This window comes from Streptomyces caelestis, from assembly GCF_001279005.1.
Lineage (GTDB): Bacteria > Actinomycetota > Actinomycetes > Streptomycetales > Streptomycetaceae > Streptomyces > Streptomyces heliomycini.
In genome coordinates this window covers 1-56,967 of sequence record NZ_LGCN01000201.1, presented here as the reverse complement: position 1 = coordinate 56,967, position 56,967 = coordinate 1, and the positions used below count along the sequence as shown (strand labels likewise).

Annotated in this window: 51 protein-coding genes; 26 read left to right on the top strand and 25 right to left on the bottom strand. The window is 71.6% G+C overall.

Going from position 1 to position 56,967, the window contains the following annotated elements; translation table 11 throughout:
* Window positions 1-71 precede the first annotated feature (71 nt).
* Window positions 72-692, bottom strand: a complete 621-nt coding sequence (locus ADK41_RS21385; RefSeq protein WP_030821866.1) for a MerR family transcriptional regulator — start codon at window positions 690-692, stop codon at window positions 72-74.
* Window positions 693-869: 177 nt separating this feature from the next.
* Here ADK41_RS21385 and ADK41_RS21380 point away from each other — a divergent pair, with 177 nt between their 5' ends.
* The 4 genes from ADK41_RS21380 to ADK41_RS21365 all read left to right on the top strand — a co-directional run bounded on the left by ADK41_RS21380 (window position 870) and on the right by ADK41_RS21365 (window position 4,468).
* Complete coding sequence (locus ADK41_RS21380; RefSeq protein ID WP_030821863.1) at window positions 870-2,405, top strand: flavin-containing monooxygenase; 1,536 nt, start codon at window positions 870-872, stop codon at window positions 2,403-2,405.
* Window positions 2,402-3,331 (top strand): alpha/beta fold hydrolase, encoded by a 930-nt coding sequence (locus ADK41_RS21375; protein WP_030821860.1) that lies wholly within the window; start codon window positions 2,402-2,404, stop codon window positions 3,329-3,331. Before ADK41_RS21380 ends, ADK41_RS21375 begins: the two co-directional genes overlap by 4 nt.
* A complete protein-coding gene (locus ADK41_RS21370) occupies window positions 3,328-4,212 on the top strand; it encodes an SDR family oxidoreductase (protein ID WP_030821857.1) in 885 nt (294 codons plus the stop codon). The genes ADK41_RS21375 and ADK41_RS21370 overlap by 4 nt, the downstream gene beginning before the upstream one ends.
* Before the next feature lie 76 nt (window positions 4,213-4,288).
* On the top strand, window positions 4,289-4,468 hold the full coding sequence (locus tag ADK41_RS21365) for a hypothetical protein (protein ID WP_030821854.1): 180 nt from the start codon (window positions 4,289-4,291) through the stop codon (window positions 4,466-4,468).
* Window positions 4,469-4,545: 77 nt separating this feature from the next.
* On the opposite strand, the gene ADK41_RS21360 is transcribed toward ADK41_RS21365, so the two are convergent.
* Window positions 4,546-7,800: a S41 family peptidase gene (locus tag ADK41_RS21360; protein WP_030821851.1), complete on the bottom strand. Its 3,255-nt coding sequence runs from the start codon at window positions 7,798-7,800 to the stop codon at window positions 4,546-4,548.
* A 92-nt stretch (window positions 7,801-7,892) separates the two neighbouring features.
* Window positions 7,893-9,080, bottom strand: coding sequence for an RNA-guided endonuclease InsQ/TnpB family protein (locus ADK41_RS21355; protein WP_030821848.1), 1,188 nt, complete (start codon window positions 9,078-9,080; stop codon window positions 7,893-7,895).
* A gap of 401 nt (window positions 9,081-9,481) precedes the next feature.
* Here ADK41_RS21355 and ADK41_RS21350 point away from each other — a divergent pair, with 401 nt between their 5' ends.
* Window positions 9,482-10,081 (top strand): TetR/AcrR family transcriptional regulator, encoded by a 600-nt coding sequence (locus ADK41_RS21350; RefSeq protein WP_030821845.1) that lies wholly within the window; start codon window positions 9,482-9,484, stop codon window positions 10,079-10,081.
* Window positions 10,082-10,181: 100 nt separating this feature from the next.
* Window positions 10,182-12,389, top strand: a complete 2,208-nt coding sequence (locus ADK41_RS21345) for an MMPL family transporter (protein ID WP_030821842.1) — start codon at window positions 10,182-10,184, stop codon at window positions 12,387-12,389.
* Between the two features lie 93 nt (window positions 12,390-12,482).
* Here ADK41_RS21345 and ADK41_RS21340 read toward each other — a convergent pair whose 3' ends face one another.
* Window positions 12,483-12,749, bottom strand: coding sequence for a type II toxin-antitoxin system RelE family toxin (locus tag ADK41_RS21340; protein WP_030821839.1), 267 nt, complete (start codon window positions 12,747-12,749; stop codon window positions 12,483-12,485).
* Entirely contained in the window at window positions 12,742-13,008 is a 267-nt protein-coding gene (locus ADK41_RS21335) for a type II toxin-antitoxin system Phd/YefM family antitoxin (protein WP_030821836.1), read from the bottom strand. The genes ADK41_RS21340 and ADK41_RS21335 overlap by 8 nt, the downstream gene beginning before the upstream one ends.
* A gap of 93 nt (window positions 13,009-13,101) precedes the next feature.
* Between ADK41_RS21335 and ADK41_RS21330 the strand changes: the two genes are divergently transcribed.
* Both ADK41_RS21330 and ADK41_RS21325 read left to right on the top strand, forming a co-directional pair.
* Window positions 13,102-13,947, top strand: a complete 846-nt coding sequence (locus tag ADK41_RS21330; RefSeq protein WP_030821833.1) for an EamA family transporter — start codon at window positions 13,102-13,104, stop codon at window positions 13,945-13,947.
* An 82-nt stretch (window positions 13,948-14,029) separates the two neighbouring features.
* Window positions 14,030-14,305, top strand: a complete 276-nt coding sequence (locus ADK41_RS21325) for a DUF1876 domain-containing protein (protein ID WP_030821830.1) — start codon at window positions 14,030-14,032, stop codon at window positions 14,303-14,305.
* Window positions 14,306-14,311: 6 nt separating this feature from the next.
* Here the strand turns inward: ADK41_RS21325 and ADK41_RS21320 are convergent, their stop codons facing one another.
* From ADK41_RS21320 to ADK41_RS21305, 4 genes are all read right to left on the bottom strand, one after another.
* Entirely contained in the window at window positions 14,312-15,478 is a 1,167-nt protein-coding gene (locus ADK41_RS21320; RefSeq protein ID WP_030821827.1) for a serine hydrolase domain-containing protein, read from the bottom strand.
* Between the two features lie 92 nt (window positions 15,479-15,570).
* Window positions 15,571-16,329 (bottom strand): energy-coupling factor ABC transporter ATP-binding protein, encoded by a 759-nt coding sequence (locus ADK41_RS21315; protein ID WP_030821824.1) that lies wholly within the window; start codon window positions 16,327-16,329, stop codon window positions 15,571-15,573.
* A 205-nt stretch (window positions 16,330-16,534) separates the two neighbouring features.
* On the bottom strand, window positions 16,535-17,296 hold the full coding sequence (cbiQ, locus tag ADK41_RS21310) for a cobalt ECF transporter T component CbiQ (protein WP_030821821.1): 762 nt from the start codon (window positions 17,294-17,296) through the stop codon (window positions 16,535-16,537).
* A gap of 1 nt (window position 17,297) precedes the next feature.
* Window positions 17,298-18,395 (bottom strand): energy-coupling factor ABC transporter permease, encoded by a 1,098-nt coding sequence (locus ADK41_RS21305; protein ID WP_030821818.1) that lies wholly within the window; start codon window positions 18,393-18,395, stop codon window positions 17,298-17,300.
* 189 nt (window positions 18,396-18,584) lie between these two features.
* Here ADK41_RS21305 and ADK41_RS21300 point away from each other — a divergent pair, with 189 nt between their 5' ends.
* Window positions 18,585-18,941: an SsgA family sporulation/cell division regulator gene (locus ADK41_RS21300; protein ID WP_030821815.1), complete on the top strand. Its 357-nt coding sequence runs from the start codon at window positions 18,585-18,587 to the stop codon at window positions 18,939-18,941.
* Window positions 18,942-18,953: 12 nt separating this feature from the next.
* Here the strand turns inward: ADK41_RS21300 and ADK41_RS21295 are convergent, their stop codons facing one another.
* The 3 genes from ADK41_RS21295 to ADK41_RS21285 form a co-directional block, all read right to left on the bottom strand.
* Complete coding sequence (locus tag ADK41_RS21295; protein ID WP_030821812.1) at window positions 18,954-20,618, bottom strand: penicillin-binding transpeptidase domain-containing protein; 1,665 nt, start codon at window positions 20,616-20,618, stop codon at window positions 18,954-18,956.
* A gap of 106 nt (window positions 20,619-20,724) precedes the next feature.
* Window positions 20,725-22,371, bottom strand: a complete 1,647-nt coding sequence (locus ADK41_RS21290; protein ID WP_030821810.1) for a penicillin-binding transpeptidase domain-containing protein — start codon at window positions 22,369-22,371, stop codon at window positions 20,725-20,727.
* 149 nt (window positions 22,372-22,520) lie between these two features.
* The gene (locus ADK41_RS21285) at window positions 22,521-24,296 is read right to left on the bottom strand and encodes a dolichyl-phosphate-mannose--protein mannosyltransferase (protein ID WP_030821807.1); all 1,776 of its coding nucleotides are present in this window, start codon (window positions 24,294-24,296) and stop codon (window positions 22,521-22,523) included.
* Between the two features lie 85 nt (window positions 24,297-24,381).
* Between ADK41_RS21285 and rsmI the strand changes: the two genes are divergently transcribed.
* The 5 genes from rsmI to ADK41_RS21260 all read left to right on the top strand — a co-directional run bounded on the left by rsmI (window position 24,382) and on the right by ADK41_RS21260 (window position 28,483).
* Complete coding sequence (gene rsmI, locus ADK41_RS21280) at window positions 24,382-25,230, top strand: 16S rRNA (cytidine(1402)-2'-O)-methyltransferase (protein ID WP_030821804.1); 849 nt, start codon at window positions 24,382-24,384, stop codon at window positions 25,228-25,230.
* 219 nt (window positions 25,231-25,449) lie between these two features.
* The gene (locus tag ADK41_RS21275; RefSeq protein ID WP_051843024.1) at window positions 25,450-25,749 is read left to right on the top strand and encodes a hypothetical protein; all 300 of its coding nucleotides are present in this window, start codon (window positions 25,450-25,452) and stop codon (window positions 25,747-25,749) included.
* Window positions 25,750-25,759: 10 nt separating this feature from the next.
* On the top strand, window positions 25,760-26,659 hold the full coding sequence (locus ADK41_RS21270) for a TatD family hydrolase (protein ID WP_030821800.1): 900 nt from the start codon (window positions 25,760-25,762) through the stop codon (window positions 26,657-26,659).
* A gap of 34 nt (window positions 26,660-26,693) precedes the next feature.
* Complete coding sequence (rsmA, locus tag ADK41_RS21265; protein WP_030821798.1) at window positions 26,694-27,593, top strand: 16S rRNA (adenine(1518)-N(6)/adenine(1519)-N(6))-dimethyltransferase RsmA; 900 nt, start codon at window positions 26,694-26,696, stop codon at window positions 27,591-27,593.
* Window positions 27,590-28,483, top strand: coding sequence for a 4-(cytidine 5'-diphospho)-2-C-methyl-D-erythritol kinase (locus ADK41_RS21260; protein ID WP_030821796.1), 894 nt, complete (start codon window positions 27,590-27,592; stop codon window positions 28,481-28,483). Before rsmA ends, ADK41_RS21260 begins: the two co-directional genes overlap by 4 nt.
* A gap of 5 nt (window positions 28,484-28,488) precedes the next feature.
* Here ADK41_RS21260 and ADK41_RS21255 read toward each other — a convergent pair whose 3' ends face one another.
* Window positions 28,489-29,085: a Uma2 family endonuclease gene (locus tag ADK41_RS21255; protein ID WP_030821794.1), complete on the bottom strand. Its 597-nt coding sequence runs from the start codon at window positions 29,083-29,085 to the stop codon at window positions 28,489-28,491.
* 156 nt (window positions 29,086-29,241) lie between these two features.
* Here ADK41_RS21255 and ADK41_RS21250 point away from each other — a divergent pair, with 156 nt between their 5' ends.
* The 4 genes from ADK41_RS21250 to ADK41_RS21235 all read left to right on the top strand — a co-directional run bounded on the left by ADK41_RS21250 (window position 29,242) and on the right by ADK41_RS21235 (window position 35,942).
* Window positions 29,242-31,059 (top strand): ABC-F family ATP-binding cassette domain-containing protein, encoded by a 1,818-nt coding sequence (locus ADK41_RS21250; RefSeq protein WP_030821792.1) that lies wholly within the window; start codon window positions 29,242-29,244, stop codon window positions 31,057-31,059.
* A gap of 235 nt (window positions 31,060-31,294) precedes the next feature.
* A complete protein-coding gene (locus ADK41_RS21245; protein ID WP_030821790.1) occupies window positions 31,295-33,061 on the top strand; it encodes a PQQ-binding-like beta-propeller repeat protein in 1,767 nt (588 codons plus the stop codon).
* Between the two features lie 58 nt (window positions 33,062-33,119).
* On the top strand, window positions 33,120-35,057 hold the full coding sequence (locus ADK41_RS21240; protein ID WP_078661843.1) for a PQQ-binding-like beta-propeller repeat protein: 1,938 nt from the start codon (window positions 33,120-33,122) through the stop codon (window positions 35,055-35,057).
* A 204-nt stretch (window positions 35,058-35,261) separates the two neighbouring features.
* Window positions 35,262-35,942 carry a helix-turn-helix transcriptional regulator gene (locus tag ADK41_RS21235; protein WP_030821787.1) on the top strand — a complete coding sequence of 227 codons (681 nt, stop codon included), beginning with the start codon at window positions 35,262-35,264 and terminating at the stop codon, window positions 35,940-35,942.
* A gap of 442 nt (window positions 35,943-36,384) precedes the next feature.
* Here ADK41_RS21235 and ADK41_RS21230 read toward each other — a convergent pair whose 3' ends face one another.
* Window positions 36,385-36,696 (bottom strand): hypothetical protein, encoded by a 312-nt coding sequence (locus tag ADK41_RS21230; RefSeq protein WP_030821785.1) that lies wholly within the window; start codon window positions 36,694-36,696, stop codon window positions 36,385-36,387.
* Between the two features lie 21 nt (window positions 36,697-36,717).
* Entirely contained in the window at window positions 36,718-38,397 is a 1,680-nt protein-coding gene (locus tag ADK41_RS21225) for a sodium:solute symporter family protein (RefSeq protein WP_030821784.1), read from the bottom strand.
* Window positions 38,398-38,573: 176 nt separating this feature from the next.
* Between ADK41_RS21225 and galT the strand changes: the two genes are divergently transcribed.
* Genes galT through galK form a run of 3 tightly spaced genes read left to right on the top strand, consistent with a single transcriptional unit; the run spans window position 38,574 to window position 41,813 of the window.
* Window positions 38,574-39,635, top strand: a complete 1,062-nt coding sequence (gene galT, locus ADK41_RS21220; RefSeq protein ID WP_030821782.1) for a galactose-1-phosphate uridylyltransferase — start codon at window positions 38,574-38,576, stop codon at window positions 39,633-39,635.
* On the top strand, window positions 39,632-40,612 hold the full coding sequence (galE, locus tag ADK41_RS21215) for a UDP-glucose 4-epimerase GalE (protein WP_030821780.1): 981 nt from the start codon (window positions 39,632-39,634) through the stop codon (window positions 40,610-40,612). The genes galT and galE overlap by 4 nt, the downstream gene beginning before the upstream one ends.
* A gap of 28 nt (window positions 40,613-40,640) precedes the next feature.
* Window positions 40,641-41,813: a galactokinase gene (galK, locus tag ADK41_RS21210; protein ID WP_030821778.1), complete on the top strand. Its 1,173-nt coding sequence runs from the start codon at window positions 40,641-40,643 to the stop codon at window positions 41,811-41,813.
* Window positions 41,814-42,007: 194 nt separating this feature from the next.
* Here galK and ADK41_RS21205 read toward each other — a convergent pair whose 3' ends face one another.
* On the bottom strand, window positions 42,008-42,463 hold the full coding sequence (locus ADK41_RS21205) for a GNAT family N-acetyltransferase (protein ID WP_030821776.1): 456 nt from the start codon (window positions 42,461-42,463) through the stop codon (window positions 42,008-42,010).
* Window positions 42,464-42,754: 291 nt separating this feature from the next.
* Here ADK41_RS21205 and ADK41_RS21200 point away from each other — a divergent pair, with 291 nt between their 5' ends.
* Window positions 42,755-43,522: a LuxR C-terminal-related transcriptional regulator gene (locus tag ADK41_RS21200; protein WP_030821774.1), complete on the top strand. Its 768-nt coding sequence runs from the start codon at window positions 42,755-42,757 to the stop codon at window positions 43,520-43,522.
* On the opposite strand, the gene ADK41_RS21195 is transcribed toward ADK41_RS21200, so the two are convergent.
* Window positions 43,481-43,978, bottom strand: coding sequence for a MarR family winged helix-turn-helix transcriptional regulator (locus ADK41_RS21195; RefSeq protein WP_030821772.1), 498 nt, complete (start codon window positions 43,976-43,978; stop codon window positions 43,481-43,483). The genes ADK41_RS21200 and ADK41_RS21195 overlap by 42 nt on opposite strands.
* A gap of 117 nt (window positions 43,979-44,095) precedes the next feature.
* Here ADK41_RS21195 and ADK41_RS21190 point away from each other — a divergent pair, with 117 nt between their 5' ends.
* The gene (locus ADK41_RS21190) at window positions 44,096-44,914 is read left to right on the top strand and encodes a trans-aconitate 2-methyltransferase (RefSeq protein ID WP_030821770.1); all 819 of its coding nucleotides are present in this window, start codon (window positions 44,096-44,098) and stop codon (window positions 44,912-44,914) included.
* A gap of 4 nt (window positions 44,915-44,918) precedes the next feature.
* Window positions 44,919-45,302, top strand: a complete 384-nt coding sequence (locus tag ADK41_RS21185; protein WP_030821768.1) for a VOC family protein — start codon at window positions 44,919-44,921, stop codon at window positions 45,300-45,302.
* Between the two features lie 222 nt (window positions 45,303-45,524).
* Here the strand turns inward: ADK41_RS21185 and ADK41_RS21180 are convergent, their stop codons facing one another.
* Window positions 45,525-46,202, bottom strand: coding sequence for a TetR/AcrR family transcriptional regulator (locus ADK41_RS21180; RefSeq protein WP_030821767.1), 678 nt, complete (start codon window positions 46,200-46,202; stop codon window positions 45,525-45,527).
* The gene (locus ADK41_RS21175; protein ID WP_030821765.1) at window positions 46,199-47,212 is read right to left on the bottom strand and encodes an acyl-CoA desaturase; all 1,014 of its coding nucleotides are present in this window, start codon (window positions 47,210-47,212) and stop codon (window positions 46,199-46,201) included. The genes ADK41_RS21180 and ADK41_RS21175 overlap by 4 nt, the downstream gene beginning before the upstream one ends.
* A gap of 291 nt (window positions 47,213-47,503) precedes the next feature.
* Between ADK41_RS21175 and ppc the strand changes: the two genes are divergently transcribed.
* Window positions 47,504-50,236 (top strand): phosphoenolpyruvate carboxylase, encoded by a 2,733-nt coding sequence (gene ppc / locus ADK41_RS21170; protein WP_030821763.1) that lies wholly within the window; start codon window positions 47,504-47,506, stop codon window positions 50,234-50,236.
* A 56-nt stretch (window positions 50,237-50,292) separates the two neighbouring features.
* Here ppc and ADK41_RS21165 read toward each other — a convergent pair whose 3' ends face one another.
* The 6 genes from ADK41_RS21165 to ADK41_RS41735 all read right to left on the bottom strand — a co-directional run bounded on the left by ADK41_RS21165 (window position 50,293) and on the right by ADK41_RS41735 (window position 55,982).
* Entirely contained in the window at window positions 50,293-50,778 is a 486-nt protein-coding gene (locus ADK41_RS21165) for a hypothetical protein (RefSeq protein WP_030821761.1), read from the bottom strand.
* Between the two features lie 98 nt (window positions 50,779-50,876).
* Window positions 50,877-51,491, bottom strand: a complete 615-nt coding sequence (gene pth, locus ADK41_RS21160) for an aminoacyl-tRNA hydrolase (RefSeq protein ID WP_030821759.1) — start codon at window positions 51,489-51,491, stop codon at window positions 50,877-50,879.
* A gap of 97 nt (window positions 51,492-51,588) precedes the next feature.
* Window positions 51,589-52,179: a 50S ribosomal protein L25/general stress protein Ctc gene (locus ADK41_RS21155; protein ID WP_030821757.1), complete on the bottom strand. Its 591-nt coding sequence runs from the start codon at window positions 52,177-52,179 to the stop codon at window positions 51,589-51,591.
* A 216-nt stretch (window positions 52,180-52,395) separates the two neighbouring features.
* Window positions 52,396-53,376, bottom strand: coding sequence for a ribose-phosphate diphosphokinase (locus ADK41_RS21150; RefSeq protein WP_030821755.1), 981 nt, complete (start codon window positions 53,374-53,376; stop codon window positions 52,396-52,398).
* 88 nt (window positions 53,377-53,464) lie between these two features.
* Window positions 53,465-54,910, bottom strand: coding sequence for a bifunctional UDP-N-acetylglucosamine diphosphorylase/glucosamine-1-phosphate N-acetyltransferase GlmU (gene glmU / locus ADK41_RS21145; protein ID WP_030821753.1), 1,446 nt, complete (start codon window positions 54,908-54,910; stop codon window positions 53,465-53,467).
* Window positions 54,911-55,124: 214 nt separating this feature from the next.
* Window positions 55,125-55,982: a helix-turn-helix domain-containing protein gene (locus ADK41_RS41735; RefSeq protein ID WP_037803687.1), complete on the bottom strand. Its 858-nt coding sequence runs from the start codon at window positions 55,980-55,982 to the stop codon at window positions 55,125-55,127.
* A gap of 167 nt (window positions 55,983-56,149) precedes the next feature.
* On the opposite strand from ADK41_RS41735, the gene ADK41_RS21135 reads away from it, so the two are divergent.
* Window positions 56,150-56,967 (top strand): sensor histidine kinase (locus ADK41_RS21135; protein ID WP_167353481.1); only part of this gene is annotated, 818 nt, incomplete at its 3' end.

Genomic DNA, 56,967 nt, shown 5'->3' with positions numbered 1-56,967 from the left:
GAGCCGCCGCGGCTGCCGGCGGACGTGCGGCGGGACGGGCCGCCGGCCGGCCTCGGGTGGGTGAGGAACCCCTAGTCCCGTTTGTTCAGGCGCCGGTCCAGCGCCAGGGACAGCTCCGCGTCCACCACGCTGCGGGCCAGCGGGCGCAGGCGGTGGAGGGAATCCTCCGGGGCGTGGCGGAGGATCAGGGTGGCGAAGAGGTCGGCCAGGGTGTCGGCGTGGGTGCGGACCTCCGCGCCGGCGCGGAGCACCTCCGCGAGCGGGATGCCCTCGCGGACCAGGGCCGACGACACGTCGAGCAGGCGGCGGCTGATGTGGACGATCTCCTCGCCGTCGACGCCGAGATAGCCGAGGTCCAGTGCGGCGGCCAGGTTCTCCGGGGTGACCTCCCCGGAGAAGTGGTCGGCGAGTTCCTCGGGGGTGAGGCGGACCGGGGTCTCCTCGGTGGGGGTGTCCATGCCGAGGAGGTCGCCGACGTCCCGGCCGTGGTCGAAGGCCTCGGCGAGCTCCGCTATGCCGTTCAGGGTGTGGCCGCGTTCCAGCAGCGCCGTGATCGTGCGCAGGCGGGCCAGGTGCTGGTCGTCGTACCAGGCGATGCGGCCCTCGCGGCGCGGTGGCGGGATCAGCTTGCGTTCGCGGTAGAAGCGCAGGGTGCGCACCGTGATGCCGGCCAGCCGGGCCAGCTCGTCCATGCGGTACTCGCGCCGCTCACCGGGGTCTGCGTTGTCCTCTGCCACGTGAGCAGCCTAGGGCGTACCGGCGGTAACTTTCCTTGTCCGCCCCCTACCCATCAGTACGGGGCTGTTCTACTCTCCCCATTGCGCCAGTGTTCACTGGCGGAGTTCTGGGCGATGCGTGGAGGCTTCGGGATGGCCGGGCACGAGCACGAACAAGGGCACGAACACGTACGAGTGGCGGTGATCGGGTCGGGATTCGGCGGACTCGGGGCCGCCGTGCGGCTGCGGCGCGAGGGCGTCACCGACTTCGTCGTCCTGGAGCGGGCGAGCAGCGTCGGCGGCACCTGGCGCGACAACAACTATCCCGGGTGCGCGTGCGACGTGCCGTCCCACCTGTACTCGTTCTCCTTCGCGCCCAATCCGGACTGGCCCCGCTCCTTCTCCGGGCAGCGGCACATCCGCGCCTACCTGGAGCACGTCACCGACGCCTTCGGGCTGCGGCCCCACATCCGCTTCGACTCGGAGGTGAAGCGGATGGTGTGGGACGGCGAGCGGCTGCGCTGGGAGATCGAGACCAGCAGCGGGAGTCTCAGCGCGGACGTGGTCGTGTCGGCCACCGGGCCGCTGTCCGAGCCCAGGCTGCCGGACGTCCCCGGCCTCGACACCTTCCCCGGCAAGGTGTTCCACTCCGCCCGCTGGGACCACGACTACGACCTGCGCGGCAAGCGGGTCGCCATGGTCGGCACCGGGGCGTCCGCGATCCAGATCGTGCCGTCGATCCAGCCCCTGGTGTCACGGCTGACCCTCTTCCAGCGCACCCCCGCCTGGGTCCTGCCCCGCGTCGACCGGCCCATCAGCGGCGCCGAGCGCGCCCTGCACCGGGCGCTGCCCGTCACCACCAAGCTGCGCCGCGGACTGCTCTGGGGCATCAGGGAGTTGCAGGTCCAGGCGTTCACCAAGCACCCCGGCGAGCTCGGCTTCGTCGAGCAGCTGGCCAAGCGCAACATGGGCCGCGCGATCAAGGACCCGGCCCTGCGCGCCAGGCTCACCCCCGACTACCGCGTCGGCTGCAAGCGGATCCTGCTGTCGAGCACGTACTACCCGGCGCTCGCGCAGCCCAATGTCGATGTCGTCGCGAGCGGTTTGAGCGAGATCCGCGGGTCCACCGTCGTCGGGGCCGACGGGACCGAGGCCGAGGTCGACGCGATCGTGTTCGGGACCGGGTTCCACGTCACCGACATGCCCATCGCCGAGCGGGTCGTCGGCGCCGAGGGGAAGACCCTCGCCGAGAGCTGGGCCGGCGGGATGCAGGCACTGCGCGGCGCCACGGCCGCCGGGTTCCCCAACTGGATGACGATCATCGGGCCCAACACCGGCCTCGGGAACTCCTCCATGATCCTGATGATCGAGTCCCAGCTGAACTATCTCGCCGACTACGTGCGGCAGTTGGACGTCCTCGGCGGCCGGGTCGCCCTCGACGCCCGCCCCGGCGCCGTACGCGCCTGGAACCACCGGGTGCAGGAGCGGATGAAGCGCACCGTGTGGAACACCGGCGGCTGCACCAGCTGGTACCTCGACGAGAGCGGGCGCAACACCACCATCTGGCCCGGTACGACGAGCGAGTTCCGGCGCGAGACCCGGCGGGTCGACCTCGCCGAGTACGCCGTGCTCCGCGGCGCCCCGGCCGCGGCGGAGGACGACCGGGAGAACGCCGAGGTGGCCGCGTGAGCCGCCTCGCCCACGTCACCTCCGGTCCGTACGCCCCGCCCGCCGCCGTCCGTGAGCTGTCCGCCCGCTCCGCCGACGGCGCCCGGCTGCACGTCGAGGTGCACGGCCCCGAGCGGGCGCCCGCGGTCGTCCTCGCCCACGGCTGGACCTGCTCGACCGCCTTCTGGGCCGCGCAGATCCGCGAACTGGCCGCCGAACACCGGGTCATCGCCTACGACCAGCGCGGCCACGGACGTACCCCCGCGAGCCCGGCGTGCAGCACCGACGCGCTCGCCGACGACCTCGAGGCCGTCCTCACCGCCACCCTCGCGCCGGGCGAACAGGCCGTGGTCGCCGGGCACTCCATGGGCGGGATGACGGTGATGGCCGCCGCCGGCAGACCCGCGTTCCGCGCGCACGTGGCCGCCGTCCTGCTGTGCAGCACGGGCAGTTCGCGGCTGGTCGCCGAGTCGACGGTGCTGCCGCTGCGGCCGGGACGGCTGCGGAGCCGGCTGACCGGCCGCGTCCTCGGCTCCCGGGCCCCGCTCGGACCGATCACGCCGCTCGCCCGCCGGATCCTCAGGTACGCGACGATGGGCCCCGCCTCCGCCCCGGACATGGTCGAGGCGTGCGCCCGTATCGTGCACTCCTGCCCGCGCGCGGTGCGCCACGCCTGGTCGCGCGTGCTCGACGGGCTCGATCTCGACCACGGACTCGCCGAGTTGCGGGTACCGGTCGAGATCGTCGTCGGCGGCGCGGACCGGCTCACCCCGCCCGTGCACGCCCGGTCGATCGCCGCCGCGCTGCCGAACTGCCTCGGCGTCACCGAACTGCCCGGCGTCGGCCACATGACGCCCGTCGAGGCGCCCGACCTGGTCACCGGGAGGATCCGGTCCCTGGCCGCCGCCCGCATACCCGCCGTACCCGCCGTCGAGGAGAGCGCATGAGCAGGGTGAGTCTCGAAGGAAAGGTCGCCGTCGTCACCGGAGCGGCGCGCGGAGTCGGGGAGTTGCTGGCGCGCAAGCTCTCCGCGCGCGGGGTGAAGGTGGCGCTGGTCGGGCTGGAGCCGGACGCGCTCAAGGCCGTCTCCGCGCGGCTGCACAGCGACAGCGACCACTGGTACGCGGACGTCACCGACCACGAGGCGATGGCCAAGGTCGCCGAGGAGGTCCGGGAGCGGTTCGGCCGGGTCGACATCGTGGTCGCCAACGCCGGTGTGGCGACGGGTGGTCCGTTCGCCGGCTCCGACCCGGAGTCCTGGCGGCGGGTGATCGAGGTGAACCTGATCGGATCGGCGGTCACCGCGCGGGCGTTCCTGCCGCTGCTCGCCGAGAGCCGCGGCTACCTGCTGCAGATAGCCTCGCTCGCCGCGATCACCCCCGCGCCGATGATGACGGCGTACTGCGCCTCCAAGTCCGGTGTGGAGGCGTACGCGCACGCGCTGCGGGCCGAAGTCGGCCACCGGGGCGTGAAGGTGGGCGTCGGGTACCTGTCGTGGACCGACACCGACATGGTGCGCGGGGCCGACCAGGACGACGTGATGCGGGAGTTGCGGCAGCGGCTGCCGTGGCCGTCGAACAAGACCTACCCGCTGGGGCCCGCGGTGGACCGGCTGGTGGCCGGCGTCGAGCGGCGGGCGAGCCATGTGTACGGGCAGTGGTGGCTGCGCGGGATGCAGGGCGTGCGCGGCTGCCTGCCCGCGGTCATCGGGACCGTGGGGCAGCGGGAGATGCGGCGCTTCGGCGACCGGCTCACGGGCGTGCGCACGGGGTTGGTCGGGGCGGGTGGCAACGCCGATGAGCAGCACCGGAACACGGTCCGTGACTGATCGACATGCGGAGGGTGAGGGGCCGTGTGAATCTGGTCGGGCAAGTTCCCCCACCCCACAACGGGAGTGAACCCACATGGGTATGAAGGACCAGTTCCAGGAGAAGTCCGAGCAGTTCCAGCAGCAGGCCAAGCAGCGTGCCCAGCAGGGCAAGGAGCAGATGCAAAGCCGCGGCCGCCGGCGGGACGAGGACATGGACGAGCAGCGGCGCCGGCGGGAGTCCGAGGAGCGTGTCGACCAGGACTACGAGGTCTGACGCCGAGCGCTGAGCACGTCTGAGCACGTCGTGCGCTGATGTGGAAGGGGCGTCCCGTGGCGAAGGGGCGCCCCTTCTCACGTCCGGGGCGGCAGCTTCGGCCGGGAGCGGTCGGGCACGTCGCGGTAAGTGGGGGGTGTCGCCGGGGGGTTGGCCTCCAGCAGGTCGAGGGCGAGCCGTACCGCGTCGTCGAGCACCGCGTACCGGCCCTCGGCCCAGTCCAGCGGGGTGCGCAGCGCCTCCAGGTCGGGTTCGACGCCCTTGTTCTCCACGGACCAGCCGTACGCGTCGAACCAGGCCGCGTTCATCGGCACCGTGATCACCGTGCCGTCGCCGAGCCGGTGCCGGCCGGTCATGCCGACCACCCCGCCCCAGGTGCGCTGGCCCACCACCGGGCCCAGCTCCAGCAGTTTGAACGCGGCGGTGATCATGTCGCCGTCGGAGCTGGTCGCCTCGTCCGCGAGGGCCACGACCGGTCCGCGCGGGGCGTTGGAGGCGTACGACACCGGCTGGGCGTCGCGGGTGAGGTCCCAGCCGATGATGGTGCGGGTCAGCTTCTCGACGACGAGTTCGCTGATGTGTCCGCCCGCGTTGCCGCGCACGTCCACGATCAGCGCGGGGCGGGACATCTCCATGCGCACGTCGCGGTTGAACTGGGCCCAGCCGGAGCCGCCCATGTCCGGGATGTGCAGATAGCCGCACCGGCCCCCGCTCAGCTCCCGCACCACCGCGCGGCGTTTGGCGACCCAGTCCTGGTAGCGCAGCGGCGTCTCGTCGACGAGCGGGACGACGGCGACCCGGCGGGGCGGGCCCTCGCCCCCGGCGGGGACGAACGTCAGCTCCACGGTGGTGCCGCCCGCCGCCGCGAGCAGCGGATAAGGACCCGTGAGCGGGTCCACCGGGCGGCCGTCGACGTGGGTGAGGACCGCGCCCTCGCGGATGCCGGTGCCGGCCAGCGGGGAGCGGGCGCGGGAGTCGGAGGAGTCGCCGGGCAGGATGCGCCGGACCGCCCAGCCTCCCTCGCGCGGGGCGAAGTTGGCGCCGAGCAGGCCCTGGCGGCGCTGGTAGTGCGCAGGGCCCTCGTTGCGGCGGGCGGCGGTGACGTAGGCGTGGGAGGTGCCGAGTTCGCCGAGCACCTCGCGCAGCAGGTCGGCGAACTCGTCGGGGGAGGCGACCCGTTCGACCAGCGGGCGGTACTGCTCCAGGACCGCGTCCCAGTCGATGCCGCACATGTCCGGTTCCCAGAAGTAGGCGCGGATCAGTCGTCCGGCCTCCGCGTACGCCTGGCGCCACTCGGCGGCCGGGTCGGCCTCGTGCAGGATGCGGCGGGAGTCGATCCACACCGTGGAGTCGCCGTCGCCGGGCTCGGTGGCGGGCATCGCGCGCAGCTCGCCCTCGTCGACCACGACCAGTCGGGTGCCGTCGCCGCTGACCGCGAAGAAGTCCAGGTCGGCGACGAGTTCGGACCTCTTGGCCTTGACGATGTCGAAGTGCTCCAGGGCGGGCCGGCCGCTGGTGTCGTCGGGGTTGACGAACGTCTCGCCGAGCGCGCCGGAGATCGGCCAGCGCAGCCACACCAGGCCGCAGCCCGCGACCGGGTGCAGCCCCGAGTACTTGGAGGCGGTCACCGGGAAGGGCGTGACCCTGCTCTCCAGGCCCTCCGCCTCCACGGTCACCGTGCCGACCTCGCCGCCCTCCTCGGCGTCCTCGCGCTCCACCGGGTCCAGGCCCCCGGCGGCCGGGCGGCCCTCGGGGTTGAGGGCGAACGGGGAGGGGGTCGCCGACGACAGCGGCACCAGGTACGGGCGGCAGCCCAGCGGGAAGGACAGGTCGCCGGTGTGCACGTCGTAGACCGGGTCGAAGCCGCGCCAGGAGAGGAAGGCGAGGTAGCGGCCGTCGCGGGTGAAGACCGGGTTCTCGTCCTCGAAGCGGCCGCCCGTGACGTCGAGGACCAGCCGGTCCTTGATCCGGGCGAGTTTGATCTGCCGCAGCGACCGCCCGATCACCGGGTGGGACCAGGCCAGCCACGCCCCGTCGGGGGAGAAGGCGAGGTCGCGCACCGGCCCGTTGCCGGAGTGGATCAGCTCGGTGACCTCCCCCTGCCCCTCTTCACCGGTGTCGACCAGCAGCAGCCGTCCGTCGTGCGCGGCGACGGCCAGCCGCTGCCCGTCCGGGTCGGCCACCATCTCCAGCACCCGGCCCAGCTCCCCGGCGGCGAGCCGCCGGGGGGCGCGCTGGCCGGTGGCGCGGGGCAGGGAGGCGATCTCGACGGCGTCCTCGCCCTCGGCGTCCGTCACGTACGCCACCCGGCCGCCCGCGCCGAGCATCTCCGGCAGCCGGACCCGTACGCCCGGGGTGTCGGTGAGGGTGCGGGCGGGGCCGTCGCGGTGGGTGAGCCAGTGCAGGCCGCCGCGGACGACGACGGCGCTGGCGCGGCCGGTCTCGTCGACCGAGAGGCCGTCGAGGTGGCGGGCGGCGGGCACCTGGTAGGGGCGCCGCCCGGCCCGCGGGCCGTGCAGCGTCACGTCGAGCCGGCGCGGGACGGCACCGGGGGACAGGTCGTCCACCAGCCACAGATCGCCCGCGCACTGGTAGACGACCCGGGTGCCGTCGCCGGCGGCGTGCCGGGCGTAGAAGGCGTCGTGGTCGGTGTGGCGGCGCAGGTCGGAGCCGTCGTACGCGCACGAGTACAGGTTGCCGACGCCCTCGTGGTCGGAGAGGAAGGCGATCCGGCCGCCGACGAACATCGGGGAGTGCAGGTGGCCGTCGAGCCCGTCGAGCAGCCGCTGCCCGTGCAGCCACAGCCTGCCCGTGGCGCCGCCCCGGTAGCGCTTCCAGGAGGCCGGTTCGTGCGGCGGGGTGCCGGTGAGCAGCAGTGACCTGCGCTCGCCGGCGATGTCGGCGACCTGGATGTCGGAGACCGGGCCCCAGGGGAGTTTGCGGCCCGGGCTGCCGTCGCAGGCGAGGGTGTAGGCCCAGGTGAAGTACGAGAAGGGCTCGCCGTGCGAGGCGACGGCGAGGATCTCGGCGTGGCCGCCCTCGTCGGGGGGCGCCCAGCCGCAGATCCGGGTGTCGGAGCTGCCCCAATAGGTGAGGCGCCGGCCCGGTCCGCCGTCCACCGGGACGAGGTGCACCTCGGGGTCGAGGCTGCGCCAGCTCGTGTACGCGATGTGGCGGCCGTCGGGGGAGAAGCGGGGGTGGCCGAGCTTGGTGCGGTCGACGGTGAGCCGCCAGGCGCGGCCCGGTCCGTCGAGCGGGGCGAGCCAGAGGTCGTCCTCGGCCACGAAGCACAGCAGGTCGTCCTTGAGGTGCGGCAGACGCAGATAGCTCACCCTTCCCATGCTTTGCCGGGGCCTCGGGCCCGGCAACTTATGAGAAACCGACAGCCTTGACTGCTCCCCTCCCTCAGGAGGGGATTCCTGGCTCAGGCCGCCTCCCGGAGCGGCGCTCCGGGAGGTCTTGCGCCCTCGACACCAGCCGGGTCCAGACCTGCCCGGAGAAGCATCACGCGGGCGGAGTTCTTGTCCCTCGGGGAAACGGCTCCGCACGCGGTGCAGGTATAGGTACGTTCCGACAGCGGCAGGGCGTGCTTGGCTCTCGCTCCGCACCTGGCGCAGTCCATGGTGGTGTGCGCGGGATGCACCAGACGCACATCCCGCCCGTGCTTGCGGCCCATCTCGATCAGAGCCTGCTTGGTGGCGCCGATCGCGGCATCGGCCGCCTTGTGGGCCATCGTGGTGCGGGCGAGGAACTTCGGTCGGAAGTCCTCCACCGCGATCGCGTCGTGGTCGCGCACGACTTTCTTCGCCCACTTGCGGGCGGTGTCCTGCCGCTGTCGGGCGATCCTCGCGTACGTCTTCGCCCGCCACCGCTTCGCCTCCCGGTACCCCTTCGACGCCGCCTGCCCTTTCGCCGGTTTGCGGCGGGCCATCATCCGGTCGTAGCGGGACAGCTTCTCCTGCGCCTTCCGACCGTGGCGGGGGTGGGGGAGGTCGTGGGTGTCGGAGGTGGTGGTGGCCGTCTCCCGCACGCCCCAGTCGATACCGATGACCGCACCGGTCGACGGCAGCGGATCGATCGGGGCGGGGAGGACGAACGAGGCGTACCAGTGCCCGACAGCGTCGCGGTAGACCCGCACCGAGGAAGGCTCGGCCGGGAGAGGACGCGACCAGACCACGGTCAGGACGATCCCGCCCGCCAGGTGCAGTCGCCCGTCCCTGAGGCGGAAGCCGCGCCGCGTGTAGTTCAGCGAGGGATCGGTCCTGCGCAGCTTCTTGTGCCGGGGCATCCCGGCCCGCCGTTTCAACGGGAGCCGGTTCTTGATGTCCTTGAGGGCTTTCGTTCGGGAGGCGGCGAAGTCACGGATGATCTGCTGCTGAGGCACCGAGGCACCCTTGGCCAGCCACGGCGCCACCGCACGCGCCCGGGTCAGCATCCGGTCCAGCCGGGCCGGACCACACACCTCTCCCTCGGCGTAGGCCCTCTTCGCACGGGCCACGCACTCGTTCCACACCCACCGGCACCGCCCCCACTCATCCTCCAGCCCCACCCGGGCAGTGGCCGATACCCGCAGTCGGTAGGTGTACCGGGCATGCCCAACAGCCTCCCCCATGGTCCACACCCACTGCCCCCTGTTCCGCTCAGCCGACTCCTGGCCAACTGACCGTACGTACGAGCCCCGCACACCCGCACACCTTCTCCCGCATGATCGTCCCAACCGGTGAACAGAGGTACGCGCGTTCGTGTTCGCCCGGTTCCGCCGGGTGGTCGTCAGAGGGCTCCGTGTCCTGCCTGGCGCGACAACGCTCCACATTGCCGAGCGTGGGATGTGCCCCCGTGAGTGAGGGTGTCCCAGCCCCGGCGTGAACGCCGGGGCCTTCTCGCAAGGGGTCGGGTGACGCAGGACACGAACGAAACCGTTTCGTTTCTTTGATGGGGTGGAGTACCTTCGTCCTGTACGAAACCGTGTCGTTTCTTTGACTCGGTGGGCACCGGAGCGGAAAGGTGGGCGGCATGAACGAAGGAGCGACGACGCGTCGCAGCCGGATCACCCCCGAGCGCGAGGCCGAGCTGTACGGGGCCGTGCTCGACCTGCTCCGTGAGGTCGGCTACGACGCCCTCACCATGGACGCCGTGGCCGCCCGCACCCGCTCCAGCAAGGCCACCCTCTACCGCCAGTGGGGCGGCAAGGCCGAGCTGGTGGTGAGGGCGATGCGCAGCCAGAAGCCCGGCGGCCTCGCCGGCATCGACACCGGGAGCCTGCGCGGCGACCTGCACGCCATCGCCGGGCGTGAGGACGACTGCGCCATGGAGCGGAACGCCGCCCTGATGCGCGCGCTCGCCATGGCCGTGCACATGAACGACGATCTGTGCCAGGCGTTCAAGGAACTCCTGGTCGAACCGGAGATGGAGGAGTTCCGGCGGATGATCCGGCGCGCGGTCGACCGGGGCGAGATCCGCCCGGACAACCCGGCGCTGGACTACCTGGTGCACATGCTCGTCGGCGCGTTCGCCACGCGGACGCTGATCGACGACCTTCCGCCCACGCGGGCGTTCCTCACCTCGTACATCGACGCCGTGGTGCTCCCCGCCCTCGGCGTGCCCCCCAGCTGACCGTCCCCTCGGCCGACCACCACCTGACGTCCCCGCTCACGTCGTCGGGCTGAGCCAACCTGTCCCGAAACCACCACGACCTGACCGGGAGTACGCCCTCGTGGCCACTTTCCTCTACCGGCTCGGCCGGTTCGCCTTCAGGCGACGGCACCTCGTCGCCCTCATCTGGGTGGCGCTGCTGGCGCTCGCGGGCATCGGCGCGGCCGGCGCCCCCGCGGCCGGCAACTCGTCCTTCTCCATCCCCGGCACCGAGGCCCAGAAGGCCTTCGACCTGCTGGAGGAGCGCTTCCCCGGCTCCAGCGCCGACGGGGCGACCGCACGCGTCGTCTTCAAGGCGCCCGCCGGCGAGAAGATGACCGACGCCGACCACGAGGCGACCGTCCGGAAGACCGTCGACGAGCTCTCCGACGGCTCCGAGGTCGCCCGCGTCACCGACCCGTACCAGGGCGGCGGCGTCAGCCAGGACGGCGCCATCGCCTACGCCTCGGTGAGTTACAAGGTCTCCGGCATGGAGCTGGAGGACTCCTCCCGCGACGCCCTGGAAGGCGCCGCCGAGGACGCCCGCGACGCCGGGCTGACCGTGGAGATCGGCGGTGACGCCCTCCAGGCCGTCCCGCACACCGGCTCCGCCGAGATCATCGGCATCGGCGTCGCCGCGGTCGTCCTCGTCATCACCTTCGGCTCGCTGCTCGCGGCCGGGCTGCCGCTGCTCACCGCGGTCATCGGCGTCGGCATCGGCGTGGCGAGCATCACCGCGCTGGCGAGCACCCTGGACCTCGGCTCCACCACCTCCATCCTCGCCTCGATGATCGGCCTCGCGGTCGGCATCGACTACGCGCTGTTCGTCGTCTCCCGCTACCGGGCCGAACTGGCCGAGGGCCGCGGGCGCGAGGAAGCGGCCGGCCGGGCCGTCGGCACCGCGGGCTCCGCCGTGGTCTTCGCCGGCCTCACCGTGGTGATCGCCCTGGTCGGCCTGTCCGTCGTCAACATCCCGATGCTGACGAAGATGGGCATCGCCGCCGCCGGCACGGTCGCCCTCGCGGTCCTGATCGCCCTCACCCTGATCCCCGCCCTGCTCGGCTACGCCGGCCGCCGGGTCCGCCCCGCCGGCGAGAAGAGCAGACTGTTCGGCGGGGGCCGCGCCGCGAAGAGGCCGCAGCGCCCGAACATGGGCACCCGCTGGGCGAGCTTCGTCGTACGCCGTCCGCTGGCCGTGCTGCTGCTCGGCGTGGTCGGCCTGGGCGCCGCGGCCGTCCCGGCCGCCTCGCTCGAACTGGGTCTGCCGGACGACGGCTCGCAGCCGACGTCCACCACCCAGCGCCGCGCCTACGACCTGCTCTCCGAGGGCTTCGGTCCCGGCTTCAACGGACCCCTGGTGGTCGTGGTCGACGCCGAGGGCAGCGACGATCCGCAGGCCGTCTTCCAGCGGGCCGCCGACGACATCAAGGGCCTCGACAACGTCGTGAACGTCGCCCCGGCAACCCCCAACAAGGCCAGCGACACGGCGACGATCACCGTCGTCCCCGACTCCAAGCCCTCCTCGGTGACCACCGAGGACCTGGTGCACGACATCCGTGACACGGGCGCGGACGTCAAGGCCGACACCGGCGCCGACGTCCTGGTCACCGGTTCCACGGCCATGAACATCGACGTCTCGCAGAAGCTCAACGACGCGCTGGTGCCGTACCTGGTCCTGGTGGTCGGCCTGGCGTTCCTGCTGCTGATCGTCGTCTTCCGCTCGATCCTGGTCCCGCTGAAGGCGGCCCTCGGCTTCCTGCTCTCCGTCCTCGCGGCCCTCGGCGCGGTCGTCGCGGTCTACCAGTGGGGCTGGCTGTCCGGCCTGATGGGCGTGGAGGAGACCGGCCCGATCATGTCGATGATGCCGATCTTCATGGTCGGCGTGGTCTTCGGACTGGCCATGGACTACGAGGTGTTCCTCGTGACCCGGATGCGGGAGGCGCACGTCCACGGCGAGAAGCCCGCCCAGGCCGTGGTGACCGGCTTCAAGTACAGCGCCCGGGTGGTGACCGCCGCCGCGGTGATCATGATGGCGGTGTTCTCCGGCTTCATCGGCTCCAGCGAGCAGATGGTCAAGATGATCGGCTTCGGCCTCGCCGTCGCCGTCCTCTTCGACGCGTTCGTCGTCCGCATGGCGATCGTCCCGGCGGTGCTGGCCCTGCTCGGCGACAAGGCCTGGTGGCTGCCGAAGTGGCTGGACCGGATCCTGCCCGACGTGGACGTCGAGGGCGAGGCCCTGCGCATGGAGGGCGACCGGCAGGACGAGGACCGGGAGCCCGCCCGGGCCTGACGGCCCGAACGAACGCAGAACCGGCCGGTGAGGGCTCCATGGGGACGGGGCGCCCTCACCGGCTTCCCTCCGCGGGAGTTCCGGGACTCCGTGTCAGGCGCCGTATACCGTGGAGCGATGTCCGACGTGAACGACCCAGACCACCGACTCCCCGTTGTCGACCGTGTGGATGACGCGGTGGTCGCCGACACGGAGCCGGCGCCGGTCGGGCCGGGGGACGAGCGCCGTGGTGGGGAAGCCGAGCGGGTCGGTCTCCGGTTCCGTCAGTTCGACCAGGATCCTGAGCGCCGTGTCCCGGGGGGTCTTGCGCAGCTCCGCCCGGGCCCCCGGCCGGAAGACGGTGCGATACGTGTTACTCACCGCGCTCCAGCGTCTCCCTCATGACGTCCTCGATCGGGATGCCGGCCGCCGGATTCGCCATGCGCTCGTCGATGATCCGGTTGATCTCGCGCTCTTCCCATTCCTGGTACCTGCGAAGGACCTCTGTCGACACGACCGCGGCCACCTGCCCGCCACGCCGGGTGATGACCGTGGGCGTGTCGTCACGGTCGGCCCGCTCGACCACCTCGGCCAGGTGGGCGCGGACGTCACGGATGGACTCCATGGGCATCTGCGTCATGCGCCGAAGGTACGTGGTGTTCCCTGTGCACACACCGGATCATTGTCGTCGACACTCCCGGGCGCCCTGGGGCGACGTGCGCGAGCACACCCCGTGACCCCCCTGGTCACCGCGGCCGTCCTGCTCGCCGCGGTCGCCCACGCCGGCTGGAACGCCCTCGCGCACCGGATCACCGACAAGCTCGTCGGGTTCACGCTGATCTCCGGCGGCGGGCTGCTGATCGGCCTGGCGGCGGCGCCGTTCGTGCCGTTCCCGGCGGCCGGTGCGTGGCCGTACCTGCTCTGCTCGGCGGCGATCCACATCGCCTACTACGCGCTGCTGATGAGGTCCTTCCGGCTGGGCGACTTCGGCCAGGCGTACCCGATCGCCCGGGGCAGCGCGCCGCTGGTCGTCACGGTGCTGGCCGCCGTGTTCGCGCACGAGGTGCCCGACGGCTGGGCCGCCGCCGGGATCGCCCTGTCCTGCGCGGGCCTGACCGGCGTCGCCCTGTGGGGACTGCGCGGGCGCCGGCCCGACTGGGCGGCGATCGGGGCGGCCCTGGCGACCGGCCTGACCATCGCCGTGTACACCGTCGTCGACGGGCTCGGCGTACGCGCCTCGGGCTCGCCGTTCGGCTACACCGCCTGGCTGATGGCGGTCCAGAGCACGGCGATCCCGGCGTACGCCCTCTGGCGCTGGAGGCAGGAGGCGGCCGCCCGGCTCCGGCCGCACGCGGGCCCCGGCCTGCTCGGCGCCGCGCTGTCCGTCGCCGCGTACGCGCTCGTCCTGTGGGCCCAGACCCGCGCGGCACTCGCCCCCGTCGCGGCGCTGCGGGAGTCGTCGGTCATCGTGGGCGCGGTCATCGGGGCGCTGTTCTTCAAGGAGCGGTTCGGCGTCCCGCGGATCGCCGCGGCCGGGCTGCTGGTCGTCGGGATCGGACTGATGCTGCGCGCGGGATAGGGGTGCTCTGCCGTGCACCGGCGGGTGCACGGCAGCGGTGCGAGGCGCACCCTGGAAGAAGAGGATTCCGGAGGTGATCGTCATGATGCACACCGCAGTGGGATGGCACGTGGAGATGGAGTTCGAGGAGGACGACCGGCAGACGCGCGCCGTCGCGATGGTCCGGCTGCCCGACGGGAGCGAGGTGCGGGCCAACGGCCACGCGAGCCGGCACCACACCGACTCGAATCAGCCACGGGTCGGGGAGGAGATCGCCGGCGCACGTGCGCTGAACGAACTCGCCATGCAGATGCTCACCAAGGCGCACGGCGAGATCGACGACGCGTCGGGCCGCATCTCGCACCCGATCCACGTCTAGCCGCGTCTAGGCCGTCAGGGCCTGCCGTACCGCCCGTACCAGTGCCTGGGCCCTGGGGTCCGCCGTCACCGTCCTGCGGAAGCCGTTGGTGACGTAGCCGAAGGCGATGCCGGACTCCGGGTCGGCGAAGCCGAGGGAACCGCCGCGGCCGGGGTGACCGAAGGAGCCCGGGGCCAGGAGGGGGGAGGCGCCGCCGTGCAGCATGTAGCCGAGCCCGAAACGGGTGCCGACGACCAGCACCCGGTCGGGGCCCGCCGACTCCTCGGCGCGGGCGAGTTCGACGGTGGCCGGGTCGAGGAGGCGGACGCCGTCGACCGGGCCGATCAGTGAGGCGTAGAAGCGGGCCAGTCCGTCCGCCGTCGCGATCCCGTTCGCGGCGGGCAGGGCCGCCGCGTGGAACGCCGGGTCGTTCTGGTCCGGGAAGGGGGTGATCGCCGCGAAGGCGCGGCGGGTGAGGGAGGACGGGTCGGCGTAGGCGTCGGTGACCGAGCGCTTGGGGCGGGCGCGGAGCGTCCCGGACGGCTCGGGCGCCTCGATCCTGCCGACCGTGCCGACGCGGTGGGCCCGCGCCTTGGGCAGCCCCACCCACAGGTCCAGGCCCAGCGGGCCGGCGATCTCCGACGCGATCCATTCGCCGCAGCCCCGGCCGGTCACGCGGCGCACCAGCTCGTCGACCAGCCAGCCGTAGGTCAGCGCGTGATAGCCGTGGTCGGTGCCCGGCTCCCACACCGGGGCCTGCGCGGCGACCGCCTCGGCGGCCCGTACGGGGTCGGCCGCCTCCCGCGGGGTGAGCGGGCGGTCGAGGACGGGAAGCCCGGCGCGGTGGTTCAGCACGTGCCGGACCGGCAGCCGCTCCTTGCCGCGCGCCTTGAACTCCGGCCAGTACGCGCCGACCGGCGCGTCCAGGTCCAGCTCGCCGCGCTGGTGCAGCAGCAGGAGTACGGCGGCGGCGACGCCCTTGGTCGCCGAGCGCACGACCTGCGCGGTCTCCCGCCGCCAGGGCTCGGCGCCGTCGACGTCCTTCACCCCGGCCCACAGGTCGACGACCCTGTGTCCGTCCCGGTACACGGCGACGGCCGCGCCCCGGTCGCCGAGCACGTCGAAGTTCCGCGCGAACGCCTCCCGGACCGGTTCGAAGCCCTCGGCCACTGTGCCGTGCACGTCGACGCCCACGTTCCCGTCCGTCCTTCCGCTCGCCTGTGACAGTGCGTGCAACCGGGCCGGCCCGTCCGTGATTCCCGGGCGGAGCCGACCGGGCACGATCGTCACGAACGGCCGGGCGCGGCCGGCACCGAGCGCGGATCGAAGCCGTAGGGCAGCTCCAGACGGTGGGCGCGCATCAGGGTGTCGTCGGCGAGCAGCTCCGCCGTGGCGCCGTCCGCCGCGATCACGCCGTCGCTGAGGACCAGCGAGCGCGGGCACAGTTCGAGGGCGTAGGGCAGGTCGTGCGTGACCATCAGGACGGTGACGTCCAAGGAGCGCAGGATGTCGGCGAGTTCGCGGCGGGAGGCGGGGTCCAGGTTGGAGGACGGCTCGTCCAGGACCAGGATCTCCGGCTCCATCGCGAGGACGGTCGCCACGGCCACCCGGCGCCGCTGGCCGAAGGAGAGGTGGTGCGGCGGGCGGTCCTTGAACTCCGCCATGCCGACCCGGCCCAGCGCCCGGTCCACCCGCTCCTCCAGCTCGGGCCCCTTGAGCCCGGCCGCCGCCGGGCCGAACGCCACGTCCTCGCGCACCGTCGGCATGAAGAGCTGGTCGTCGGGGTCCTGGAAGACGATGCCGACCCGGCGCCGGATCTCCGCCATGTGCTTCTTGCCCACGGGCAGCCCGGCCACCGTCACCGTCCCCGTGCCGCCGGTCAGGATGCCGTTGAGGTGGAGGACGAGGGTGGTCTTGCCGGCTCCGTTCGGGCCGAGCAGCGCGACCCGCTCGCCGCGCGCGAGCGAGAAGTCGACGCCGAACAGGGCCTGGTGGCCGTCGGGGTAGGCGAAGGCGAGGCCGGAGACCTCCAGGGACGGTGTCATAGGAAAAGCCTGCTTCCCAGCGTGCGGATGAGTGTCGTCGTCAACGGCCGGTGCATGCGAGGGCCGGGCCCGCACCGCCTCCGTGTCACTGCGGCGACCGGGCCGGTTCCACCCCGGCCGGTGTCGGTCGCGTCGGTCCCGGTCGCCCGCCGGGCGGTCGTGCGGCGCGAGCCGGGAATCCGCCCGGTGACCCGGGGGTGAGGGTTCAGCGGATCCATCCCAGCAGGCACACGGCGAGAGCCGCACCCGGCAGCAGCGAAGCGTACGACCACTGCGCCCGGGATGCGGTCACCTCGTCGATCACCGGCATCGAACCGGCGTACCCCCGGCTCACCATGGCCAGGTGCACCCGCTCGCCGCGTTCGTAGGAGCGGATGAACAGCGCGCCCGCCGACTTGGCGAGGACGCCCCAGTGCCGCACCCCGCGCGCCTCGAAGCCGCGGGACTCGCGGGCGATCCGCATGCGCCGCAGCTCGTCGGTGATGACGTCGCCGTAGCGGACCATGAAGGAGGCGATCTGCACCAGCAGCGGCGGGAGCCTCAGCCGTTGGAGGCCGAGGAGCAGTTCGCGCAGCTCGGTGGTGGAGGCGAGGAGGACCGAGGCGGCCACGCCCAGGGTGCCCTTGGCCAGCACGTTCCAGGCGCCCCACAGTCCGTTCACGCTCAGCGACAGCCCGAGGACGTCGATCCGTTCGCCCTCCGCGACGAACGGCAGGAGCACGGCGAAGGCGACGAACGGGACCTCGATCAGCAGCCGCTTGAGCAGGAATCCGGCCGGGACGCGGGCGGTGTGCGCGACGAGGGCGAGCAGTCCGGCGTACACCGCGAACGCCCACATCGCCTCGCGCGGGGTCGACACCACGACCACCACGAAGGCGAGGCCGGCGGCGATCTTGGTGTGCGGCGGCAGGGCGTGCACGGGGGAGTGCCCGTGCCGGTACAGCTTGTGCGCGTGGCCGGTTCCCACGTCAGACGCCCGTGCGGGTGGGGGACGCGGCGTCGGCCGTGTCCTCCGCGCGGCGCCTGCGGACCACCCAGAACACTCCGGTGCCCGCGACGACCGTCACGCCCACGCCGATCACGCCCGCGAGACCGCCGGAGAGGCGGTCGTCGTCGACGTCCTCGACGCCGTAGTCGGCGAGCGGGGAGCCGGCGATCGCGTGCTCCTCGGCCTTCTCGTCGATGCCGTGGTCGCCGGCGACCTTCTCCAGGCCGTCGGGGCTCGCGGAGGCGTAGAAGCTGACGAACCCGGCGAGGACCAGCGAGGTGACCAGGCCGGTGATCCACACCGTGCGCGGGGAGCGGGCGGCGGGGACGGGTTCCGGCTCCGCGGCGTCCGGGGCGTCGACCAGCTCGCCGTTCACCCGGAGCTTGAGCTTCCGCGTCAGCCCGCGCGCCCCGTGCACCAGGTCCGGGCGGACGGCGACGACGGCGCCGACGGTCAGGGCGGTGATCACGGCCTCACCGATGCCGATGAGGACGTGCACGCCCACCATGGCGGTGGCGACCTTGCCGATCGAGACGTCGGTGGTGCCGCCGACCGCGTAGAGCAGCGTGAAGACGACGGCGGAGGCCGGGACGGAGACCAGGGCGGCGACGAAGGACGCGGCGGTCACCGAGCGGCGGGTGCGCGGCAGCACCTTCACCAGGCCGCGGAAGAGCGCGTAGGCGACGACCGTCGTGGTGATCGCCATGGTGGTGACGTTCACACCGAGCGCGGTCAGCCCGCCGTCGGCGAAGAGGACGGCCTGCATCAGCAGGACGACGGAGACGCACAGGACGCCGGTGAAGGGGCCGACGAGGATCGCGGCGAGGGCGCCGCCGAGCAGATGGCCGCTGGTCCCCGCCGCGACGGGGAAGTTCAGCATCTGCACGGCGAAGATGAACGCCGCCACCAGTCCGGCCAGCGGCGCGGTCCGCTCTCCCCCGCTCCCGGCCGCGCCCGGGCGGGAGGCGCCCTCCAGCTCGCGGCGGGCGCCGCGCAGGCTCACGGCGATCGCGCCGGCGGCGGCCACTCCGACGACGGCGGACACGGGGGCGTTGATGAATCCGTCAGGTGCGTGCACGGACTCGATGATGTGGTCTGTTGCAAACGTTGCGCAAGAGCGAGCCGATTGTTTTACCTCACGCACAGCTCATCTGTGATATACGCCTCTCGGACGCGCGAATTCCGGATCCGGGGCACGATGGGACGGAGGGTGGGTATACGGCTTACACGCCTTTCCTGCAGATCGCCGCCGCGTAAGGGGCCACCGATGTCCGCAGTAGAGCAGTACGCGCGAGCCCACATCGTCACCGACGTCCTGGACGAGGACCGCGGAGCGGTACCCGTGGTACTGCGCTACGACCCCGCCCGGGACCCCCACCGCGTCCGCATGGCGCTCCCGGGCGCCGCGCCCCGCGAGTGGGCCGTCGCGCGGGACCTCCTCGAGCAGGGGCTGCGCGCCCCCGCGGACCGGGGCGAGATACGGGTGTGGCCGTGCGGTCGCGTCCAGACCGTGGTCGAGTTCCACACCGCGCGGGGCGTGTCGGTGGTGCAGTTCGAGACGAAGACCCTGACGCGGTTCCTGCGGCGGACCTACGCGGCCGCCGCCGAACCCGTCCCGCACTGACCCCCGGCCGGCTCAGCCGCCGTTCCTCAGCAGCGCCGCCACGATCGGCCCGGCCGTCGAACCGCCGTGACCGCCCTGCTGCACCACGCCGGCGGCCGCCAGGTCGCCGCGGTAGGCGGTGAACCAGCCGTTGGGCTTCTTCTGGCCCTCGACCTCGGCCGACCCGGTCTTCGCGCCCTTGTCACCGCTCACCCCGGCCATCGCCTCCGCGGCCGTGCCGGAGGCGGCCGTGTACGCCATCAGCTCCCGCAGCTGCGCCAGGGTGCCGGGCGACATGGTGCGCGAGGCCGTCGCCAGCTTCCGCCCGTCGACCTCGGGGGGGACCAGGTACGGCTGGCGGAAGACGCCGGACCGGACCGTCGCCGACACCGACGCCATGTTCAGCGGGTTCATCCGCACCCCGCCCTGGCCGATCAGGGAGGCCCCCATCGGGGCGTCCTTCTGCACCGGCACCGAGCCGTCGAAGGTCGGCACGCCGACCTGCCAGTCGTTCTTCCCCAGCCCGAACACCTGCTGGGCCTGCTCGGTCAGGTCGTCGTCCTCCAGCTCGGGCGCCTGGCTGATGAAGGCCGTGTTGCAGGAGCGGGCGAAGCTCGCCCGGAACGTGCCGTCCTTGATCTCGAACTCGTCGAGGTTCTGGAACTTCCAGCCGCCGTAACTGAAGTACTTCGGGCACGGGTGCTTCTCGTCCATCGAGGCGAGCCCCTTCTCGATCAGCATCGAGGCGGTGATCACCTTCATCGTGGAGCCCGGGGCCAGCGACCCCTGGAACGCGGTGTTGAAACCGCGCGAGGAGTTGGCCACCGCGAGGATCTCGCCGGTCGACGGACGCAGCACCACCACCGACGCCCGCCCCTTCTTCGCCACCTGCGCCTCGGCGGCGGCCTGCAGGGACGGGTCCAGCGTGGTCCTCACCGTGCCGGGCGTGCCCTCGCTCAGCTCCAGCAGCGTCTTGTCGGACAGCTTCGCCTTCTTCGACGCCTTGCCGCGGACGATCCGCAGCTCGACGCCGGCCTCGCCGCCCGCCTTCTCGCCGTACTTCTCGCGCAGCCCGTCCAGCACCGTTCCCAGGGACGGGTACGCGGCGGTGGTCAGCTCGGCGCCGTCCCGGTCCAGCGCCTTGACCGGCGGGGTGCCCGCCTCGCCGGTGACGAGTACGTCGCCCTCCTTGAGCTCGGGATGCACGACGGCCGGCCGCCAGGCCACCCGCGGTTCACCGTCCCCGGCCCGGCGCACGACGGTCAGCGCGCTGTCGTACGCCAGCGGCTTGCCGGCCCCCTCGTACGACACCGTGCCCTTGACGGCGAAGGGGACCTCGGCGCCGGAGCGGGCGCCCGAGGTGAGGGTGACGTCCGTGATCCGGGCGTCCTCGGCGTAGGCGGTCAGCAGGGCGGCCGCGGCCTTCGGGTCGTCGGTGGCGGCGGCCGCCTCGTCCACCTTCCCGGCCTGCCAGGCGGTGAGGAAGCGCTCGGCCGCGGAGGTGACCTCGTCGGCGGAGAGCGGGCCGGTCCTGACGGCCTCGGCCGCGGAGGCCGTACGGGTGCCGTCCTCGGCGGCGCCGCCGAGCAGCGCGTAGGCGCCGAACCCGGCGCCGCCGACGACCGCGGCGATCACTCCGCCGAGCACGACGGGCCTCGTCCTCCGCCCCTCGGCGGCGTTCCTTCTGTTCTTCCCCACTGCTTCCCGTTCCTCCGCTGTCCGCCGGGCTCCCCGTGGCCCTCGTGGCGCTCACGCGTACCGACGACGGCCACCACCCTAGAGTCCCGTCCCGGGCCCGGCGCGGTCAGCCGGCCGCTCGTAGCACGGCTGCGACAATCGGACCGGCCGCGTCGCCGCCGTGGCCGCCCTGCTGGGCCATGGCCGCCGCCGCCACGTCGTCGCGGAAGCCGGTGAACCAGCTGTCGGAGGTGGCCTTGCCGTCGACCTCGGCGGAACCGGTCTTCGCGCCGATGTCGCCGCCGAGCCCCGCCATGGCCTCCCGGGCGGTGCCCTGGGTGGCGGTGAGCCGCATCATCTGCTTGAGCTGGGCGGCGGTGCCCGCCGGGAGCCCCTTGGCCTGCGCGAACCGCCGGCCGTCGAGGTCGGGGGAGACCAGGTACGGCTGGCGGAAGGCGCCGGTGATGGCGGTGGCCGTTACGGAGGCCATGTTCAGCGGGTTCATCTGCACCTGGCCCTGGCCGATGGCGTTCGCCGCGCGGTCCGGGCCGGCGACGGCGGGGACGCTGCCGTCGAAGGAGGCGATGCCGGTCTTCCAGTCGTCGCGGCCGAGCCCGAACCGCTCCTGCGCCTCCTGGGTGAGCGAGGCGTCGCTGAGCGGCTCCTCGTCGATGAGCTTGATGAAGGCGGTGTTGCAGGAGCGCAGGAAGCTGTTGGCGAGGCTGGCGCCCTCGTTCGGCTCCATGTCGGTGAGGTTCTTGAAGGTCTGGCTCTGCCAGGTCGCGGTGGGCGGGCAGGGCGCCGGGCCGTTCATCGAGGTCACGCCGTTGTCGATGAGCATGGCGGCGGTGATGATCTTCATGGTGGAGCCGGGGGCGACCTGGCCCTGGAAGGCCGCGTTGAACCCGTCGTCGCGGTGGTTGGCCACCGCCAGCACCTCGCCCGTGCTCGGCTTGACCGCCACCACCGACGACTTGGCGTACTGCCGCACCGCCTTCTCGGCCGCCTCCTGCGCCCCGGCGCTGAGGGTGGTGCGCAGCTTGCCCGGCTCGCCCTCGGCGAGGGTCAGCAGCGGGGTGTCGGCGGCCGGCTCGCCCGTCGTGCCCTCGGCGTGCCTGATCACCAGCTCGACGCCGGGGGTGCCGCCCGCCTGCTCGCCGTACTTCTGGCGCAGGGTGTCCAGGACCGGCCCGAGCGAGGGGTACTCCTCCTTCGTCAGCACCGTGCCGTCGCGGTCCACCGCCTCGATGGGCGGCTGCGCGGACTCCTCGGTGACGAGGGTGTCGCCCTTCTCCAGATCGGGGTGGACGACGGACGGCTCCCAGTCGACCAGCGCCCGCCCGGTGGTCTTCCCGCGCACGACGGTCAGCTCGCTCTTGTAGCTGAGCGCCTTCGACTTCCCGTCGTACGAGACGGTCGCCTCCACCGTGAACGGCACGGTGGCGCCGGCGGCCGTACCGGGAGTTATCTCGACGTCGCCCACGCGGGCCTCGTCGCCGTACGCCGTCAGCAGCGCGCCGGCCTCCTGCGCGTTGTTCGTGTACGACGCCGCCTGCGACGCCTCTCCCTTCTCCCAGGCCGCGAGGAAACTCCTGGTGGTCTCCTCGACCTCCACCTTGTCCGGCGGCCCGGTCTTCTTCGTCGCCGCGGCGCTCGCGCCGCTCCCCCCGTCGCCGTTCACGGCCGACACGATGTTGTAGACGCCGTACCCGGCCCCGCCCACCATCACCGCGAACACACCGCCGACGACAGCGGTCTTGACCCCCTTGCCCATCGGACGCTCCCCCTCCGCCGGACCTCCCACGCCTTATGAACGTGTTCAAAAAGCCCGGTGAGTGAGCACTCTATGCGCAGGGAGTGACGACCGGGCCGACTGTGTCCGTTTGTTGTCCGAACAGAGATCCGTCCATCGGCCGGAACGGCTCAAACCCAGGTGTCCAGCCACATCCGCGCCCGCCAGTCCTCGATCGGGATCGGGGTGCCGGTGTAGATGGGCCAGAAGTAGATGAAGTTCCAGACGATCAGCAGGGTCAGTACACCCGCCGCCGTCGCGCCCGCGACGCGGCGGGTGTCGGTGGAGCGGGGTGGGCCGACGAGGGCGCCCAGGAGCATCGCCACGGCCAGGCAGAGGAAGGGGACGAAGACGACGGCGTAGAAGAAGAAGATCGTCCGTTCCTGGTACAGGAACCAGGGCGCGTAGCCGGCCGCGATGCCGCAGGCGATCGCGCCGGCCCGCCAGTCGCGGCGCAGCAGCCAGCGCCACAGGACGTACAGGATCGCGAAGCAGGCCGTCCACCACAGCATCGGGGTGCCGAGGGCCAGCACCTCGTGGGCGCACTTCTCGCCCGCGTCGACCGGGCAGCCGTCCATGCCGGGGGCCGGGGACTCGTAGAAGTAGGAGACCGGGCGGCCGGTGACGATCCAGCTCCACGGGTTGGACTCGTAGGGGTGCGGCGAGGACAGGCCGACGTGGAAGTCGTAGACCTGGTTCTCGTAGTGCCACAGGCTGCGCCACCAGTCGGGCAGCAGCCACGACCAGGCGCTGTCCTTGCCGTCCTTGGCCGCCCAGTCGCGGTAGTAGCCGCCGGTGCCGTCGGCCGGGGAGAGGATCCAGCCGATCCAGGAGGCGAAGTAGGTGACCACCGCCACCGGCACGGTCGACAGGAACGCCCAGCCCAGGTCGCGCCGCAGCACCGCCACCCGGGGGCGCCGGGCGCCCGCCACCCTGCGCGCGCCGACGTCCCACAGCACCGCCATCACACAGAACGCGGCCATGATGTAGAGGCCGTTCCACTTCGTGCCGATCGCCAGGCCCAGCATCAGGCCCGCCGCCAGGCGCCAGGGACGGAAACCGATCCGGGCGTTCTCGGCGGCGTACGCGTCCGGCCGGACCCGGCCGTCCGGGTCCACCGGCAGCGCGGCGGCGAGCCTCTCCCGCGCCCGGTCCCGGTCGACCACCAGACAGCCGAACGCCGCCAGCACGAAGAACATCAGCACGCCGTCGAGCAGCGAGGTCCGGCTCATCACGAAGTGCAGCCCGTCCACCGCCATCAGCGCGCCCGCGAGACAGCCGAGGAACGTGGAGCGGAACAGGCGCCGGCCGATCCGGCACAGCATCAGCACGGAGAGGGTGCCGAGCAGGGCCGTCATGAACCGCCAGCCGAACGGGTCGAAGCCGAAGATCAGCTCGCCCAGCCCGATCACGTACTTGCCGACCGGCGGATGCACGACGTACGCCGCGTCCGTCGGGACGGGGACGGCGCCGCCCGAGAGGATCAGGTCGTTGGCGTTCTTGTCCCAGTTGACCTCGAACCCGCGGTGGACCAGCGCCCACGCGTCCTTGGCGTAGTACGTCTCGTCGAATATCACCGCCTTCGGGCTGCCCAGGTTCCAGAACCGGAGCACCCCCGCCAGCAGCGTGACCAGGAGCGGGCCTCCCCACCCCGACCAGCGGGCGATGCGCCCCGCGAGCACCGGCGGCACCCCGAGCGTGTCCCACAGCCGCTTCGACGGCTCCGTGTACGGCGGCGCCAGGCGGTCGCGGACGTCGCCCTCACGGACGTCGGCCCCGCGGGCGTCACCTCTGGCCGGACCCGGCGCCGGGTAGCCGAAACGGCGCAGCCGCTGCTGCCACGACGACCGCTCTTCGTGCGGCGCCTGGTCCTGCCGGATGTCCGTGGAGGACGCGGTACTGGTCACCGCGCCATCGTAGGGAACAGGACTGTGCGAGTCCCGCGCATGGCCGGTATGCCCCGGCTCCGTCCGGTCCTGGGAGGATGGGGGAGTGACCGGAATCCTCGTACTCGCAGGCACCCCCATCGGCGACATCTCCGACGCCCCGCCCCGGCTCGCGGAGGAACTGGCGGGCGCCGACGTCGTCGCCGCCGAGGACACGCGTCGGCTGCGGCGCCTCACCCAGGCGCTCGGCGTCACCCCCAAGGGGCGGGTCGTGTCGTACTTCGAGGGCAACGAGTCCGCCCGCACGCCCGAACTGGTCGAGGAACTGGCGGGCGGCGCGCGCGTGCTGCTGGTGACGGACGCCGGGATGCCGTCCGTGTCCGACCCCGGCTACCGGCTGGTCGCGGCGGCCGTCGAACGGGACGTCAAGGTCACCGCGGTGCCGGGGCCGTCCGCGGTGCTCACCGCGCTCGCCCTGTCCGGGCTGCCCGTGGACCGGTTCTGCTTCGAGGGGTTCCTGCCCCGGAAGGCCGGCGAGCGGCTGGGACGGCTGCGCGAGGTCGCCGACGAGCGGCGCACCCTCGTCTACTTCGAGGCCCCGCACCGCCTCGACGACACCCTCGCCGCGATGGCCGAGGTCTTCGGCGGGGAGCGGCGGGCCGCCGTCTGCCGGGAGCTGACCAAGACGTACGAGGAGATCAAGCGCGGTCCGCTGGCGGAGCTGGCCGCGTGGGCGGCGGAGGGCGTGCGCGGGGAGATCACGGTGGTGGTCGAGGGGGCGCCGGAGAAGGGGGCCGAGGAGATCGACGACGCCGAACTGGTGCGGCGGGTGCGGGTGCGGGAGGAAGCCGGGGAGCGGCGCAAGGAGGCGATCGCGGCGGTGGCCGTGGAGGCGGGGGTTCCCAAGCGGCGGGTGTTCGACGCGGTGGTGCGCGCCAAGCGCGATCTCGGCTGAGCGGCCGGCCGACGCCGTCGAGGGACCGGGGCGTCGCCGGCCGACGGTCACGGGCGGGGCCGGTCGCGCCCACGGGGCGGTAAAGGGCTCGGGGCACTCCGGTAAGGAACGGCCAAGACGCCGCCAATACTCGGCCGCCCCTCCTGTGCTCGCGGGCCCGCGGCGGTCCACTGGGAGCCGGGGCAAAGCCGCCCTTCCAGCGGACCGACAGGAGCCGGGATGACCGAGATCACCGGGCGGGCCGCGCTGCGCGCGGGCGCCAGCGCCGTCGTCGAGGAGTCGTACGCGTTCGCCTGCATGCGCTGCGGGTACGGCTGGGAGCAGTCGTACGAGATAGAGCACCACACCGACGCCGACGGCCACGCCTTCGTGCTGTACGTGGCGGACGGCCGGGTCGTCCCCTCCCCGCTGAACCGGCCGACCTGCCGGAACTGCGACGGTCACGTGGTGCGCATCCTGCGGCCGGGCCGGGTCGCCTCCGCGCGGAAGGCCGAGCTGACGTCCGCGCCGCTTCCGTAGGATCGGGGGCATGTCTTCGAACGCCCCCGACACGTCCGACAAGAACGCCGCCCCGCCGCTCCCGGAGCCCCTGCGGGTGCCGGTCGCGGACTCGCACACCCACCTCGACATGCAGTCCGGCACCGTGGAGGAGGCTCTCGCCAAGGCCGCGTCGGTGGGTGTGACGACGGTCGTGCAGGTCGGCTGCGACCTCGAGGGGTCCCGGTGGGCGGCGGACACGGCGGCCGCGTACGACGCCGTCCACGCGACGGTCGCGCTGCACCCCAACGAGGCCCCGCGCATCGTCCACGGGGACCCGGACGGTTGGTCCCGGCAGGGCGCCCGCAGGCCCGGCGGGGACGCGGGACTGGACGAGGCGCTCGCCGAGATCGACCGGCTGGCCGCGCTGCCCCAGGTCAAGGGCGTCGGCGAGACGGGCCTCGACCACTTCCGCACCGGGCCGGAGGGCAGGGAGGCGCAGGAGCGGTCCTTCCGCGCCCACATAGAGATCGCCAAGCGGCACGGCAAGACCCTCGTCATCCACGACCGCGACGCCCACGCCGACGTCCTGCGCGTGCTGAAGGAGGAGGGCGCCCCCGAGCGCACCGTCTTCCACTGCTACTCCGGGGACGCCGAGATGGCGGAGATCTGCGCGAGCGCCGGGTACTACATGTCGTTCGCCGGCAACGTCACCTTCAAGAACGCGCAGAACCTGCGGGACGCGCTCGCCGTGGCCCCGCTGGAGCTGGTCCTGGTGGAGACCGACGCGCCGTTCCTGACCCCGGCGCCGTACCGCGGGCGGCCGAACGCCCCCTATCTGGTGCCGGTGACCGTGCGCGCCATGGCGGCCGTACGGGGCGTCGACGAGGACACCCTCGCCGCCGCCCTCGGGGCGAACACGGCCCGCGCCTTCGGTTGTCCACAGGCGTGACCTGCCCGGTCCCCGCGCCCCGTACCCTTGTCCCGTGACCAGCCCCACCCCCGACGCCCTCCTGGGCCCCGCCGACGTCCGTGAACTGGCGGCCGCCCTCGGCGTACGGCCCACCAAGCAGCGCGGCCAGAACTTCGTCATCGACGCCAACACGGTGCGCCGTATCGTGCGCACCGCCGGGGTCCGCCCCGACGACGTGGTCGTCGAGGTCGGCCCGGGGCTCGGCTCGCTCACGCTGGCGCTCCTCGAGGCCGCCGACCGGGTCACCGCCGTGGAGATCGACGACGTCCTCGCCGCCGCGCTGCCCGCCACCGTCGCCGCCCGCATGCCCGGGCGGGCCGAGCGGTTCGCGCTGGTCCACTCCGACGCGATGCACGTCACCGAGCTGCCCGGGCCCGCCCCGACCGCCCTGGTCGCGAACCTGCCCTACAACGTGGCCGTCCCGGTGCTGCTGCACATGCTCGAAAGCTTCCCCGGCATCGAGCGCACCCTCGTCATGGTCCAGTCCGAGGTCGCCGACCGGCTCGCCGCCGCACCCGGCTCGAAGGTGTACGGCGTGCCCTCGGTCAAGGCCAACTGGTACGCGGAGGTCAAGCGGGCCGGGGCCATCGGACGGAACGTCTTCTGGCCCGCGCCGAACGTCGACAGCGGGCTGGTCTCGCTGGTGCGCCGCGCGGAGCCGCTGAAGACCACCGCCTCCCGGCGCGAGGTGTTCGCCGTCGTGGACGCGGCCTTCGCCCAGCGCCGCAAGACGCTGCGGGCCGCGCTCGCCGGGTGGGCGGGGTCGGCGGCCGCCGCGGAGGCCGCCCTGGTCGCCGCCGGGGTGTCGCCGCAGGCCCGCGGGGAGTCCCTGACCGTCGAGGAGTTCGCGCGCATCGCCGAGAACGCCGGGAACGCCGGGAACGCCGGGAACAAGGAGCAGGGTCAGCAGTGAGCGTCACCGTCCGCGTCCCCGCCAAGGTCAACGTCCAGCTCGCGGTCGGCGCCGCCCGCCCCGACGGCTACCACGACCTGGCCAACGTCTTCCTCGCGGTGGGCCTGTACGACGAGGTCACCGTCACGGCGGCCGACGGGCTGCGGGTGACCTGCGCCGGCCCCGACGCCGAGCAGGTCCCGCTCGACCGTACGAACCTCGCCGCCCGGGCGGCCCTGCTGCTCGCCGAGCGGTACGGCCGTGACGCGGACGTCCACCTCCACATCGCCAAGGACATCCCCGTCGCCGGTGGCATGGCCGGCGGCAGCGCGGACGGCGCGGGGGCGCTGCTCGCGTGCGACGCGCTGTGGGGGACGGGCGCCTCGCGCGAGGAGCTCCTCGACATCTGCGCCGAGCTGGGCAGCGATGTGCCGTTCAGCCTGGTGGGAGGGGCGGCGCTCGGTACCGGGCGGGGCGAGAGGCTGACGGAGCTGGAGGTCGGCGGCGCCTTCCACTGGGTGTTCGCGATGGCCTCGCGGGGGCTGTCGACGCCGGCGGTGTTCCGGGAGTTCGACCGGCTGGGGGAGGGGCGGGAGATCCCGGAGCCGGTCGCCTCGCGGGAACTGCTCGACGCCCTGGCCAAGGGCGACGCCGACGCGCTCGCCGCCACCGTCTCCAACGACCTCCAGCCGGCGGCGCTGTCGCTGTTCCCGGAGCTGGCGGACACGCTCGCGGCGGGGCGTGCGGCGGGGGCGCCGGTCTCGCTGGTGTCGGGGTCGGGGCCGACCACGGCGTTCCTGGCGCGGGACGCGGAAGCGGCGGAGGAGATCGCGGGTGCGCTGCGGGCCTCCGGCACCTGCCGCATGGTGCGTACGGCGGCAGGTCCCGTGCCGGGCGCGACGATCGTCTGAAGCGCTCAGGGCCGCGTTTCGACCGGGCCCAGGTCGATGGCGATGGCGGAAGGCTTGTCGACCTTGACCCGGTCGCGGTGCCAGCCCATGTGCACGTAGGACTGTGTCATCGGGTCGAGCTCGTAGACGTGGACGAGGGGACGGCCGGTGGTTCCGTCCGGTTCGACACGCCAGTAGTGGGGGATTCCCGCGAGGGCGTACTTGTGCGGTTTGGTCGTACGGTCGCGGGACTCCGACTCGGGTGAGACGACCTCCACGGCGAGCAGGACGTCTTCGGCCTTGAAACTGGTCTGGTCCAGCCCGGTGACCGCGTCGGCCCGCACCACGCTGACATCCGGTTCGGGACCGTTGCGCTTGTCGAGAACGACGGTCATCTCCCGCTCGACACTGAACTCCGGGCCGAGAGAGCTACGCAGTCCGTTGAACAAGAGGTCGATCGCAAGAAAATGGAAACGGCGCTGCGGACTCACGAAAACCAGGCTCCCGTCGATCAGCTCGGTGTGCGGCGGGAGATCCGGCAGCGTGAACAGGTCGTCCACGGTATAGCCGTCCAGCGGTGGCACCGGCCACTGGACGCGGTGCTCTACGGACTCGGCGGTCATGGTTCCTCCCATGGACGGGATCCTGCTGCCTGTTCCCTACGGTAGCCGTCCGTTTCCGATCACGTCATCACAAAGAGTGACGATCTTCCGGCGCGTCGACCGCCGGCCGGAAGGCCCTACGCTTGAAAGCTGATCGATCCACCGGGCAGGAGAGAAATGGCCGTCAATCTGGTCAATGTCGAGAACGTCAGCAAGGTGTACGGCACGCGCGCGTTGCTCGACGGGATTTCCCTCGGCGTCTCCGAAGGGGACCGGATCGGGGTGGTGGGGCGCAACGGGGACGGCAAGACCACCCTCATCCGGATGCTGGCCCGGCTGGAGGAGGCCGACACCGGGCGGGTGACGCACTCCGGCGGGCTGCGGCTCGGGGTGCTCACCCAGCACGACTCCCTCGACCCGGCCGCCACCGTCCGGCACGAGGTCATCGGTGACATGGCCGACCACGAGTGGGCGGGGAACGCCAAGGTCAGGGACGTACTGACCGGGCTGTTCGGCGGACTGGACCTGCCGGGGTTCCCCAAGGGCCTGGACACCGTCATCGGGCCGCTGTCCGGCGGTGAGCGCAGGCGCATCGCGCTCGCCAAGCTGCTCATCGAGGAGCAGGACCTGATCGTCCTCGACGAGCCGACGAACCACCTCGACGTCGAGGGCATCGCCTGGCTCGCCCAGCATCTGCGGACCCGCCGGTCCGCGCTCGTCTGCGTCACCCACGACCGCTGGTTCCTCGACCAGGTCTGCACCCGCATGTGGGACGTGCAGCGCGGTGACGTGTACGAGTACGAGGGCGGTTACTCCGACTACGTCTTCGCCCGCGCGGAGCGCGAACGGATCGCCGCCACCGAGGAGGTCAAGCGGCAGAACCTGGTCCGCAAGGAGCTGGCCTGGCTGCGGCGCGGCGCCCCCGCGCGCACGTCCAAGCCGCGCTTCCGCGTGGAGGCCGCCAACGAGCTGATCAAGGACGTCCCCCCGCCGCGTGACAGCAGCGAGCTGATGAAGTTCGCCTCCTCGCGGCTCGGCAAGACGGTGTTCGACCTGGAGGACGTCACCGTCCAGGCCGGGCCCAAGGTGCTGCTCAAGCACGTCACCTGGCAGCTCGGCCCCGGCGACCGCATCGGTCTGGTCGGGGTCAACGGGGCGGGCAAGACGTCCCTGCTGCGGGCGCTCGCCGAGGCGGCCCGGAGCGAGGGGGAGGCGCAGCCCGCGGGGGGCCACGTCCGGGTCGGCAAGACGGTCAAGCTCGCCTACCTCTCCCAGGAGGTCGCCGAGCTCGACCCCACCTGGCGGGTGCTCCAGGCCGTGCAGCAGGTGCGCGAGCGCGTCGACCTCGGCAAGGGGCGCGAGATGACCGCCGGACAGCTGTGCGAGACGTTCGGGTTCAGCAAGGAGAAGCAGTGGACGCCGGTCGGGGACCTGTCCGGTGGTGAGCGGCGGCGGCTGCAGCTGCTGCGGCTGCTGATGGACGAACCCAACGTCCTCTTCCTCGACGAGCCCACCAACGACCTCGACATCGAGACCCTCACCCAGCTCGAGGACGTCCTCGACGGCTGGCCCGGCTCGATGATCGTCATCTCCCACGACCGGTTCTTCGTCGAGCGCACCACCGACCGGGTGTTCGCCCTCCTCGGCGACGGCGCCCTGCGGATGCTGCCGCGCGGGATCGACGAGTACCTGGAGCGGCGCAAGCGGATGGAGGAGGCCGCCGCCGCTGCCGCGGCCTCCGCTCCGGCCGCGGCGCCCCAGGGCTCCGCCCCGGAGAAGAGCGCCGCCGATCAGCGCGCCGCCAAGAAGGAGCTGCAGAAGATCGAGCGCCAGCTCGACAAGGTCTCCGAGAAGGAGACCAAGCTGCACGCGGCCATCGCCGAGCACGCCACCGACTTCGCGAAGGTGGCCGAACTCGACGCCGAGCTGCGGGAGCTGGCCGGACAGCGGGACGAGCTGGAGCTGCGCTGGCTGGAACTGGCCGAGGACGCCTGAGCCGCCCCGCCCTCCGCGCGCCGGGGGCGCGCGTGGCGTGAAGGGCGCGTGAAGGCGCGTAACAGGGGCATCACGGGCCGGTTCTCCCTTGGGAACAGGGGAGGGCGCGGCCCGGTGGCCTGTCGGTACCGGGTGATACAAAGGGGCCAGTCTGAGAAACGTCTGAAGACGACTCTGGGTTCATCGCGTACCTCAGGGCGTGGCTAAAAATCAGTGAGTAAGGGGGAACGCGCTGATGACTCAGCCGCCCAACCAGCCGCCGCAGGGTGGTTTCGGAGCGCCGCAGGATCCGCCACCGCAGGGTGGTTTCGGAGCGCCGCAGGATCCGCCGCCGGGGGGTGGTTTCGGGGCTCCGCAGACGCCTCCTCCGCCTCCGCAGGGTCCGCCGCGGCCCGGATACGGGTATCCGCAGCAGCCGGGGCCGTACAACTCCGGACCGTACGCCTCCGGGCCCTACGGTCAGCCGCAGCAGCCGGGGCCCTACGGGCAGCCCGGGTACGGGTACCCGACGCAGCCGCAGTTCCCCGGGGCGCCCGGCACGCCGCCGCCCGGCGGGTCCGGCTCCCGCAACCCCTTCAAGGGCAAGCCCGCCATGGTCATCGGCGCCGCCGTGGCCGCGCTGCTGGTGATCGGCGGCACCGTGTGGGCCGTCTCCGGTGACGACGGCGAGAAGGACGAGAAGCCCGTCGCCCGGCAGACCGACGACCCCGAGCCGGGCGGCAGCTCCGGCGCCCCGGTCAATCCGGGCGACGGCAGCGGCGACGGCGGCGAGGACCCGGAGGACCTCAACACGGGCCGCCAGGCCGGTGAGTCCAAGGTGCTCTGGTACAAGGAGGCGCCCGACGCGCCCGGTTCCGGCGCCGACGCCCCCGGCATGTGGGTCACCGACAAGACGGCCGTGAAGGCCGCCTACAAGGAGCTCTTCGCCTACGACGTCGGCGACGGGAAGCTCACCTGGGACACCCTCGCCTTCCCGCAGAAGATCTGCGCGGTCACGCAGGAGGCGACGTCCGACAACAAGGTCGTCATCGCCCACATGAGCGGCAGCAGCGACCGCGCCAAGTGCAACCAGCTCCAGCTCGTCGACCTCGACACCGGCGAGAAGGGCTGGAAGCAGGAGGTCGCCGACGGCGCGCTGTTCGACTCCGTGCTCTCCATCGAGATGACCCTCACCGGCAACACGCTGATGGTGGGCCGCTCGCAGTCCGGCACGGCGTACGACATGACCAGCGGCAAGAAACTGTTCGACGCGAAGAAGTACGGCGACGCCCCCTGCTTCCCCGCCGCCTTCGCGGGCGGTGAGCGGCTGCTCCAGGTCGCGTCCTGCGGCGCCGGCGGCGCCAACGAGCACGACGAGCTCCAGGAGCTCGACCCGAAGACCGGCAAGGTGAAGTGGACGCGGAAGTTCGACAAGGGGTGGCGCATCGAGCGCGCCTACTCCGTCGACCCGGTGGTCGTCTACAGCACCAACGAGGACAAGAAGGCCTGGAACATCTCCGCCTTCACCGGCAGCGGGAAGTTCCGCTCCCAGGTCACCGTCGACGAGGACTTCGCCCCCGGCTGCGGCTGGGCCGTCCTCGCGCGCGACCTCCAGGGCTGTGAGGGCGTCGTCGTCGACGCGAACACCCTTTACCTGCCGACCAAGGCGGCCACCGGGGCCAACGAGATCGTCGCCATCGGCCTCGACGACGGCAAGGAGCAGTGGCGGGTCAAGTCCCCGGCCGAGGAGCCCATGCAGCCGGTGAAGGTCGAGGGCGGCAAGCTCATCGCCTACGTCGACCCGTCGTACGACGCGGGCGGGCGGGTCGTGGCCATCCCCGTCGGCGGCGGCGACCACCAGCCGGCCGAGCTGATGCGGAACCCGCAGAGCGTCGCGAGCATCGAGAACAGCTTCTTCAGCAAGTCGATCGACTGGGCCGACGGACGGTTCTACATCTCGACCACACGGCTGAGTGGCAATGACGAGTCGAAGGAGAAGTTGATGCTCGCCTACGGCGAGTGAGGGCCGTACCCGTCCCCTTTCCGTCGCCCGTCGTCCCCTTCCCCGAGGTACTCACGTCATGACCCAGTCGCCCCCGCCGCCCCACCAGCCTCCGCAGCAGCCGGGCTTCGGGCCTCCGCAACAGCCCCAGCAGTCTCCGCAGCAGCCCGCACAGCCGCCGGCCGCGCCCGGTGGGCCCGATCTCACCAAGGCCCCGGAGCCCGGGTACGGGTATCCGCAGACCCCGCAGACCCCGCAGACCCCGCAGCCCCCGGCCGCCCCGCAGACCCCGGCCGCCCCGCAGCCGCCGGTCGCGCCGCCGCCGGCTCCGCAGGGGCCCGGGTACGGGTATCCGCAGCAGCCTCCGGCCGCCGGGTACGGGTACCCGCAGCAGCCGCCGCCGGCCGCCGGATACGGGTATCCGGGGCAGCCGCAGCCGGGGGCGTACGGGCATCCGCAGCAGCCGGGGCCGTACGGTCAGCCCGGCTACGGGCAGCCCGGGTACGGGTATCCGCAGCCTCCGACCATGCCGATGCAGTCGCAGCCGGGGGGTGGCGGGAAGAAGTTCGGCGCGCAGGCCGCCATCATCGTCTCGGCGGTCGCGGCCATCGCCCTGATCGTCGGCGCCGGTGTCTGGTACGCCTCGTCGTCCGGCAAGGACGACGACAAGAACACCACCGCGGATTCCGGCGGCACCGGCGGCAAGGACGAGAAGAACGGCGGCTCCGGGGGCACCTCCTCCGGGACCGAGGAGAAGGCGCCGGCCGACACCGGCTCCAAGGTGCTGTTCCAGGTGCCCGCGCCCAAGGTCCCCAAGGGCACCACGAGCATCCCCACCTCCGGTTCCTGGCTGACCGACACGGTGTACGCCAAGAGCGGGATCGCCGAGATCGTCGGCTACGACCGTGCCAAGGGCACCGAGAAGTGGACGATCGACCTGCCCGGACCGGTGTGCGAGGCCACCAACCGCGTCACCGAGGACGGCAAGACGGCGATCATCTTCAAGCCCGCCATGCCGACCAAGGAGAATCCGCAGTCCTGCACGCAGCTCGCGGTGATCGACCTCGCGGCGGGCAAGGAGGTGTGGACCAAGACCGCCAAGTCCGGCACCATGCCGATCAGCTTCAACAACGTCACCCTCAGCGGCGGCACCGTCGCGGCGGGCAGCACCAGCGGCGGCGCCGCCTGGGAGATCGCCTCCGGCGAGCAGCTGTGGGCGCCCAAGACGTCCGACTCCTGCTACGACTCCGGGTACGGCGGCGGCGAGAAGCTCGTCGCGGTGCGCAAGTGCGGTTCGTACGACCAGCGGCAGCTGCACATCCAGACCATCGACCCGAAGAGCGGGAAGGTGATCACCGAGTACAAGATGGGCGAGGGCATCGAGTACGCCGCCGTCGTCTCCACCGACCCGCTGGTCGTCGCCGCCGACGTCAACGACTCCGCGGGGGACGGCAGCGGCATCTCGGACTTCTTCTCCATCGACAACAAGACCGGCAAGCTGCGCACGCGCATCTCCGCGCCGGGCGAGGAGTACGCGGCCCGCTGCGACGCCATCTACAAGCTCGAGAAGTGCACCGGGCTGGCGGTCGGCGGCGACCGGCTGTACATCGCGACCGAGGAGCACGAGGGCGGCGGGAAGTCGTACGTCCAGACCAACGAGGTCGTCGCCTTCGACCTGGCGACCGGCAAGCAGACCGGGCAGCGTGCCGACGCGGGTGACGGCTACACGATCACCCCGCTGCGGATGGACGGCGGCAACGTCCTGGCGTACAAGCGTCCGCCGTACGACAAGGGCGGGCAGATCGTCAGCATCGACGGGGGGACCTTCAAGCAGACGACGCTGATGGAGAACCCGGCGACGGAAACCGTGCGGGACGTCGAGTCGCGGATGTCGCCCGAATACGCGGAGATCCTGTTCTCGCAGGGCGCTCTGTACATGTCCAGTGCCTACGCCAGTGACTTCTCGTCGGCTTCGGACGATAAGGAATATCTCGTGATCGCTTTCGGTACGAGTTGATCGTTCGGTTCGTTGTTTTCCGCGGCCCCGTCCCTGGTCAGGGACGGGGCCGCGGGCGTGTCGCGCGTCATCCGCCCATCGCCGTCGAATGCGAGAATTTCGGCGGTCCGGGGTGGTTCTCGCCGGTAGGGGGAGCGCGACGTCGAACAAGCGTGTAGCTTCCGGGGGCATCCGGGGGTGCGTTGTCAGGGGGTTGGCTGTTCGATGGGAGTGCGGCTGATGGTGGTCGACGACCACCGATTGCTCGCCGAGGCGTTGGCCTCGGCGTTGAAGCTGCGGGGGCACCGGGTGCTGGCGGCGGCCGCGCCGGCGGCCGGCGCCGCGGATCTGGTGATCAGCAGGGCGCCCGAGGTGTGTCTGCTGGGGACGGCGGCGCCGGCGGCGGCGGGGACGTTCGATCCGGTGGTGAAGATCAAGCGGGAGCGGGCCCAGGTGGCGGTGGTGGTGCTGGGGCCGGTGCCGTCGCCGCGGGGCATCGCGGCGGCGTTCGCGGCGGGGGCGTCGGGGTACGTGCGGCACGACGAGCGCATCGAGGGGGTCGAGCGGGCGATCATGAAGGCGCGGGCGGGGGAGGCCGCCGTGGCGCCGCAGTTGCTGCAGGGGGCGTTCGGGGAGCTGCTGAATCCTGCGGCGCAGCCGGATGACGAGGGTGCGCGGTTGCTGCGGATGCTGACGCCTCGGGAGGTGGAGGTGCTGGTGCGGGTCGCCGAGGGGGAGGACACCCGGCTGATCGCGGCGGGCATGGGCATCGCACCGTCCACGGCCCGGACGCATGTCCAGCGTGTCCTGATGAAACTGGGCGTGGGCTCCCGCCTGGAGGCGGCGGCCCTGGCCGCCCGAACGGGCCTGCTGGACCGGGCGGGGCCGGTGGGGGGCGGCGCCTGAGCCTGCGGCGGCGGGCCTGTGGGGCGCGGGTCTTGTGCCTGCGGCGCCTCGTGCGGTCCGGTGGGGGTTGGGGTGGCGCCCGCGGTCGGTGGGTGGGTCGGGGCCGGGTCGGGGGTGTCCGTCCTCGGACCGGCGCGGATCACGTCCGTTGGAGGGGTGCTGGGTGCGGACGCGCCGGCCGCTGCGGGCGGCCACCCCCGCCCCGTCCCCTGCGCGCCGTACGCGGCCACTTGCCGTCGTCCCCGCGCTCCGCGGGCTGCCGCCTGCCGCTGCCGCGGGCAGTCGTGCCGCAGGGCGGCACGGGTGGGCGCGACAGCACCCCGTAAGCGCCGGGCTGCGCGAACACCCCCGGCCCGCACCGGCGCGGGGCGCCCGCAGACGCCGGGGGTGCGGTCCCGGCCCGGGCCGCACCGGCGCGGGACCGCGCAACGTACCGCGCCGCTTACTCCTCCCGTTCCTCCGGAACGACGTCCGGCGGCGGCGGGGCCGTCGGCCTGAGCTTCAGCCAGAGGAGGAACAGCAGGCCCAGGACCAGCATTCCCAACCCCGTCCAGAGGTTGATGTTGACTCCCTGGGCCTTGTCGAGGTCCGCGTCGGACGCGGTGAAGCCCGCGATCGTGACGATCACGCCGTACACGACGAACAGCCCGCCGATGATCCGCCGGATGTCGAACAACCGTGCGGCCGTCGTGGACTTGGTCTCCAGGTCGGAGACCTCCTGCTGGAGCTCACGCTCGGAATAGTGCTCGGACATGCTCTCTCCATCCTCCCGCGGTCAGAACGAGAACGGGATGTAGCAGGCGGCGGCCAGGATCACCGCGCCCCAGCCCAGCAACGCCGGCTTCCGGTACCACGCGTCGTCGCCCTCCGCGGGCGGCTCCGCCATGCCGGGGGAACGCGTGCCGTAGACCAGGCCCTCGAGTTCCTCCGCCGGCTTGGGGGCGGTGAAGAGCGACACGGCGACCATGACCACCGCGCCCGCGACGAAGCCGGCGATCGCGGAGACGAAGTTGGCGCCCTGGTCGGAGGGGATGCCGATGATGCCCTGCTTGTAGATCCAGAAGTAGTTCACCATCGCGGTGGTGGTGCCGGCGAGCAGGCCCCAGAAGCCGGACTTCATGGACGCCCGCTTCCAGAACATGCCGATGATGAAGACCACGAACATCGGCACGTTGAAGAAGGAGAACAGCGTCTGCAGGTAGCTCATGATGTTCGAGAACGAGGACGCGAGGAACGCCGTGCCGATGGAGGCGAGGACGCCGATCGCGGTGATCAGGCGGCCGAAGCGGACGTAGTACCCGTCCTCGCGGTGCTTCACCACGTACTTCGCCCAGATGTCGGTGGTGAAGACGGTGTTGAAGGAGGAGACGTTGGCCGCCATGCCGGCCATGAACGCGGCCAGCAGCCCGGTGACGGCGATGCCCAGGACGCCGTTGGGCAGGAGTTGCTGCATCAGGTACGGGATCGCGTCGTTGTACTGCAGGTCCGAGCCCCCCGTGCCGATCGCGGGGACCATCACGGCGGCGACCAGGCCCGGGATCATCACCAGGAACACGATGAAGATCTTCGGGAACGCGGCGATGAGCGGGGTGCGCTGGGCCGCCGAGAGGTTCTTGGCGGACAGGGCGCGCTGCACCTCGGCGAAGTTCGTCGTCCAGTAGCCGAAGGAGAGGACGAAGCCGAGGCCGAGGATGATGGTCAGCCAGTTGGCGCCGAGCGGGTTGTCGCTGCCGATGCCGGTGCCGCCCCAGGCGGTCATGAAGTCGTCGCCGCGCGCCTGGGTGAGGGAGTCGGACAGGCCGTCCCAGCCGCCCACGCTCTTCAGGCCGAGCACCGTGATCGGGATGAGCGCGGCGAGGATGACGAAGAACTGCAGGACCTCGTTGTAGATCGCCGAGGACAGGCCGCCGAGGGTGATGTAGGCCAGGACGAAGAAGCCGGCGACGACGATCGCCACCCACTGCGGCCAGCCGAGGAGGGCCTCGACCACGATCGCGAGGGCGTACAGGTTCACGCCGGCGATCAGGATGGCCGCCGCCGCGAAGAGGACCGAGCTGAACAGGTGGGCCGCCTTGTCGAAGCGCAGCAGCAGGAACTCGGGGACCGAGCGGACCTTGCTGCCGTAGTAGAACGGCATCATCACCAGGCCCAGGAAGACCATCGCGGGGATGGCGCCGATCCAGTACCAGTGGGTCGTGTAGACGCCGTACTGGGCGCTGTTGGCCGCCATGCCGAGGATCTCGGTGGCGCCGAGGTTGGCCGCGATGAAGGCCAGGCCGGTGACCCAGGCGGGCAGGGAGCGGCCGGAGAGGAAGAAGTCGAGGCTGGTCTTGACCGAGCGGCGGGCGGCGAAGCCGATGCCCAGCACGACGACGAAGTAGATCCCGAGGATCGTGTAGTCCAGCCAGTTGGTGGGGAGTCGAAGCTCTGCGGCCAGGTATGTGGGGGTTTGCATACATACTCGCTTCGTTCGCGAACTGATCCGGTGCGGAACCCATGCCTCGGTGTTCGGTTACCGAACACTTCTCGTGATGTTCTTTGTTTGATCGTGACGAGCGGGCCTTGCTGGTGGGTTGTGATGTGTTATGTTTGTTTGTGTTGAGTGATGGGCGGGTGTAGAGGAGTGCGGCAGTGAAGAAGACCTCGACCCGGCTGGCCGACGGTCGCGAGATCGTCTACTACGACCTGGGCGACGACACCGTCCGCGACGCCGTCGACCGCCGTCCGCTGGACGCCACCGTCACCACGTCCGAGATCCGCCGCGACGTGCTGCTGGGCGACTCCGTCGCCATCGCCTCCCACCGCCAGGGGCGCACCTACCACCCGCCGGCCGACGAATGCCCGCTGTGCCCCTCCGAGGGCGACCGGCTGAGCGAGATCCCGGACTCGTCGTACGACGTGGTCGTCTTCGAGAACCGTTTCCCCTCGCTGGCCGGGGACTCGGGCCGGTGCGAGGTCGTCTGCTTCACCTCCGACCACCACTCCTCCTTCGCCGGTCTGAGCGAGCGGCAGGCGCGACTGGTGCTCGACGCCTGGACGGACCGGACCTCCGAGCTGTCGCATCTGCCCTCCGTCGAACAGGTCTTCTGCTTCGAGAACCGGGGGGCCGAGATCGGCGTCACCCTCCAGCACCCGCACGGGCAGATCTACGCCTACCCCTTCACCACCCCCCGCACCGCCCTGACGCTGCGCCAAGTGGCCGCACACAAGGAGGCGACGGGCGGTGAGAACCTGTTCGACGCCGTGCTGGAGCGGGAACGGGCCGACGAGCGGATCGTCCTTGAGGGTGAACACTGGGTGGCCTTCGTGCCGTACGCGGCGCACTGGCCCTACGAGGTCCACCTCTACCCCAAGCGCCGGGTGCCCGACCTGCTCGGACTGGACGAGGCGGCGCGCACGGAGTTCCCCCGGATGTACCTGGAACTCCTGCAGCGCTTCGACCGGATCTTCGGCGAGGGAGAGCCTCCGACGCCGTACATCGCGGCCTGGCACCAGGCCCCGTTCGGCACGCTGGAGGAGTTCGACGGCGTCACGCGCGACGACTTCGCGCTCCACCTGGAGCTTTTCACCATCCGTCGCACATCCGGCAAGCTGAAGTTCCTCGCGGGCTCCGAGTCCGGCATGAACGTGTTCATCAACGACGTGCCGCCGGAGCGCGCGGCCGAGCGACTGCGAGAGGTAGCGAGTTCATGAGCGGGAAGTACCTGGTGACGGGCGGGGCCGGTTACGTCGGCAGTGTCGTCGCCCAGCATCTGCTGGAGGCCGGCCACGAGGTCGTCGTGCTCGACAACCTCTCCACCGGCTTCCGGGAAGGCGTTCCCGCGGGTGCGTCGTTCATCGAGGGCGACATCCGCGACGCCGCCGCATGGCTGGACCCCTCCTACGACGGCGTGCTGCACTTCGCCGCCTTCTCCCAGGTCGGCGAGTCGGTGGCGAAGCCGGAGAAGTACTGGGACAACAACGTCGGCGGCACCATGGCGCTGCTCGGCGCGATGCGCGAGGCGGGCGTGCGCCGGCTCGTGTTCTCCTCCACGGCGGCGACGTACGGCGAGCCCGAGCAGGTCCCGATCGTCGAGTCCGCGCCGACCAGCCCCACCAACCCCTACGGCGCCTCGAAGCTCGCCGTCGACCACATGATCACCGGTGAGGCGGCGGCGCACGGACTGGGCGCGGTCTCCCTGCGCTACTTCAACGTGGCCGGCGCGTACGGACGGTACGGCGAGCGGCACGACCCCGAGTCGCACCTCATCCCGCTCGTGCTGCAGGTGGCCCAGGGGCGGCGCGAGGCGATCTCCGTCTACGGCGACGACTACCCGACGCCCGACGGCACCTGCGTGCGCGACTACATCCACGTCGCCGACCTGGCCGAGGCCCATCTGCTCGCGCTGAAGGCCGCCGCGCCCGGCGAGCACCTGATCTGCAACCTCGGCAACGGCAACGGCTTCTCCGTCCGCGAGGTCGTCGAGACGGTCCGCGAGGTCACCGGCCACCCGATCCCCGAGGTCGTGGCCCCCCGCCGGGGCGGCGATCCGGCGGTCCTGGTCGCGTCGGCCGCCACCGCCCGCGAGAAGCTGGGCTGGAAGCCGTCGCGCGCCGACCTCGCGGGGATCGTCGCGGACGCGTGGGAGTTCGCGCAGCAGCGCGCCGAGCAGGCCGAACAGGCCGAGTAGAACGTCACGAAGGGGCAGGGGTCAGGGCATGAGCGAGTCCAGCGAGACCGTCGCGGAGTCCGTCGCCGAGCGGTTCGAGGAGCTGTACGGGGCCGCGCCGGACGGGGTGTGGGCGGCACCGGGCCGGGTCAACCTCATCGGTGAGCACACCGACTACAACGACGGCTTCGTCATGCCGTTCGCCCTGCCGCACACCGCGGTCGCCGCGGTGTCCCGGCGGGACGACGGCGTCCTGCGGCTGCACTCCGCCGACGTGGACGGGCCGGTCGTGGAGCTGGCGGTGGACGCCCTGGCCCCCCAGTCCGACAAGCGGTGGACCGCCTACCCGGCGGGCGTCGTGTGGGCGCTGCGCGAGGCCGGCCACACCGTCACCGGCGCGGACGTCCACCTCGCCTCGACCGTTCCGGCGGGCGCGGGCCTGTCGTCCTCGGCGGCCCTGGAGGTCGTCGTCGCGCTCGCCCTGAACGACCTGTTCGGCCTCGGTCTGCGCGGCTGGCAGCTGGCCCGGCTGTCCCAGCGCGCCGAGAACGTCTACGTCGGCGCCCCCGTCGGCATCATGGACCAGACGGCCTCGGCCTGCTGCGAGACCGGCCACGCCCTGTTCCTCGACACCCGTGACCTCTCCCAGCGCCAGATCCCGTTCGACCTGGCCGCCGAGGGCATGCGCCTGCTCGTCGTCGACACCCAGGTCAAGCACAGCCACAGCGAGGGCGAGTACGGCAAGCGCCGCGCCGGCTGCGAGAAGGGCGCGGCCCTGCTGGGCGTCGACGCCCTGCGGGACGTCCCGTACGCGGAACTGGACGCGGCGCTGGAGCGGCTCGGCGACGAGGAGGAGGTGCGCCGGCTGGTCCGGCACGTGGTGACGGAGGACGAGCGGGTCGAACGGGTCGTCTCCCTGCTGGAGTCGGGCGACACCCGGGCCATCGGCCCGGTGCTCGTGGAGGGCCACGCCTCGCTGCGCGACGACTTCCGCGTCTCCTGCCCCGAACTCGACCTGGTGGTCGGGACCGCCGTGGCCTCCGGCGCCCTCGGCGCCCGCATGACCGGCGGCGGCTTCGGCGGTTCGGCCATCGTCCTGGCGGAGGAGACCGACGTCCCGACGATCACCAAGGCGGTGGAGGAGGCCTTCGCGGCGGCCGGCTTCACTGCCCCCCGGGTCTTCGAGGCGGTGCCCGCGGCGGGCGCGCGGCGGGTGCGCTGACGGTCGGCGAGGGCCGACGACGGGCCGCCGGGGGAGCGGATCTCCGAGCCGGACGACGCGCGGGCGGCGCGGTGCCCGAAGATCCGCTCCGCGCGGATCGGGCCGGGGGCGGGCGGAGGGCCGGCCCGCCCCGGTCGGCGCCGAGGACACGGGGCCGGGCGAGGAGCGGCGGTGCGGCCCGGGCGGCGGCGCGCTCAGCCCAGCCGTTTCGTCAGCGTGTACTCCGTGACCCCCGGCGGGTAGTCGGGGATCACGCACACCACCTCGTAACCCTGCCGCTCGTAGAACTCCGGGGCCTGGAAGTCCCAGGTCTCCACACGGGAGGCCGTGCAGGCGCGTTCGGCCGCGGCGACGCGTTCCGCCTCCGCGAGGAGGCCGGAGCCCAGGCCCGCTCCCCGGTGGCGGGCGTCGACCCACAGGTAGGTCACGTGCAGCCAGGCCGTCCAGGTGTGGCCGACCAGGCCGCCGGCCAGTCCACCGTTCGCATCCAGCGCCCACACGTGCAAAGGCGTTTCGCGTTCGCCCGGGGTTCCGCGCAGCGCGCGCAGGACCGGTGAGGCCGCCGTGTTGGTGTCCCTCAGCCTCCTGCGGAGCAGATCACGTCGGGCCTTGTCGACTTCTGTCTCAAGACGAAACATGCGGCTCACCATAAACGCGCAAGGCCGCCAGTTCTGCAAATAACCTTCCGCTCCCGGCCCCCGCCCGTACCCTGATGGACAGCGCCGGTGGGGGCCGGTGCCGTTCAGGGGGCGAGACGATCGGGTACGGCGTCCGGGGCGGGGGCGGCGGTCGTCGCGCGGCGGCGGCCGTGTGACCGCGGCGGCCCGTCCCGCGTCCGGTGAGTGAGTGACAGGGGCCTCGGCGTCGTACCCGCGCCGGTGTCGTCCTCCGACGATGGGGTAAATCCCCTGCTCCGGGAGGAGCGCGGGGAAGGGGGTTTCGTGGTTCGCATTCGAGTCCTGGTCGTCGACGACCATCGCATCTTCGCCGAGTCACTGGCCGCGGCACTGGCCGCGGAGCCCGACGTCGACGTGTCCGCGGCGGGCAGCGGCCCGGCCGCGCTGCGCTGTCTGGAGCGGGCGGCCGCCGAGGGACGGCGGTTCGACGTGGTGCTCGTCGACGCCGACCTGGGCGGCAAGGCGCCGGACGGACGGCCGGCCGTGCCCGTGCAGGCCGTCGGCGAGGACGGACTCGTCGACGGGCTGACGCTGGTCACCGGGGTGCGTTCGGCGCAGCCGCAGGTACGGGTCGTCGTCCTCGCCGAGAAGGACGATCCGGCCCGGGCCGCGCTCGCCCTGCAGGCGGGGGCCTGCGGGTGGGTGGCCAAGGACTGCTCGCTGAACCGGCTGCTCACCGTCGTCCGGGGGGTGCTGCGCGACGAGACGCATCTGCCGCCCGCGCTGCTGACGGGCGTGCTGCGGGAGTTGACCGCCGCCCGGCGGCACCGCACGGAGAGCGAACGGCTCGTGGAGTCCCTGACCCCGCGCGAGCGGGAGGTGCTGCGGTGCATGGTCGCGGGACTGGGGCGCAAGGCGGTCGCCGAGCGCCTGTACCTGTCCCCGCACACCGTGCGGACCCATATGCAGAACGTCCTGGGTAAGTTGGGGGTGCACTCCACCCTCGCCGCGGTGGCCCTCGCCCGGCGGGCGGGTGTCGGGCCCGCCGACCTAACCGGGGACGTTGTCGAACGGGGCGGTCAACTGGCGTAGCAGTCCCGCCAGTTCGCCGCGCTGGGCGTGGGTGAGTTCCGCGAGGATCGCCCGCTCCTGCGCCAGCAGCCCGGCCAGTGCCTGGTCGGCGCGGTCGCGGCCCTCCTCCGTGAGCCGGACCAGGACGCCGCGCCGGTCACTGGGGTCGGGCAGCCGCTCCACCAGGCCCTTCTTGGCGAGGCGGTCGATGCGGTTGGTCATCGTGCCCGAGGTGACGAGCGTCTGCGTGAGGAGCTGCCCCGGCGAGAGCTGGTACGGGGCGCCCGCGCGGCGCAGCGCGGTCAGGACGTCGAACTCCCAGGACTCCAGCCCGTGCTCGGCGAAGGCGAGCCGACGCGCCCGGTCCAGGTGCCGGGCCAGTCTGCTCACCCGGCTGAGCACCTCGAGCGGTTCCACGTCGAGGTCCGGGCGCTCCCGACGCCACGCCGCGACCAGCCGATCGACCTCGTCCTCCATGACGATCAGTGTAGTGGTTGTGTCGACGTGAAGTCTCTTGATGTCGAGTCTCTTGACGTCGAGATGAATGGGGGTGATGCTGGGCACCCGACCCTCCGCACCGCACCGGGAGGCCTCATGCCCGCCACCGACCCCGTCTGGGACCCCGCCCAGTACCTGCGTCACGCCGGTCACCGCACCCGGCCCTTCACCGACCTGCTCGCCCGGATCCCGGAACCCCCCGGGGAGCCGGCCCGCATCGCCGACCTCGGCTGCGGCGCCGGCAACGTCACGGCCCTGCTCGCCGCACGCCGGCCCACCGCCCGCATCACCGGCTACGACAACTCGCCCGAGATGCTCGACCGGGCCCGCGCCGACCACCAGGGCCCGACCCCCGGGGGCGGCGAGCTCGACTTCGCCCACGCCGACCTCCGCACATGGACGCCCGGGGAGCCGTACGACCTGATCGTCAGCAACGCCGCGCTGCAATGGGTCCCCGGACACGTGGAGCGCTTCCCCGACTGGATCGCCGGGCTCGCCCCCGGCGGCGCCCTCGCCTTCCAGGTGCCGGGCAACTTCGACGCCCCGAGCCACACCCTGATGCGCGAACTCGCCGCCTCCCCCCGCCGGCGGGGCCGTCTGGCCGGCGTCCTGCGCCACGAGGACGCCGTACTCCGGCCGGAGGCCTACCTGGAGCACCTGACCGCCCTCGGCTGCACGACCGACGCCTGGGAGACGACGTACATCCACCTGCTGACCGGAAAGGATCCGGTTCTCGACTGGGTCGAGGGCACGGGCCTGCGTCCCGTCCTCACCGCCCTCGCCGACGACCCGGAGGAGCGGGAGACCTTCGTCGCCGAGTACCGGACGGCCCTGCGGGCCGCCTATCCGGCCGGCGCCCACGGCACCCCGTTCCCCTTCCGCCGCGTCTTCGCGGTCGCCGTCAAGGAGGCGTGAGGCCATGCTCACCGCCGTCGACCATGTGCAGCTCGCCGCCCCGCCCGGCTCCGAGGAACGGCTGCGCGCCTACTACGCCGATGCCCTCGGCATGACCGAGACGCCGAAGCCACCGGCCCTGGCCGCCCGCGGCGGCTGCTGGTTCGAGGCCGGGGACGTACGCCTCCACCTGGGCGTCGAGCACGACTTCCGGCCCGCGAGGAAAGCCCACCCCGGCCTGAGGGTGACCGGCATCGAGGCGTACGCCGCCCGCCTGGCCGCCCACGGCGCCCCCGTCACCTGGGACGACGACCTCCCGGGCCACCGACGCTTCCACTCCGAGGACCCGGTGGGCAACCGGCTGGAGTTCCTGGAGCGGTCGGCCGGAGCGCCCGCGCCACGTCGATGACCACCGGCGGCGGCCAAGGCGTTCCCCGGATCCTCGATCACCCGGGGAGCGACGAGGAGGGCCACCACCCGGCCTCCCTCCGTGAGGGCGAGGGGCTCGCGGCTGCCGGCCACCCGGCGGACCAGCTCCTTGAGCCGGAGGGCGGCTTCGCCGACCGTCGTCGCGATCATGGGCGCACCGTCCCACGCGGTCGGACGGCCGCGCAGCCCGTTCAGCCCGGATTCAGCTCTTCCGGTGACCTATCAGCCGCGGCTTCGGCTCCAGGCCGTCCAGCCCGTGCCACGCCAGGTTGACCAGGTGGGCCGCCACCTCCGCCTTCTTCGGCTTGCGGACGTCCAGCCACCACTGGCCCGTCAGCGCGACCATCCCGACCAGGGCCTGCGCGTACAGCGGGGCCAGCTTCGGGTCGAAGCCGCGGGACTTGAACTCGCGGCCCAGGATGTCCTCCACCTGGGTGGCGATGTCCGAGATCAGCGAGGCGAAGGAACCCGTCGACTGGGGGATGGGGGAGTCACGGACCAGGATGCGGAAACCGTCCGTGTACTCCTCGATGTAGTCCAGCAGCGCGAACGCCGCCTGCTCGCACAGCTCGCGGGGATGGCCGGCCGTCAGCGAGCCCGTCACCATGTCCAGCAGCCGCCGCATCTCGCGGTCCACCACCACCGCGTACAGGCCCTCCTTGCCGCCGAAGTGCTCGTACACCACCGGCTTGGAGACCCCGGCGCGCGCCGCGATCTCCTCCACCGACGTGCCCTCGAAACCCTTCGCCGCGAACAGGGTGCGGCCGATCTCCAGCAGCTGCTGGCGGCGCTCCGCACCGGTCATCCGGGTGCGACGCGCACGCCGCGGCTTGTCATTGCTCGGGGTGCTGCTGGAGTCGGTCGCCACGGCGACCATCATGCCGCCTCGACGGGTTCCTTCCCGCCCCGGGAGCCGTCTTCCGCGATCCTGCGGCGCGAATCGATACGCGAGCGTGACGGCCACCGCACGTCGTACGCCCAGCCCGCCTGCTCGAACCAGCGGATCAGACGGGCGGAGGAGTCCACCTGCCCGCGCTCCACACCGTGCCGCGCGGACGTCGGGTCGGCGTGGTGCAGGTTGTGCCAGGACTCACCGCACGACAGCACCGCCAGCCACCACACGTTGCCCGAACGGTCCCGCGACTTGAAGGGACGCTTGCCGACCGCGTGACAGATCGAGTTGATCGACCACGTCACATGGTGCAACAGCGCCACCCGGACGAGTGACCCCCAGAAGAACCCGGTGAACGCGCCCCACCAGGACAGGGTGACCAGACCGCCGATCAGCGCGGGCAACGCCAGCGACAGCGCCGTCCACAGGATGAACTGCCGGGAGATCGCCCGCAGCGTCCGGTCCTTGATCAGATCCGGCGCGTACTTGTCCTGCGGCGTCTGCTCCTCGTCGAACATCCAGCCGATGTGCGCCCACCACAGGCCCTTGATCAGCGCCGGAACCGTCTCCCCGTACTTCCACGGCGAATGCGGGTCGCCCTCGTCGTCGGAGAACTTGTGGTGCTTGCGGTGATCGGCCACCCACCGCACCAGCGGCCCCTCCACCGCCATCGAACCGGCGATCGCCAGCGCGATCTTCAACGGCCGCTTCGCCTTGAACGAACCGTGCGTGAAGTGCCGGTGGAAACCGATGGTGATGCCGTGACAGCCGAGGAAGTAGAAGAAGACCAGCAGACCGAGGTCCAGCCAGCTCACCCCCCACCCCCACGCCAGCGGCACCGCCGCCACCAGCGCCAGGAAGGGGACGGCGATGAAGAGCAGCAGCGTGATCTGCTCGATGGAACGCTTGCGCTCACCGCCCAGCGTGGCGGAGGACGCCGCTTCGGCGGGCCCGGGTTGTTCCGGAGCTTCGTGCAGCACATCGGAGCCTGAGGTCATGCGTGTTCCCTGTGGGGTATGTGGACTGGGGGTGGGTGCCCGGCCTCCGGAAACGCACTGCATACCTACGCCTCCGTAACCTACGGCAACGTAAGTATGGCAGCGCGCCGCCCGGCGGCAAGAGCCCGTGGGCCTGCGCGTCCGGGTCGACACCTATCCTTGAAGTCGGTCGGACAGCGCGGTCCGCTCTGATTTCTTCCCGGACGTCCGGCCCGCAAGCGGCGCACGCCGCGCGGGACACCGTCCGGGTTCCCTCCCAGACGAGCTTCAACACTGCAAGGAGCCGCACCTGTGAGCAGTGCCGACGACCAGACCACCACGACGAGCACCGAGCTGCGCGCCGACATCCGCCGACTGGGCGATCTCCTGGGCGAGACCCTGGTACGGCAGGAGGGCCCGGAGCTGCTCGACCTCGTCGAGAAGGTCCGCCGACTCACCCGTGAGGACGGCGAAGCCGCCGCCGAGCTGCTGCGGGGAACCGAACTGCAGACCGCGGCCAAGCTGGTCCGCGCGTTCTCCACCTACTTCCACCTGGCCAACGTCACCGAGCAGGTGCACCGCGGCCGCGAACTGCGCGCCCGCCGCGCCGCCGAGGGCGGACTGCTCTCCCGCACCGCCGACCGCCTCAAGGACGCCGACCCCGAGCACCTGCGCGAAACGGTCCGCAACCTCAACATCCGGCCCGTCTTCACCGCCCACCCCACCGAGGCCGCCCGCCGCTCCGTCCTCAACAAGCTCCGCCGGATCGCCGCCCTCCTCGACACCCCGGTCATCGCCTCCGACCGGCGCCGCCTGGACACCCGGCTCGCCGAGAACATCGACCTCGTCTGGCAGACCGACGAACTGCGCGTGGTCCGCCCCGAACCCGCCGACGAGGCCCGCAACGCCATCTACTACCTCGACGAACTGCACGCCGGCGCCGTCGGCGACGTCCTGGAGGACCTCACCGCCGAACTGGAGCGCGTCGGCGTCCACCTCCCCGACGACACCCGCCCCCTCACCTTCGGCACCTGGATCGGCGGCGACCGCGACGGCAACCCCAACGTCACCCCCCAGGTCACCTGGGACGTCCTCATCCTCCAGCACGAACACGGCATCAACGACGCCCTGGAGATGATCGACGAACTGCGCGGCTTCCTCTCCAACTCCATCCGCTACGCGGGTGCGACGGAGGAACTGCTCGCCTCCCTCCAGGCCGACCTCGACGCCCTCCCCGAGATCAGCCCCCGCTACAAGCGCCTCAACGCCGAGGAGCCCTACCGGCTCAAGGCCACCTGCATCCGCCAGAAGCTGGAGAACACCAAGCTCCGCCTCGCCAAGGGCACCGCCCACGAACCCGGCCGCGACTACCTCGGCACCGGCGAACTCCTCGCCGACCTGCGGATCATCCAGGCCTCCCTGCGCGAACACCGCGGCGGCCTCTTCGCCGACGGCCGCCTCGCCCGCACCATCCGCACCCTGGCCGCCTTCGGCCTCCAGCTCGCCACCATGGACGTACGCGAACACGCCGACGCCCACCACCACGCCCTCGGCCAGCTCTTCGACCGACTCGGCGAGGAATCCTGGCGATACGCCGACATGCCCCGCGAGTACCGCTCCAAGCTGCTCGCCAAGGAACTCCGCAGCAGGCGCCCCCTCGCCCCCACCCCCGCACCCGTCGACGCCGCCGGCGAGAAGACCCTCGGCGTCTTCCAGACCGTCAAGCGCGCCCTGGAGGTCTTCGGACCCGAGGTCGTCGAGTCCTACATCATCTCCATGTGCCAGGGCGCCGACGACGTCTTCGCCGCCGCCGTCCTCGCCCGCGAGGCCGGACTCATCGATCTGCACGCCGGCTGGGCCAAGATCGGCATCGTCCCGCTCCTGGAGACCACCGACGAACTCAAGGCCGCCGACACCATCCTCGAGGACATGCTCGCCGACCCCTCCTACCGGCGCCTCGTCGCCCTCAGGGGCGACGTCCAGGAGGTCATGCTCGGCTACTCCGACTCCTCCAAGTTCGGCGGCATCACCACCAGCCAGTGGGAGATCCACCGCGCCCAGCGCCGCCTGCGCGACGTCGCCCACCGCTACGGCGTACGGCTGCGCCTCTTCCACGGCCGCGGCGGCACCGTCGGCCGCGGCGGCGGCCCCACCCACGACGCCATCCTCGCCCAGCCCTGGGGCACCCTCGAAGGCGAGATCAAGGTCACCGAACAGGGCGAGGTCATCTCCGACAAGTACCTCATCCCCTCCCTCGCCCGGGAGAACCTGGAACTGTCCGTCGCGGCCACCCTCCAGGCATCCGCCCTGCACACCGCACCCCGCCAGTCCGACGAGGCCCTCGCCCGCTGGGACGCCGCCATGGACGTCGTCTCCGACGCCGCCCACACCGCCTACCGCAGGCTCGTCGAGGACCCCGACCTGCCGACCTACTTCCTGGCCTCCACACCGGTCGACCAGCTCGCCGACCTGCACCTGGGCTCACGGCCCTCCCGCCGCCCCGGCTCGGGCGTCTCGCTCGACGGACTGCGCGCCATCCCGTGGGTGTTCGGCTGGACCCAGTCCCGGCAGATCGTCCCCGGCTGGTACGGCGTCGGCTCCGGCCTCAAGGCCCTGCGCGAGGCCGGCCTCGACACCGTCCTCGACGAGATGCACCAGCAGTGGCACTTCTTCCGCAACTTCATCTCCAACGTGGAGATGACCCTCGCCAAGACCGACCTGCGCATCGCCCAGCACTACGTCGACACCCTCGTCCCCGACGAGCTCAAGCACGTCTTCGACGCCATCAAGGCCGAACACGAACTGACCGTCGCCGAGGTCCTGCGCGTCACCGGCGAACAGGAACTCCTGGACGCCGACCCGGTCCTCAAGCAGACCTTCGCCATCCGCGACGCCTACCTGGACCCGATCTCCTACCTCCAGGTGGCCCTCCTCAAGCGCCAGCGCGACGCCGCCGGCGCCGACGAACAGCCCGACCCGCTGCTCTCCCGCGCCCTGCTGCTCACCGTCAACGGCGTCGCGGCCGGCCTGCGCAACACCGGCTGACCCGACGCGACCCAAGGGCGCCCCCGGCCTCGTACGGCCGGGGGCGCCCCTTTGTCCTACACGGCCAGGAAAGCCGCCGTCAGCAGCGCCGCCCCCGACAACGCCAGCACCCACGCCACCCGCGTCCGCAGCAGACCGCCGGCCACCACGACCGACGCGAGCAGCAGCGCGCCGCCCAGCGGAACCCACGCGTACAGGATCCCGGCGATACCCGAACGGACGGCGTGCGTGCCGCCCGGCTTCAGCACCACCGCGTACGTCCGCCCCTCCGCCACGGCCACCGAATCCTCCAGCACGACCTCCGCACGCGGCTGCGAACCCGGCGACGACGGCGTGTACGGCCCCGTACACGTCTTCATGCCGCACCGCGTCACCGCCACCGTGCCGCGCTCACGCCCCTTCGTCAGCATCGCGTGCTGCGCCGTACCCCACGACGCCCACACACCCGCGATCAGGATCAGCACGGCGACCGCGCCCATCACCGCGAACCGGCCGAACCGCAGGGCGCAGGAGCCACGGGAGGAACGGGCAGCGGGAGACATGGCCGAAATCCTTGGCCATGACCTCGCGGCCGGTCAACCCGGGTGGGCTCCGAAAAGCCCCGGACAACGGGGCGAACCCACCGAAGCCCCCCGGCACATCACGAGTTGTACGTGCCCTGCGCCCGCTCCAACCCCTCGATCACCAGACACTCCACCGCGTCCGCCGCCCGGTCCACGAAGTAGTCCAGCTCCTTGCGCTCCGCCGACGAGAAGTCCTTCAGCACGAAGTCCGCCACCTGCATCCGCCCCGGCGGCCGCCCGATCCCGAACCGCACCCGGTGATAATCCCGCCCGAACGCCTTCGTCATCGACTTCAGCCCGTTGTGACCGTTGTCCCCGCCACCCAGCTTCAGCCGCAACGTCCCGTACTCGATGTCCAGCTCGTCATGGACCGCCACCACGTTCGCCACCGGCACCTTGTAGAACTCCCGCAGCGCGTTCACCGGCCCACCCGACAGATTCATGTACGACATCGGCTTCGCCAGCACCACCCGCCGGTTCGCCGGCCCCGGCGGCCCGATCCGGCCCTCCACCACCTGCGCCTGCGCCTTGCCGGCCCGCTTGAACCGGCCCCCCATCCGCTCCGCCAGCAGATCCGCCACCATGAACCCCACGTTGTGGCGGTTCATCGCGTACTCCGGCCCCGGATTGCCCAGCCCCACGACCAGCCAGGGACCCGCCGCACCGGCCGCCGCATCCGTCGTCACGTCCATGCCTCCTCCATACGTCCCTGCCCACCCGCCCTCATACGCGTCGGCCGCTGCCCCGTACGGGAACAGCGGCCGACGAAACGACGACTCGGAACGAGGATCAGGCCTCGACGGCCGCCTCGCCCTCACCCTCGGCGGACGCCTCCTCCGCCTGCGCGGCCAGCACCTGGATGACGACAGCGTCCTCCTCGACGGCCAGCTTGGCGCCCTTCGGAAGGGGGACGTCCTTGGCGAGGACGGAGGCGCCGGCCTCCAGACCCTCGACGGAGACCGTGACGGACTCGGGGATGTGGGTGGCCTCAGCCTCGACGGTCAGGGTGCCCAGCACGTGCTCCAGCAGGTTGCCGCCCGCGGCCAGCTCGCCCTCGGTGAGGACCGGGATCTCCACCGTGACGGTCTCGCCGCGCTGCACCAGCTGCAGGTCCACGTGCTCCAGGAAGCCCTTCAGCGGGTCGCGCTGCACGGACTTCGGGATCGCCAGCTCGTTCGACTTGCCGTCGATGTCCAGCGCGATCAGCACGTTCGGCGTACGCAGCGCGAGCAGCAGCTCGTGGCCCGGAAGGGTCAGGTGCAGCGGGTCCGAACCGTGCCCGTACAGCACACCCGGAACCTTGTTGTCACGACGGATACGGCGCGCGGCACCCTTGCCGAACTCGGTGCGCGTCGCGACGGAGATCTTCACCTCGGACATGCTCACTCCTCGAAAGTCAGAAACGGACGTGGTCACCCGGCCACGAACGGCCTGCTACGAAGAGCGCGTCGATAACGGACCGCCGTACGCCTCCTGAAAAGCGGTACGGCCTCCCTCGCCGAGCAACTTCGACAGTCTACTCGGACCAGGAGGCCACACCCAAAACGATCACCGGCGAACCCGGTGCAGAACCCTTACTGCACCGACCGCACGGAACTACTGCTCATCGAACAGACTCGTCACCGAACCATCCCGGAACACCTCACGCACCGCACGCGCGATCGTCGGCGCGATCGACAACACCGTGATCTTGTCCAACGACTCGCTCAGCTCACCCGGCGTCGGCAACGTATTCGTGAACACGAACTCACTCACCCGCGAGTTCTTCAGACGATCCGCCGCCGGACCCGACAGCACACCGTGCGTCGCCGTCACGATCACATCCTCCGCACCATGCGCGAACAGAGCGTCCGCCGCGGCGCAGATCGTGCCACCCGTGTCGATCATGTCGTCCACCAGGACGCAGATACGCCCCTTCACGTCACCCACGACCTCGTGCACCGTGACCTGGTTCGCCACGTCCTTGTCCCGCCGCTTGTGCACGATCGCCAACGGCGCACCCAACCGGTCGCACCAACGGTCCGCCACCCGCACACGACCCGCGTCCGGAGACACCACCGTCAACTTCGAACGGTCCACCTTCGCACCCACGTAGTCCGCGAGCAGCGGCAACGCGAACAGGTGATCCACCGGCCCGTCGAAGAAACCCTGAATCTGATCCGTGTGCAGATCCACCGCCAGCAGCCGGTCCGCACCCGCCGTCTTCATCAGATCCGCGATCAGACGCGCCGAAATCGGTTCACGACCCCGGTGCTTCTTGTCCTGCCGCGCGTAACCGTAGAACGGCACGATCACCGTGATGGACCTCGCCGACGCACGCTTCAACGCATCGATCATGATCAACTGCTCCATGATCCACTTGTTGATCGGAGCAGTGTGGCTCTGGATCAGGAAACAGTCGGCACCACGAGCCGACTCCTGATACCGCACATAGATCTCACCATTGGCGAAATCGAAAGCCTTCGTCGGCACGACCCCGACATCCATCTGCCGGGCGACCTCCTCGGCAAGCTCGGGGTGGGCGCGGCCGGAGAAGAACATCATCTTCTTCTCGCCGGTCGTCTTGATCCCGGTCACAGCACAATCTCCTCAGAGGTGTCGCAGCTGATGGCGGTGCGGAAGTGCACTTATCACGGTACGCCCTATCCGAGAGGGCCGAATCCGGTCAGTCCTCGACGGCCGGCTCCCGCGAAGCCGCCTCCGCCGCCTTCGCGGCAGCACTCCCCGGACGCTTACGAGCCACCCAACCCTCGATATTCCGCTGCTGGCCACGGGCCACAGCCAGCGAACCCGGCGGCACATCCTTCGTGATCACCGACCCGGCAGCCGTGTAAGCACCGTCCCCGACCGTGACAGGCGCCACAAACATGTTGTCCGAACCCGTCCTGCAGTGCGACCCGACCGTCGTGTGATGTTTGTCCTGTCCGTCGTAATTGACGAACACACTCGCCGCACCGATGTTCGAGAACTCGCCGATCGTCGCATCCCCCACATACGACAGATGCGGAACCTTCGACCCCTCACCGATCGACGCGTTCTTCGTCTCCACATACGTACCGACCTTCGCCCCACGACCCAACCGCGACCCCGGACGCAGATACGCGTACGGCCCCACACTCGCCCCAGGACCCACCTCGGAACCCACCGCCACCGCGTTGTCCACCCGCGCACCCGCACCCACACGCGTATCCGTCAACCGCGTGTTCGGCCCCACCTCACACCCCTCCGCCAGATGCGTCACCCCGTGCAACTGCGTCCCCGGAAGAACCACCACGTCCTGCTCGAACGTCACGGACACATCCACCCACGTCGACGCCGGATCCACCACCGTGACACCCGACAGCATGGCCTCCGTCAGCAACCGGTCGTTGAGGACCCGCCGCGCCTCCGACAACTGCACCCGGTTGTTGATCCCCGCGATCTCACGATGATCCCCCGCCACCGACGCACCCACCCGATGCCCCGCCCCACGCAGAATCCCCAGCACATCCGTCAGGTACTCCTCACCCTGACTGTTGTCCGTCCGCACCCTCTTCAACGCGTCCGCCAGCAACGCCCCGTCGAACGCGAACACACCCGAATTGATCTCCCGGACCGCCCGCTGCGCCTCGGACGCGTCCTTGTGCTCCACGATCGCCGTGACCGCACCACTGTCGTCCCGCACGATCCGCCCGTAACCGGTCGCGTCCGGCACCTCGGCCGTCAGCACCGTCACCGCGTTGCCGTCGGCGACGTGCGCGGCCGACAGCCGCCGCAGCGTCTCACCCGTCAACAGCGGAGTGTCACCGCAGACCACGACCACGGTCCCGTCCACGGAACCGCCCAGCTCCTCCAGACCCATCCGCACGGCGTGCCCGGTGCCGTTCTGCTCCGCCTGCACGGCGGTACGCACATCCGGGGCGATCTCCGCGAGGTGCGCGGTCACCTTCTCGCGGGCGTGACCCACGACGACGACCAGGTGCTCCGGCTCCAGCTCGCCGGCCGCGGCGAGCACATGACCCACCAGGGAACGGCCACAGATGTCGTGCAGGACCTTCGGTGTGGCCGACTTCATACGGGTGCCCTCACCCGCTGCGAGAACGACGACGGCTGCCGGGCGGCTGGTGCTCACGGGATGCCCTTCGGCTGTGATGGGGAGGGGGGTGACAACCGCAGGATACCGGGGGTGTTTGCGGGGGACATGAGAGCGGGCCCTGACGGAAACGTCAGGGCCCGGGCGCAGCAGCTCCCCCATCAGGATTTGAACCTGAACTTAAGGGACCAAAACCCTCAGTGCTGCCTGATTACACCATGGGGGATGAAACTCGACTAAACCGGACATTCGGTTAGGTCGCCGAGTCGGCACCCAACACTATGCCGTACCAAGAGCCTTCGATGCGACGGTACAGGTCGGCACCTTTCAGGACTTTGATCACCAAGCAGCCTCGGTAGGAGTCACCCACGTTCTTCCTCACTGTCTTGGGGTTGTGCCGCTTGAGCGTGGTCTTGTTGAACGCGTTGCGGTCGGCGTGGACGAGCTCGGCCCAGTACCGCTCTGCGCCTGCCACGTCGGCGTTCTCGTGAATCATGACCGTGAACCGGAGGCGCTCGCGTTCGACTCCAAGCAGGTCGAGCCAAGCCAGAAAGACTTTGATCATGTCGGGGTCGCTGTTGACGAAGGTGACGTTCTCGCGGCGGTCGTACGGCTTGTCCTTGCTGCCTTCCGCCCAGTACAAGCCGACGCCCACCAAGAACAGTTCGCGGGGCGACAGGTTGCCGACTGCCTGCTTGGCCGCTTCCTTGGCGCGTTGCCGCTCCTCATCCCGAATGCGCAGCTTCGCTTCCCAGCCCCGGCGGGCGATGGCTGCGGCTTCTTCGGGAGTGCGCTTGCGTTCGGGTTTCGGCAGGTCCCGTACCCACAGCGACACCGAGCTCCTGGAGCAGCCCAGCTCGGCCTGGATCCGGTCGTACGTCCAGCCTTGCAGCCGCAGCTCTCGCGCCTTGGCCCGGAGGCCGTCCTTCGCGTTGGGGCGTTTCGTCCAGGCCGGCGGTGGTTCGCCCTTCACCAGTTGGTTGAGGATGTCGTTGTTGTAGATCTTCAGCTCGTCGCGGATCTGCCGGAGGCTGTGGCCCGCCCGTCGCAGGGCGACCGCCTGTTCTCGCAGGCTCTCGAAGTCGGCGTACTTGCCGGGTGCGTGTGTCACACGCATACCGTCCGGGCGGAATGGTGGGTTCCCCTCTCGAACGGTGTCCGATTCATCAGTTCGAGGGATTTCGGGCCGTATCGCATCCGAGGAATCACCCGGTGTGGTGTGGTTTGGGTGGGGAAACTCGCCGGAAAAGGGGAGCTTCCCGCCCGTAGGCTGGAGGCATGACCGCGACGGGGGAAGAGCTGGTGGCGGCCCGGGGAGGGCCGTGGTGGTGGGACAGGCGGCGTGGTGCCGTGCTGGATGTGGGGCTCGCGGTGGCGTCCGCGGTGGAGTGCGGGTGGGAGGGGGTCCCGTTCGCGCGGGAGACGGGGATTCCGGCTTCTGTGGGGGTCGTCTTCGGTCTGCTGGCCGGTTCGGTGCTGCTGGTGCGGCGGAAGTGGCCGATCGCGGTGGTGCTGGTGGGGGTCGCGGTGACGCCGGCGGCGATGGGTTTCCTGCTGGGGATCGTCGGCCTGTATTCGCTGGCGGCGTCCGAGGTGCCGCGGCGGATCATCGGTTCGCTGGCCGGGATGCAGCTGGTGGGTGTGCTCGTCGTGATGTCCGTGCGGCTGCGGCAGGACCTCGCGACGGAGGACGTGGACGTCGGCGACTGGCTGGTGCCGTTCGCGTCGATCACGACGGCGTTGGGGATGACGGCGCCGCCGTTGTTGCTGGGTTTGTACGTGGGGGCGCGGCGGCGGTTGATGGAGAGTCTGCGGGAGCGGGCGGACAGTCTGGAGCGGGAGCTTCAGTTGCTCGCGGAGCGGGCGGAGGAGCGGGCGGAGTGGGCGCGGGGCGAGGAGCGGACGCGGATCGCGCGTGAGATGCATGACGTGGTGGCGCATCGGGTGAGTCTGATGGTGGTGCATGCGGCGGCGTTGCAGGCGGTGGCGCGGAAGGATCCGGAGAAGGCGGTGAGGAACGCTGCTCTGGTGGGGGACATGGGGCGGCAGGCGTTGACGGAGTTGCGGGAGATGCTCGGGGTGCTGCGGTCCGGTGG

Bases quoted from the DNA above. Each gene is read 5' to 3' on its own strand.
- galE (WP_030821780.1), top strand. From the start codon at position 39,632: ATGAGCGGGAAGTACCTGGTGACGGGCGGGGCCGGTTACGTCGGCAGT.
- ADK41_RS21380 (WP_030821863.1), top strand. From the start codon at position 870: ATGGCCGGGCACGAGCACGAACAAGGGCACGAACACGTACGAGTGGCG.
- ADK41_RS21230 (WP_030821785.1), bottom strand. From the start codon at position 36,696: ATGTCCGAGCACTATTCCGAGCGTGAGCTCCAGCAGGAGGTCTCCGAC.
- ADK41_RS21205 (WP_030821776.1), bottom strand. From the start codon at position 42,463: ATGGTGAGCCGCATGTTTCGTCTTGAGACAGAAGTCGACAAGGCCCGA.
- ADK41_RS21290 (WP_030821810.1), bottom strand. From the start codon at position 22,371: ATGGGCAAGGGGGTCAAGACCGCTGTCGTCGGCGGTGTGTTCGCGGTG.
- ADK41_RS21355 (WP_030821848.1), bottom strand. From the start codon at position 9,080: ATGGGGGAGGCTGTTGGGCATGCCCGGTACACCTACCGACTGCGGGTA.
- ADK41_RS21155 (WP_030821757.1), bottom strand. From the start codon at position 52,179: ATGTCCGAGGTGAAGATCTCCGTCGCGACGCGCACCGAGTTCGGCAAG.
- ADK41_RS21350 (WP_030821845.1), top strand. From the start codon at position 9,482: ATGAACGAAGGAGCGACGACGCGTCGCAGCCGGATCACCCCCGAGCGC.
- pth (WP_030821759.1), bottom strand. From the start codon at position 51,491: ATGGACGTGACGACGGATGCGGCGGCCGGTGCGGCGGGTCCCTGGCTG.
- ADK41_RS21245 (WP_030821790.1), top strand. From the start codon at position 31,295: ATGACTCAGCCGCCCAACCAGCCGCCGCAGGGTGGTTTCGGAGCGCCG.
- ADK41_RS21180 (WP_030821767.1), bottom strand. From the start codon at position 46,202: ATGATGGTCGCCGTGGCGACCGACTCCAGCAGCACCCCGAGCAATGAC.
- ADK41_RS21235 (WP_030821787.1), top strand. From the start codon at position 35,262: ATGGGAGTGCGGCTGATGGTGGTCGACGACCACCGATTGCTCGCCGAG.
- galK (WP_030821778.1), top strand. From the start codon at position 40,641: ATGAGCGAGTCCAGCGAGACCGTCGCGGAGTCCGTCGCCGAGCGGTTC.
- ADK41_RS21300 (WP_030821815.1), top strand. From the start codon at position 18,585: ATGTCCGCAGTAGAGCAGTACGCGCGAGCCCACATCGTCACCGACGTC.
- ADK41_RS21370 (WP_030821857.1), top strand. From the start codon at position 3,328: ATGAGCAGGGTGAGTCTCGAAGGAAAGGTCGCCGTCGTCACCGGAGCG.
- ADK41_RS21185 (WP_030821768.1), top strand. From the start codon at position 44,919: ATGCTCACCGCCGTCGACCATGTGCAGCTCGCCGCCCCGCCCGGCTCC.
- ADK41_RS21385 (WP_030821866.1), bottom strand. From the start codon at position 692: ATGGACGAGCTGGCCCGGCTGGCCGGCATCACGGTGCGCACCCTGCGC.
- ADK41_RS21190 (WP_030821770.1), top strand. From the start codon at position 44,096: ATGCCCGCCACCGACCCCGTCTGGGACCCCGCCCAGTACCTGCGTCAC.
- ADK41_RS21255 (WP_030821794.1), bottom strand. From the start codon at position 29,085: ATGACCGCCGAGTCCGTAGAGCACCGCGTCCAGTGGCCGGTGCCACCG.
- ADK41_RS21270 (WP_030821800.1), top strand. From the start codon at position 25,760: ATGTCTTCGAACGCCCCCGACACGTCCGACAAGAACGCCGCCCCGCCG.
- ADK41_RS21250 (WP_030821792.1), top strand. From the start codon at position 29,242: ATGGCCGTCAATCTGGTCAATGTCGAGAACGTCAGCAAGGTGTACGGC.
- ADK41_RS21275 (WP_051843024.1), top strand. From the start codon at position 25,450: ATGACCGAGATCACCGGGCGGGCCGCGCTGCGCGCGGGCGCCAGCGCC.
- ADK41_RS21165 (WP_030821761.1), bottom strand. From the start codon at position 50,778: ATGTCTCCCGCTGCCCGTTCCTCCCGTGGCTCCTGCGCCCTGCGGTTC.
- ADK41_RS21195 (WP_030821772.1), bottom strand. From the start codon at position 43,978: ATGGAGGACGAGGTCGATCGGCTGGTCGCGGCGTGGCGTCGGGAGCGC.
- ADK41_RS21240 (WP_078661843.1), top strand. From the start codon at position 33,120: ATGACCCAGTCGCCCCCGCCGCCCCACCAGCCTCCGCAGCAGCCGGGC.
- ADK41_RS21335 (WP_030821836.1), bottom strand. From the start codon at position 13,008: ATGACGCAGATGCCCATGGAGTCCATCCGTGACGTCCGCGCCCACCTG.
- ADK41_RS21315 (WP_030821824.1), bottom strand. From the start codon at position 16,329: ATGACACCGTCCCTGGAGGTCTCCGGCCTCGCCTTCGCCTACCCCGAC.
- ADK41_RS21365 (WP_030821854.1), top strand. From the start codon at position 4,289: ATGGGTATGAAGGACCAGTTCCAGGAGAAGTCCGAGCAGTTCCAGCAG.
- ADK41_RS21225 (WP_030821784.1), bottom strand. From the start codon at position 38,397: ATGCAAACCCCCACATACCTGGCCGCAGAGCTTCGACTCCCCACCAAC.
- ADK41_RS21175 (WP_030821765.1), bottom strand. From the start codon at position 47,212: ATGACCTCAGGCTCCGATGTGCTGCACGAAGCTCCGGAACAACCCGGG.
- ADK41_RS21325 (WP_030821830.1), top strand. From the start codon at position 14,030: ATGATGCACACCGCAGTGGGATGGCACGTGGAGATGGAGTTCGAGGAG.